56 protein-coding genes and 1 riboswitch (2 of these 57 cut by a window edge) are annotated in these 56,814 nt (G+C 76.0%); of the genes, 43 read left to right on the forward strand and 13 right to left on the reverse strand.

Annotated elements, in window-relative coordinates; genetic code table 11:
* Nucleotides 1-838: the 5' portion of a DUF5667 domain-containing protein gene (locus ACI79V_RS09575; RefSeq protein ID WP_456888675.1), read on the reverse strand. 383 nt of this gene lie to the left of the window's left edge; the window shows 838 of its 1,221 coding nt (coding positions 1-838); the start codon lies at nt 836-838; its stop codon lies beyond the left edge, outside the window.
* 97 nt (nt 839-935) lie between these two features.
* On the reverse strand, nt 936-1,550 hold the full coding sequence (locus ACI79V_RS09580) for a sigma-70 family RNA polymerase sigma factor (RefSeq protein ID WP_456888677.1): 615 nt from the start codon (nt 1,548-1,550) through the stop codon (nt 936-938).
* A 228-nt stretch (nt 1,551-1,778) separates the two neighbouring features.
* On the opposite strand from ACI79V_RS09580, the gene ACI79V_RS09585 reads away from it, so the two are divergent.
* The 15 genes from ACI79V_RS09585 (at nt 1,779) to ACI79V_RS09655 (ending at nt 16,516) form a co-directional block, all read left to right on the forward strand.
* Nucleotides 1,779-3,320 carry a class I adenylate-forming enzyme family protein gene (locus tag ACI79V_RS09585; RefSeq protein ID WP_456888679.1) on the forward strand — a complete coding sequence of 514 codons (1,542 nt, stop codon included), beginning with the start codon at nt 1,779-1,781 and terminating at the stop codon, nt 3,318-3,320.
* Nucleotides 3,317-3,568 (forward strand): glutaredoxin family protein, encoded by a 252-nt coding sequence (locus ACI79V_RS09590; protein WP_456888682.1) that lies wholly within the window; start codon nt 3,317-3,319, stop codon nt 3,566-3,568. Before ACI79V_RS09585 ends, ACI79V_RS09590 begins: the two co-directional genes overlap by 4 nt.
* A 224-nt stretch (nt 3,569-3,792) precedes the next feature.
* Nucleotides 3,793-4,479 carry a redox-sensing transcriptional repressor Rex gene (locus tag ACI79V_RS09595; protein WP_456888790.1) on the forward strand — a complete coding sequence of 229 codons (687 nt, stop codon included), beginning with the start codon at nt 3,793-3,795 and terminating at the stop codon, nt 4,477-4,479.
* Nucleotides 4,476-5,831, forward strand: coding sequence for a glutamyl-tRNA reductase (locus ACI79V_RS09600; RefSeq protein ID WP_456888684.1), 1,356 nt, complete (start codon nt 4,476-4,478; stop codon nt 5,829-5,831). Before ACI79V_RS09595 ends, ACI79V_RS09600 begins: the two co-directional genes overlap by 4 nt.
* Entirely contained in the window at nt 5,828-6,766 is a 939-nt protein-coding gene (gene hemC, locus ACI79V_RS09605; RefSeq protein ID WP_456874373.1) for a hydroxymethylbilane synthase, read from the forward strand. Before ACI79V_RS09600 ends, hemC begins: the two co-directional genes overlap by 4 nt.
* Before the next feature lie 100 nt (nt 6,767-6,866).
* Nucleotides 6,867-8,396, forward strand: a complete 1,530-nt coding sequence (locus ACI79V_RS09610; RefSeq protein WP_456888686.1) for a uroporphyrinogen-III synthase — start codon at nt 6,867-6,869, stop codon at nt 8,394-8,396.
* The gene (gene hemB, locus ACI79V_RS09615; protein WP_456888689.1) at nt 8,393-9,394 is read left to right on the forward strand and encodes a porphobilinogen synthase; all 1,002 of its coding nucleotides are present in this window, start codon (nt 8,393-8,395) and stop codon (nt 9,392-9,394) included. The genes ACI79V_RS09610 and hemB overlap by 4 nt, the downstream gene beginning before the upstream one ends.
* The gene (locus ACI79V_RS09620; RefSeq protein ID WP_456888692.1) at nt 9,391-9,921 is read left to right on the forward strand and encodes a hypothetical protein; all 531 of its coding nucleotides are present in this window, start codon (nt 9,391-9,393) and stop codon (nt 9,919-9,921) included. Before hemB ends, ACI79V_RS09620 begins: the two co-directional genes overlap by 4 nt.
* On the forward strand, nt 9,918-11,300 hold the full coding sequence (gene hemL, locus ACI79V_RS09625; protein WP_456888694.1) for a glutamate-1-semialdehyde 2,1-aminomutase: 1,383 nt from the start codon (nt 9,918-9,920) through the stop codon (nt 11,298-11,300). The genes ACI79V_RS09620 and hemL overlap by 4 nt, the downstream gene beginning before the upstream one ends.
* Nucleotides 11,300-11,932, forward strand: a complete 633-nt coding sequence (locus ACI79V_RS09630; protein ID WP_456888696.1) for a histidine phosphatase family protein — start codon at nt 11,300-11,302, stop codon at nt 11,930-11,932. Before hemL ends, ACI79V_RS09630 begins: the two co-directional genes overlap by 1 nt.
* The gene (locus ACI79V_RS09635; protein ID WP_456888697.1) at nt 11,929-12,558 is read left to right on the forward strand and encodes a TlpA family protein disulfide reductase; all 630 of its coding nucleotides are present in this window, start codon (nt 11,929-11,931) and stop codon (nt 12,556-12,558) included. Before ACI79V_RS09630 ends, ACI79V_RS09635 begins: the two co-directional genes overlap by 4 nt.
* Nucleotide 12,559: 1 nt before the next feature.
* A complete protein-coding gene (locus ACI79V_RS09640) occupies nt 12,560-13,399 on the forward strand; it encodes a cytochrome c biogenesis CcdA family protein (RefSeq protein WP_456888698.1) in 840 nt (279 codons plus the stop codon).
* Nucleotides 13,396-15,045 carry a cytochrome c biogenesis protein ResB gene (resB, locus tag ACI79V_RS09645; protein ID WP_456888700.1) on the forward strand — a complete coding sequence of 550 codons (1,650 nt, stop codon included), beginning with the start codon at nt 13,396-13,398 and terminating at the stop codon, nt 15,043-15,045. Before ACI79V_RS09640 ends, resB begins: the two co-directional genes overlap by 4 nt.
* Complete coding sequence (gene ccsB, locus ACI79V_RS09650; protein ID WP_456888701.1) at nt 15,042-16,019, forward strand: c-type cytochrome biogenesis protein CcsB; 978 nt, start codon at nt 15,042-15,044, stop codon at nt 16,017-16,019. The genes resB and ccsB overlap by 4 nt, the downstream gene beginning before the upstream one ends.
* Nucleotides 16,020-16,150: 131 nt before the next feature.
* Nucleotides 16,151-16,516 carry a hypothetical protein gene (locus ACI79V_RS09655; protein ID WP_456888702.1) on the forward strand — a complete coding sequence of 122 codons (366 nt, stop codon included), beginning with the start codon at nt 16,151-16,153 and terminating at the stop codon, nt 16,514-16,516.
* A 46-nt stretch (nt 16,517-16,562) separates the two neighbouring features.
* On the opposite strand, the gene ACI79V_RS09660 is transcribed toward ACI79V_RS09655, so the two are convergent.
* Complete coding sequence (locus ACI79V_RS09660; protein WP_456874362.1) at nt 16,563-16,775, reverse strand: hypothetical protein; 213 nt, start codon at nt 16,773-16,775, stop codon at nt 16,563-16,565.
* Nucleotides 16,776-16,879: 104 nt separating this feature from the next.
* On the opposite strand from ACI79V_RS09660, the gene ACI79V_RS09665 reads away from it, so the two are divergent.
* Entirely contained in the window at nt 16,880-17,329 is a 450-nt protein-coding gene (locus tag ACI79V_RS09665; RefSeq protein ID WP_456874361.1) for an Lrp/AsnC family transcriptional regulator, read from the forward strand.
* A complete protein-coding gene (locus tag ACI79V_RS09670) occupies nt 17,322-17,642 on the forward strand; it encodes a DUF4229 domain-containing protein (RefSeq protein WP_456888703.1) in 321 nt (106 codons plus the stop codon). Before ACI79V_RS09665 ends, ACI79V_RS09670 begins: the two co-directional genes overlap by 8 nt.
* A 13-nt stretch (nt 17,643-17,655) precedes the next feature.
* On the opposite strand, the gene ACI79V_RS09675 is transcribed toward ACI79V_RS09670, so the two are convergent.
* Both ACI79V_RS09675 and menE read right to left on the reverse strand, forming a co-directional pair.
* Nucleotides 17,656-18,528: a 1,4-dihydroxy-2-naphthoate polyprenyltransferase gene (locus ACI79V_RS09675; RefSeq protein WP_456888704.1), complete on the reverse strand. Its 873-nt coding sequence runs from the start codon at nt 18,526-18,528 to the stop codon at nt 17,656-17,658.
* A complete protein-coding gene (gene menE / locus ACI79V_RS09680; protein ID WP_456888705.1) occupies nt 18,528-19,664 on the reverse strand; it encodes an o-succinylbenzoate--CoA ligase in 1,137 nt (378 codons plus the stop codon). The genes ACI79V_RS09675 and menE overlap by 1 nt, the downstream gene beginning before the upstream one ends.
* 41 nt (nt 19,665-19,705) lie before the next feature.
* Here menE and ACI79V_RS09685 point away from each other — a divergent pair, with 41 nt between their 5' ends.
* From ACI79V_RS09685 to ACI79V_RS09695, 3 genes are all read left to right on the forward strand, one after another.
* Nucleotides 19,706-20,662, forward strand: coding sequence for an o-succinylbenzoate synthase (locus ACI79V_RS09685; RefSeq protein WP_456888706.1), 957 nt, complete (start codon nt 19,706-19,708; stop codon nt 20,660-20,662).
* On the forward strand, nt 20,659-22,362 hold the full coding sequence (gene menD, locus ACI79V_RS09690) for a 2-succinyl-5-enolpyruvyl-6-hydroxy-3-cyclohexene-1-carboxylic-acid synthase (RefSeq protein WP_456888707.1): 1,704 nt from the start codon (nt 20,659-20,661) through the stop codon (nt 22,360-22,362). The genes ACI79V_RS09685 and menD overlap by 4 nt, the downstream gene beginning before the upstream one ends.
* Before the next feature lie 330 nt (nt 22,363-22,692).
* Nucleotides 22,693-22,861, forward strand: a riboswitch (cyclic di-AMP (ydaO/yuaA leader).
* Nucleotides 22,862-22,865: 4 nt separating this feature from the next.
* Nucleotides 22,866-23,978 carry a transglycosylase family protein gene (locus tag ACI79V_RS09695; RefSeq protein WP_456888708.1) on the forward strand — a complete coding sequence of 371 codons (1,113 nt, stop codon included), beginning with the start codon at nt 22,866-22,868 and terminating at the stop codon, nt 23,976-23,978.
* A gap of 64 nt (nt 23,979-24,042) precedes the next feature.
* Here the strand turns inward: ACI79V_RS09695 and ACI79V_RS09700 are convergent, their stop codons facing one another.
* Both ACI79V_RS09700 and ACI79V_RS09705 read right to left on the reverse strand, forming a co-directional pair.
* Nucleotides 24,043-24,924 (reverse strand): nucleotidyltransferase domain-containing protein, encoded by an 882-nt coding sequence (locus ACI79V_RS09700; RefSeq protein WP_456888710.1) that lies wholly within the window; start codon nt 24,922-24,924, stop codon nt 24,043-24,045.
* A 47-nt stretch (nt 24,925-24,971) separates the two neighbouring features.
* Complete coding sequence (locus ACI79V_RS09705) at nt 24,972-26,246, reverse strand: isochorismate synthase (protein ID WP_456888711.1); 1,275 nt, start codon at nt 26,244-26,246, stop codon at nt 24,972-24,974.
* 36 nt (nt 26,247-26,282) lie between these two features.
* On the opposite strand from ACI79V_RS09705, the gene ACI79V_RS09710 reads away from it, so the two are divergent.
* The 21 genes from ACI79V_RS09710 (at nt 26,283) to ACI79V_RS09810 (ending at nt 48,598) form a co-directional block, all read left to right on the forward strand.
* On the forward strand, nt 26,283-27,002 hold the full coding sequence (locus ACI79V_RS09710; RefSeq protein ID WP_456888712.1) for a demethylmenaquinone methyltransferase: 720 nt from the start codon (nt 26,283-26,285) through the stop codon (nt 27,000-27,002).
* A 43-nt stretch (nt 27,003-27,045) separates the two neighbouring features.
* Nucleotides 27,046-27,192 carry a hypothetical protein gene (locus ACI79V_RS09715; protein ID WP_170149164.1) on the forward strand — a complete coding sequence of 49 codons (147 nt, stop codon included), beginning with the start codon at nt 27,046-27,048 and terminating at the stop codon, nt 27,190-27,192.
* Between the two features lie 11 nt (nt 27,193-27,203).
* Nucleotides 27,204-27,866 (forward strand): phosphoribosyltransferase, encoded by a 663-nt coding sequence (locus ACI79V_RS09720; protein WP_456888713.1) that lies wholly within the window; start codon nt 27,204-27,206, stop codon nt 27,864-27,866.
* Nucleotides 27,867-27,963: 97 nt separating this feature from the next.
* Nucleotides 27,964-29,238: a geranylgeranyl reductase family protein gene (locus ACI79V_RS09725; RefSeq protein WP_456888716.1), complete on the forward strand. Its 1,275-nt coding sequence runs from the start codon at nt 27,964-27,966 to the stop codon at nt 29,236-29,238.
* A gap of 154 nt (nt 29,239-29,392) precedes the next feature.
* On the forward strand, nt 29,393-29,755 hold the full coding sequence (locus ACI79V_RS09730) for an NADH-quinone oxidoreductase subunit A (RefSeq protein WP_456888718.1): 363 nt from the start codon (nt 29,393-29,395) through the stop codon (nt 29,753-29,755).
* A 42-nt stretch (nt 29,756-29,797) separates the two neighbouring features.
* Complete coding sequence (locus ACI79V_RS09735; RefSeq protein WP_456888721.1) at nt 29,798-30,475, forward strand: NuoB/complex I 20 kDa subunit family protein; 678 nt, start codon at nt 29,798-29,800, stop codon at nt 30,473-30,475.
* The gene (locus ACI79V_RS09740; protein ID WP_456888723.1) at nt 30,472-31,209 is read left to right on the forward strand and encodes an NADH-quinone oxidoreductase subunit C; all 738 of its coding nucleotides are present in this window, start codon (nt 30,472-30,474) and stop codon (nt 31,207-31,209) included. The genes ACI79V_RS09735 and ACI79V_RS09740 overlap by 4 nt, the downstream gene beginning before the upstream one ends.
* A complete protein-coding gene (locus ACI79V_RS09745; protein ID WP_456874346.1) occupies nt 31,206-32,528 on the forward strand; it encodes an NADH-quinone oxidoreductase subunit D in 1,323 nt (440 codons plus the stop codon). Before ACI79V_RS09740 ends, ACI79V_RS09745 begins: the two co-directional genes overlap by 4 nt.
* Nucleotides 32,525-33,544 carry an NADH-quinone oxidoreductase subunit NuoE gene (nuoE, locus tag ACI79V_RS09750; protein ID WP_456888724.1) on the forward strand — a complete coding sequence of 340 codons (1,020 nt, stop codon included), beginning with the start codon at nt 32,525-32,527 and terminating at the stop codon, nt 33,542-33,544. The genes ACI79V_RS09745 and nuoE overlap by 4 nt, the downstream gene beginning before the upstream one ends.
* Before the next feature lie 3 nt (nt 33,545-33,547).
* Nucleotides 33,548-34,876 (forward strand): NADH-quinone oxidoreductase subunit NuoF, encoded by a 1,329-nt coding sequence (nuoF, locus tag ACI79V_RS09755; protein WP_456888727.1) that lies wholly within the window; start codon nt 33,548-33,550, stop codon nt 34,874-34,876.
* On the forward strand, nt 34,873-37,347 hold the full coding sequence (locus tag ACI79V_RS09760) for an NADH-quinone oxidoreductase subunit G (protein WP_456888728.1): 2,475 nt from the start codon (nt 34,873-34,875) through the stop codon (nt 37,345-37,347). Before nuoF ends, ACI79V_RS09760 begins: the two co-directional genes overlap by 4 nt.
* Nucleotides 37,344-38,855: an NADH-quinone oxidoreductase subunit NuoH gene (nuoH, locus tag ACI79V_RS09765; RefSeq protein WP_456888731.1), complete on the forward strand. Its 1,512-nt coding sequence runs from the start codon at nt 37,344-37,346 to the stop codon at nt 38,853-38,855. The genes ACI79V_RS09760 and nuoH overlap by 4 nt, the downstream gene beginning before the upstream one ends.
* Nucleotides 38,848-39,486, forward strand: coding sequence for an NADH-quinone oxidoreductase subunit NuoI (gene nuoI / locus ACI79V_RS09770; RefSeq protein WP_456874341.1), 639 nt, complete (start codon nt 38,848-38,850; stop codon nt 39,484-39,486). Before nuoH ends, nuoI begins: the two co-directional genes overlap by 8 nt.
* Nucleotides 39,483-40,271 (forward strand): NADH-quinone oxidoreductase subunit J, encoded by a 789-nt coding sequence (locus ACI79V_RS09775; protein WP_456888733.1) that lies wholly within the window; start codon nt 39,483-39,485, stop codon nt 40,269-40,271. The genes nuoI and ACI79V_RS09775 overlap by 4 nt, the downstream gene beginning before the upstream one ends.
* Complete coding sequence (gene nuoK, locus ACI79V_RS09780; RefSeq protein ID WP_456874339.1) at nt 40,268-40,567, forward strand: NADH-quinone oxidoreductase subunit NuoK; 300 nt, start codon at nt 40,268-40,270, stop codon at nt 40,565-40,567. Before ACI79V_RS09775 ends, nuoK begins: the two co-directional genes overlap by 4 nt.
* A gap of 17 nt (nt 40,568-40,584) precedes the next feature.
* A complete protein-coding gene (gene nuoL, locus ACI79V_RS09785; protein WP_456888734.1) occupies nt 40,585-42,489 on the forward strand; it encodes an NADH-quinone oxidoreductase subunit L in 1,905 nt (634 codons plus the stop codon).
* Between the two features lie 49 nt (nt 42,490-42,538).
* Entirely contained in the window at nt 42,539-44,206 is a 1,668-nt protein-coding gene (locus tag ACI79V_RS09790; protein WP_456888737.1) for an NADH-quinone oxidoreductase subunit M, read from the forward strand.
* Nucleotides 44,206-45,753: an NADH-quinone oxidoreductase subunit NuoN gene (gene nuoN / locus ACI79V_RS09795; protein WP_456888738.1), complete on the forward strand. Its 1,548-nt coding sequence runs from the start codon at nt 44,206-44,208 to the stop codon at nt 45,751-45,753. The genes ACI79V_RS09790 and nuoN overlap by 1 nt, the downstream gene beginning before the upstream one ends.
* On the forward strand, nt 45,753-46,808 hold the full coding sequence (locus ACI79V_RS09800) for a polyprenyl synthetase family protein (protein WP_456888741.1): 1,056 nt from the start codon (nt 45,753-45,755) through the stop codon (nt 46,806-46,808). The genes nuoN and ACI79V_RS09800 overlap by 1 nt, the downstream gene beginning before the upstream one ends.
* A gap of 51 nt (nt 46,809-46,859) precedes the next feature.
* Nucleotides 46,860-48,062, forward strand: a complete 1,203-nt coding sequence (locus ACI79V_RS09805) for a PQQ-dependent sugar dehydrogenase (protein ID WP_456888745.1) — start codon at nt 46,860-46,862, stop codon at nt 48,060-48,062.
* Complete coding sequence (locus ACI79V_RS09810) at nt 48,059-48,598, forward strand: phosphotransferase-like protein (protein WP_456888747.1); 540 nt, start codon at nt 48,059-48,061, stop codon at nt 48,596-48,598. Before ACI79V_RS09805 ends, ACI79V_RS09810 begins: the two co-directional genes overlap by 4 nt.
* 1 nt (nt 48,599) lies before the next feature.
* Here the strand turns inward: ACI79V_RS09810 and ACI79V_RS09815 are convergent, their stop codons facing one another.
* A complete protein-coding gene (locus ACI79V_RS09815) occupies nt 48,600-49,262 on the reverse strand; it encodes a pyridoxamine 5'-phosphate oxidase family protein (RefSeq protein ID WP_456888751.1) in 663 nt (220 codons plus the stop codon).
* An 87-nt stretch (nt 49,263-49,349) separates the two neighbouring features.
* Between ACI79V_RS09815 and pdxR the strand changes: the two genes are divergently transcribed.
* Nucleotides 49,350-50,738, forward strand: a complete 1,389-nt coding sequence (pdxR, locus tag ACI79V_RS09820) for a MocR-like pyridoxine biosynthesis transcription factor PdxR (protein WP_456888754.1) — start codon at nt 49,350-49,352, stop codon at nt 50,736-50,738.
* Nucleotides 50,739-50,763: 25 nt separating this feature from the next.
* Here the strand turns inward: pdxR and ACI79V_RS09825 are convergent, their stop codons facing one another.
* A complete protein-coding gene (locus ACI79V_RS09825) occupies nt 50,764-51,876 on the reverse strand; it encodes a 2-oxoacid:ferredoxin oxidoreductase subunit beta (RefSeq protein ID WP_456888757.1) in 1,113 nt (370 codons plus the stop codon).
* Nucleotides 51,873-53,816 carry a 2-oxoacid:acceptor oxidoreductase subunit alpha gene (locus tag ACI79V_RS09830; RefSeq protein WP_456888760.1) on the reverse strand — a complete coding sequence of 648 codons (1,944 nt, stop codon included), beginning with the start codon at nt 53,814-53,816 and terminating at the stop codon, nt 51,873-51,875. Before ACI79V_RS09830 ends, ACI79V_RS09825 begins: the two co-directional genes overlap by 4 nt.
* A 210-nt stretch (nt 53,817-54,026) precedes the next feature.
* Between ACI79V_RS09830 and htpX the strand changes: the two genes are divergently transcribed.
* On the forward strand, nt 54,027-54,896 hold the full coding sequence (htpX, locus tag ACI79V_RS09835; protein WP_456888792.1) for a zinc metalloprotease HtpX: 870 nt from the start codon (nt 54,027-54,029) through the stop codon (nt 54,894-54,896).
* An 11-nt stretch (nt 54,897-54,907) separates the two neighbouring features.
* On the opposite strand, the gene ACI79V_RS09840 is transcribed toward htpX, so the two are convergent.
* The 3 genes from ACI79V_RS09840 to ACI79V_RS09850 all read right to left on the reverse strand — a co-directional run.
* On the reverse strand, nt 54,908-55,846 hold the full coding sequence (locus ACI79V_RS09840; RefSeq protein WP_456888762.1) for an alpha/beta hydrolase: 939 nt from the start codon (nt 55,844-55,846) through the stop codon (nt 54,908-54,910).
* Nucleotides 55,847-55,933: 87 nt separating this feature from the next.
* A complete protein-coding gene (locus ACI79V_RS09845) occupies nt 55,934-56,212 on the reverse strand; it encodes an ATP-binding protein (RefSeq protein ID WP_456874326.1) in 279 nt (92 codons plus the stop codon).
* Nucleotides 56,213-56,587: 375 nt separating this feature from the next.
* On the reverse strand, nt 56,588-56,814 hold the end of the coding sequence (locus tag ACI79V_RS09850) for a mycothiol transferase (RefSeq protein WP_456888764.1). Its footprint extends 340 nt past the window's final position; the window shows 227 of its 567 coding nt (coding positions 341-567); the start codon falls outside the window, past its right edge; its stop codon occupies nt 56,588-56,590.

A 56,814-nucleotide genomic window follows, 5' to 3' on the forward strand; every position in this document is an offset into this window, starting at 1 on the left:
CCGGGTCCCGGCCCCCGGCGGGTGCGGGTGCGGGTGTGCTGGCGCCGGACGGGGCCGGGACGTCGTCGCACGGCACGGGCAGCGGGCCGAGCTCGTCGGCGCCGGCGGTGACCGGCCCGACCGGGCAGGCGAGGCCCTCCCGCAGCCCCGCGGCCCGCGCGCCGACCTCGCTGACCAGGTCGAGCGACCCCGCGGCACCGGCGTCCGCGGGCAGCGCCCGCTGAAGCTCCGCGAGACCACTGCGCTGCTCGTCGGTCCAGTCGTCGAGCACGGTCAGCGGCGCGGCGTCGCGGGTTTCGGCAGCCCGGGTGAGCACCAGCGCGGCGCCCTCGGTGGTCTGCGCGTCCATCGCCGCCAGCGTGTCGCGCACCAGGTCGGCCGGTGGCGCGCCGGGCGTCGAGCCGACCAGGGCGTCGAGCTCCGCCAGCCGGGTGGTGGCGAACCCGAGCAGCGTCAGGCCGCGCTCGTCGCCGGCCAGGGCCAGCCGGGTCTGCTCGGTGCCGCGCTTGACGCCGTAGAGGACGTCGCCGGGCTGCGCGCTCCCCGACAGCGCGACCACCGCGCCCAGGCCCGTCACCGCGACGGCGACGCCGGCGACCGCGGCGACCGCCCGGGGCCGCCGGACGCGCGCCAGGCCGCGGGAGCGGGCGGGGACCGGCTCCGGGGCGCGGACGGCGGCCATCGTGACCAGCCGGGCACGGGTGGCGGCGCGGAAGCCGGGTGCCGGGTCGCCGTCGAGGTCGGCGGCGAGGGCCCGCAGGCGCTCCTCGACGGCCGCCTCGCGCTCCCGCACGGACACCCGGCGGGACGCCCCCGCGGCAGCGTGGCGGTCGCTCACCTGGCTCCTCCGGTCGGTCGGTCGGCTCTCGGCCGACCGGGGCAACGACGCCGGGCCGGACGCGTTCCGGCGTGTCCCCCGTCCGGGGTCCCGGGCGTCACCGCAGCCCCTCCGGCAGCAGGGCGGCCAGCCGCCGCACGGCGCGGTGCTGCAGCGCCTTGACCGCGCCGTCCCTCTTGCCCATGACCGCGGCGGTCTCCGCCACCGACAGCCCCTGCAGGAAGCGCAGCGAGATGCACTCCTGCTGCTCGCTGCCCAGCCGGCGGACACAGGCCAGCAGCTGCTCGTTGGTCAGCCGCGCGACGACGACGTCCTCGGGGCCGTCGGTGGCGCGGTCGGCGTCGCGCATGTCCGCGGTGGTGACCTCCAGCCGGAACCGGCTGCTCTTCACGTGGTCGAGGACGAGGTTGCGCGCGATGGTCACCAGCCACGCGCCGACGTCGCGGCCCTGGAACGACAGCGAGTCGATGCGGCGCAGCGCCCGGACGAAGGTCTCGCTGGTGAGGTCCTCGGCCAGCGACCGGTCGCCGACCCGGTGGAGCAGGTAGCGGTGGACCGTCGTCACGTAGTGGTCGTACAGCCGGCCGAACGCCTCGGCGTCCCCGTCCTGGCTGCGGCGCACCAGGCCCCACACGTCGACCCGGTCGGCGGGCAGGACCTGCCCCAGGGCGGCGAGCTCCGCGGCGAGGCCGTCGTCCGCCGGCGCGTCCACGGCCGGGAGGGGGGACGGCCGCTCGTCCACCGGGCGCGACTGCGGCATGCGGGACGTCGACCTCCTCGTCGGCCCACCCGACGGAGGTCCGGCCCCTCGGCGGGTCCCGCGCTGCTGCGGGTCGCCACCCATGGTGACAACACCACTGCGATCCGTCCACGCCAGCGGGCGGAGTGGTACCTGCCGGTACCCTTCTGCGGGACCCGCGTCCGCCCGCAGGAGGTGTCCGTGACAGGGCCGGTGACCGAGCCCCGACCCGGGCCCACGCCCCCGACGGGGCTGGCCGCCCTCGTGCGCGCCGCGGCCGCCCGACGTCCCGACGCGCCGGCGGTGGTCGACGGTGCGACCCGGCTGACCTGGGCCGAGCTCGACGCCCTCGTCGACCGGGCCGCGGCCGGTCTCGCCGCCCGTGGGCTCGCCCGCGGGGACCGGGTGGCCGTGCAGCTGCCCAACGGCGTCGACTGGCTGCGCGCGGTGCTCGGAGCCCTGCGCGCCGGCCTGGTCGTGGTCCCGGTCAATACCGCCTACACCGATCCCGAGCTCGAGCACCTCCTCACCGACTCGGGCGCGTCGCTGCTGGTCGCGGCCGCCGCGCGCGAGCCCCTGGCCGGGGTGGCGGTGGTCGCCGGGCCGCCCGAGGCCGACGGCCCACCGCCTCCGGACGACGACGACCCCGCCGCGCTCGCCCTGCTGGCCTACACCAGCGGCACCACCGGCCGGCCCCGCGGCGCGATGCTGACCGCCGCCGCGCTGCGGGCCAACCAGGAGCAGTGCCTCGCGATGGACCCGCCGCCGGTGCGCCCCGACGACCGGGTGCTGCTGGTCCTCCCGCTGTTCCACCTCTACGGCCTCAACACCGGGTTCGGCCTGGTCGCCGCCACCGGCGCGTGCGCGGTGCTCGTGCCGGCCTTCGACCCGCGCGCCACCCTCGACGTCGTGGAGCGCGAGAGGGTCACCGCCGTCCCCGGGGCGCCGCCGGTGTACCAGGCCTGGCTCGCCGTGGCCGCCGACGAGGGCGGCGACGCGCGGCTGCGCCGGGCCCTGTCGTCGGTGCGCACGGCCTCCTCCGGTGCCGCGCTCCTGCCCGCGGCGACCTGGCGGGCGGTGCGCGACCGCGCCGGCGTGCAGGTGTGGGAGGGGTACGGCCTCACCGAGGCCGGCCCCGTGGTGGCCAGCACGCTGGCCACCGGGCGGGCCAAGCCGGAGTGCATCGGCGGTCCGCTGCCCGGCGTCGAGGTGGCCCTGCGGGAGCCCGGCGGCACCGATGCCGAGGACGGGCCGGGCGAGCTGTGGGTGCGCGGTCCCAACCTCTTCTCCGGGTTCTGGCCCGACGGCGCCGACGGCCCCGGTGACGACGGCTGGCTGGCCACCGGCGACCTCGCCCACCGCGACGCCGACAGCGACCTGCACCTGCTCGACCGCCGCACCGACCTGGTGCTGGTCAGCGGGTTCAACGTCTACCCGGCCGAGGTGGAGCGGGTGCTCGACACCCACCCCGCGGTCGCCGAGAGCGCGGTCATCGGCGTGCCCGATCCGCGCACCGGCGCCGCCGTCGTCGCCGTCGTCGTCCCCGCGCCGGGCGCGGAGGTGGACGCCGCGGAGCTGCGCGCGCACGCCGCCGCGTCGCTGGCCCGGTACAAGGTGCCCTCCTCGGTCGTCGTCCGCCCGGCGCTGCCGCACTCGCTCACCGGCAAGGTGAGCCACGCGCGGCTGCGCGAGCTGGGCCTCCTCGAGGTGACCGCGCCCGACGCGGCGGAGGTGGCGGGGTGACCGGGCCGCCGCTCCGCCTGGAGCTGCTCACCCGGGAGAACTGCCACCTGTGCGTGACGGCGGCCGAGACGCTGGTGCGCATCGCCGCGGAGGCCGGCGTCGGCAGCCGCGAGGTCGACGTCGACGCCGATCCCGAGCTGCAGGCCGAGTACGGCGACCGCGTGCCGGTGGTGCTGCTCGACGGCCGCGAGCACTCCTACTTCACCGTCGACGTGCCCCGGCTGCGCCGCGACCTCGGCCTGACCTGACCTCCGGGCCCGGGCGCAGCTGCCCGGCCGGGTATGGTCTCGGACACAGCGCCACGCATCCGCGCAGGCCGGGCGCCCGTGGGCTCGCCTGCGACTTTGTTCGCGCGTTCACAAGCGGTTACCGTGGCAGTCGCCGGGTGGTCGACCGCCCGGATCCCCGATGTCGCCCGCCCCCCTCGGCTCCCGCCGTCGCCCGGGCGCGACCGCTGTGGAGTAGGCCCGTGATGCAGTCGCGGCCCCGGATCCCGGAGGCCACCGTCGCCCGGCTGGCCGTGTACCTGCGGGTGCTCGGCGGCCTCGCCGACAGCGGTCGCACCACCGTCTCCTCCGGCGAGCTGGCCTCGGCGGCCGGGGTGAACCCGGCCGGGCTGCGCAAGGACCTCTCCCACCTCGGCCCCTGCGGCACCCGCGGCGTCGGCTACGAGGTCGCCACGCTGCGCGACCGCATCGCCGCCGTGCTCGGCATGGAGACCGCGCACGCGTGCGTCCTCGTCGGCATCGGCAACCTCGGCGCGGCGCTGGCCGGGTACGGGGGCTTCGGCAGCCGCGGCTTCGAGTTCGTCGGCCTCTTCGACGCCTCCCCGGCCCGGGTGGGCCAGCGGATCGGGGGCCTGCCGGTGCGGCCGGTGACCGAGCTCGAGGACGTCGTGGCCGCCACCGGAGCGACCATCGGGGTCATCGCGACGCCCGCCGAGGTCGCCCAGCGGGTCGCCGACCGGCTCACCGCGGCCGGGGTGAGGAGCATCTTGAACTTCGCGCCGGTCACGCTCACCGCGCCCGCGGGGGTCGACGTCCGCCAGGTCGACCTCTCCGTCGAGCTGCAGGTCCTGGCCTTCCTGGACAAGCAGCGCGGCGCCGTCCCCGGCACGCCGCTGGACGCCGGCCTCGCGCCCGCCGGGGGGATGGCATGAGCCTGCTCGCCGTCGGCATCAGCCACCGGACCGCGCCGGTCGCGCTGCTCGAGCAGTTCGCGATGACCCGCGACGACCAGGTCAAGGCGCTGCACGAGCTGGTCGGCAGCGACCACGTCAGCGAGGCGCTGGTCCTGGCCACCTGCAACCGGGTCGAGGTCTTCGCCGAGGTCGACCGCTTCCACGGCGGCGTCGCCGAGGTCAGCCGCGTGCTGGCCCGCCAGGCCGGCGCCGGGGTCGAGGAGCTCACCCCGTACGTCACCGTCCACTACGAGGACCAGGCCGTCGCCCACCTGTTCACCGTGGCCGCGGGGCTGGACTCGATGGTCGTCGGCGAGACCCAGGTGCTCGGCCAGCTCCGCGCGGCGTACGCCCTCGCGCAGGAGGAGGGCACGGTCGGCCGCTGCCTGCACCCGGTGGCCCAGCACGCGCTGCGCGTGGGCAAGCGGATCCACTCCGAGACCGGCATCGACCGCGCCGGTGCCTCGCTGGTGACGGTGTCCCTCGACCACGCCGAGGACCGCATCGGCCCGCTCGCCGGCCGTCCGGCGCTGGTCGTCGGCGCCGGCTCCATGGGCGCGCTCGCGGCCAGCACGCTCTCGCGCCGCGGCGCGCTGGTCACCGTCGCCAGCCGCTCGCCGGAGTCCGCTGCCCGCCTGGCGGCCGCCGTCGACGGCGGCACCGCCGAGATGGCCGACCTGCGGACGGCGGTCGCCGACGCCGACGTGCTGGTCACGTGCACCGGCGCCACCGGGCTGGTCGTCGGCACCGACGTCGTCGCGGCCGCGATGGCCGGCCGGGCCGACCGGCCGCTGGCCGTCGTCGACCTGGCCCTGCCGCGCGACGTCGACCCCGGCGTGGCCGCGCTGCCCGGCGTGCACGTCGTCGACCTCGCGCTGCTGCAGGGCGAGCGCTCGGCCACCGGGGGGACCGGGGCGGTCGCCGCCGACGACGTCGCCGCCGCGCACGCGCTCATCGAGGCGGAGACCGCGCTGCTGCGCGCCGAGCGGCAGGCGGCCGCCGTCGCGCCCACCGTCTCGGCGCTGCGCAGCCAGGCCGCCGAGGTGGTCGACGCGGAGCTGCTGCGCCTGGCGGCCCGGCTGCCCGACCTCGACGCCCGCGCGCGCAGCGAGATCGCCCGCACCGTGCGCCGCGTCGTCGACAAGCTGCTGCACGAGCCGACCGTCCGGGTCAAGGAGCTGGCCAGCACCCCCGGCGGCGTCGACTACGCCGACGCCCTGCGCGCGCTGTTCGGCCTGGGTCTCGACGCCGAGGTGCCCGCCGACGGCCCGCGGCTGGCCGAGGCGGTCGCCGTCGACCCCGACGAGCTGCGTCCCGGAGGCGGATCGTGACCTCCCAGACCACCGCGACGCTGCGGCTGGGCACCCGCGCCAGCCAGCTGGCCCGCACCCAGTCGCAGACCGTCGCCGACGCGCTGACCGCCGCCAGCGGCGTGCCGGTCGAGCTGGTGCACATCAGCACCGAGGGCGACCGCTCGGCCGCGGCCATCGCCCAGCTCGGCGGCACCGGCGTCTTCGTCACCGCCATCCGGCAGGCGCTGCTCGAGGGCACCGTCGACGTCGCCGTGCACAGCTACAAGGACCTGCCCACCGCGCCCGAGCCCGGGCTGGTGCTCGCCGCCGTCCCGCCGCGGGAGGACCCCCGCGACGCGCTGGTCGCCCGCGACCGGCTGACCCTCGGCGAGCTGCCGCCCGGCGCCCGCGTGGGCACCGGGGCGCCGCGCCGCATGGCGCAGCTGCGCGCGCTGGGCCTGGGCCTGGAGGTCGTGCCGATCCGCGGCAACGTCGACACCCGGATGGCCCGCGTCGTCCCGGGCGACCTCGACGCCGTCGTCCTCGCCCGCGCCGGGCTGGCCCGGCTGGGCCGGCTCGACGCGGTCACCGAGGTGCTCGACCCGCTGCAGGTGCTGCCCGCGCCCGCGCAGGGCGCGCTGGCCGTCGAGTGCCGCGCCGACGACGAGCGCACCCTGCAGCTGCTCGCCGCCCTCGACGACCCCGGCACCCGCGCCGCCGTGCTCGCCGAGCGGACCACGCTCGCCGCGCTCGAGGCCGGGTGCAGCGCCCCGGTCGCCGCGCACGCCGAGCTGGCCGAGGGCGACGACGGTCCCGAGCTGTACCTGCGCGCGTCGGTCACCGCGATCGACGGCAGCGACGGCGTCCGCGGCTCGGTGACCGGCCCGGTCGGCGACGCCGAGCGGCTGGGCCGCGAGCTCGCCGCCGACCTGCTCGACCGCGGCGCCGCCGCGCTCGTGGCGGCCTCCCGGTGACCCGCCGGGCCCACCCGGCCGGGCGGTACGCCCCGGCCCCCTCGACCCCCGCACACGCCCACCCCAGGGCCACGACACCAACAAGGACCAGGAGCTCGTGATGACGCGCTTCCGCAAGACCCCAGGCCGCGTCGTCTTCGTCGGCGCCGGCCCCGGCGACCCCGGCATGCTCACCGCCCGGGCCACGGCCGCACTGGCCGAGGCCACGGTCGTGCTGGTCGACCCGGACGTCCCCGCCACCCTCACCGACGCCGTCCGCGACGGCCGCCCGGGCCTCGAGCCGGCCCCGGTCAGCGGCGAGCCGGCCGACGTCGCCAAGGGCGCCGTCGCCGCGGCGAAGAACGGCGACGTCGTCGTCCGGCTGGTCGCCGGCGACCCCTACACCTCCGAGCACGCGGTCAAGGAGGTGCTGGCCGTCGCCCGCACGTCGGTGCCCTTCGACGTGGTGCCCGGCGTCGCCCCGGCCACCGCGGTGCCGGCCTTCGCCGGCGTCGCCCTCGGCGGCACCTCGCTGACCGCCGACCTGCGCGACGGCGACGTCGACCTGCCCGCGTTGGCCGCCGCGGCCGCCGCCCTCGCCGCGCCCGTGGTGCTGCAGGCCGGCGCCGAGCAGCTCCCCGACGCCGCGGCGCGGCTGGTCGAGGGCGGCCTGTCCGGCAGCACCCCGGTCGTGGTGACCGCGGGCGGCTCGGGCACCGGCCAGAAGAGCGTCGTCGCCAAGCTGGCCGCCGTCGCCGAGAAGACCGCCGACCTCGGCGGCCTCACCGGCCCGGTCGTGGCCACCGTGGGCTCGGCCGTCGACAAGCGCGGCAAGCTCTCCTGGTGGGAGAGCCGGCCGCTGTTCGGCTGGCGGGTGCTGGTGCCGCGCACCAAGGACCAGGCCGGCGACATGAGCGAGCGGCTGCGGGCCTACGGCGCGGTGCCGGTCGAGGTGCCCACCATCGCCGTCGAGCCGCCGCGCAGCGCCGCCCAGATGGACCGGGCGATCAAGGGCCTGGTCACCGGCCGCTACGGCTGGATCGTGTTCACCTCGGCCAACGCCGTGCGCGCGGTCCGGGAGAAGTTCGCCGAGCTCGGCCTCGACGCGCGGGCCTTCGCCGGTGTGAAGGTCGCCTGCGTCGGCGAGCAGACCGCCGACGCGGTGCGGGCCTTCGGCATCGTGCCCGAGCTCGTGCCGAGCGGCGCGCAGTCCAGCGAGGGCCTGCTGGCCGACTTCCCCGAGTACGACGACGTCCTCGACCCGATCAACCGGGTGCTGCTGCCGCGCGCCGACATCGCCACCGAGACCCTCGCCGCGGGCCTGCAGGAGCGCGGCTGGGAGGTCGACGACGTCACCGCCTACCGGACCGTGCGGGCCGCGCCGCCGCCGGCGCCGGTGCGCGAGGCGATCAAGGGCGGCGGCTTCGACGCGGTGTGCTTCACCTCGTCGAGCACGGTCCGCAACCTGGTCGGCATCGCCGGCAAGCCGCACGCCAAGACCGTCGTCGCGGTGATCGGCCCGGCCACCGCGGCCACCGCGCAGGAGTTCGGCCTGCGCGTGGACGTCCAGCCCGAGACCGCCGCGGTCGGCCCGCTGGTCGACGCGCTGGCCGAGTTCGCCGAGGCCCGGCGCGCGGAGGCCGGGCAGTGAGCCCGGCGCAGGGCGGGTCGAGCCCGGGCTTCGCCCGCGGGCGCCGGCTGCGGTCGACGCCCGCCCTGCGCCGGCTCACCGCCCAGACCCGGGTGGCCCCGGCCGACCTGGTGCTGCCGGTGTTCGTCAAGGAGGGCATCGACGAGCCGGTGCCGGTCGGCTCGATGCCCGGCGTCGTCCAGCACACGCTGGACTCGCTGCGGAAGACCGCGCACGAGGCGGCCGAGGCCGGCGTCGGCGGGCTGGTCCTGTTCGGCGTCCCCGCGGAGAAGGACGAGGCCGGCTCGCAGGCCGACGCCGCCGACGGGATCGTCAACGTGGCGCTGCGCCGGCTGCGCGAGGACCTCGGCGACGAGCTGGTGCTCATCGCCGACCTGTGCCTGTGCGAGTACACCTCGCACGGGCACTGCGGGCTGGTCACCCCGGCGGGCGTCGTCGACAACGACCCCACCCTGGACCGCTACGCGTCGGTGGCCATCGCCCAGGCGCAGGCCGGCGCCCACGTCGTCGCCCCCAGCGGGATGATGGACGGGCAGGTGGCCGCGATCCGCCGGGCGCTCGACGGCGCGGCGTACACCGAGACGCCGATCCTGGCCTACGCCGCCAAGTACGCCTCGGGCTTCTACGGCCCGTTCCGCGAGGCGGCCGAGGGCGCGCCGCAGTTCGGCGACCGCTCGACCTACCAGATGGACCCGCCCAACGCCGACGAGGCGCTGCGCGAGGTGGCCCAGGACCTGGCGGAGGGCGCCGACGCCGTCATGGTGAAGCCCGCGCTGCCCTACCTGGACGTCGTGGCGCGGGTCGCCGACGCCGTCGACGTCCCGGTCAGCGCCTACCAGGTCAGCGGCGAGTACGCGATGGTCGAGGCGGCCGCCCGCAACGGCTGGATCGACCGCGAGCGCGCCATCCTCGAGACGCTCACCGCCATCCGGCGGGCCGGCGCCGGCCAGGTGCTGACCTACTGGGCGGTCGAGGCCGCGCACCTGCTGCGCCGGTGACGCACGTCGAGCCCGGCGGCTCCTGGCGGCCGTTCTGGCTGACCGCCGCCGCGCTCGCCGTCCTCGGCGCCCTCGACGTGGTGCTGCCCGGGCCCGGCCTGCCGCCGCCGGCCTGGGCGCTCGTCGCGCTGGCCGCGCTCGGCGTCGCCGCGGCCCTGTGCTCGGCCGCCCGCCGGGTGTGGACGGTCCGGGTGCAGGGCGGCGGTCCCGACGGCGCGCTGTCGGTGGGCCGCGAGCGGGTGCCGCTGGCCGACGTCGACGCCGCCCACCTGCGCGCCGTACGCGAGGGGACGGCGGGCGTCGATGCCGGCGCACCCGTCCTCGGCGGCGGCTGGTCGGTGCCCCGCGGGCGCACCGGCCTGCCGCTGCGGCTCGCCGACGGCCGCACCGTGCTGGTGCCCACCCGCGACCCCGCCGCCCTCACCGGTGCCCTGCTCGCCGCCCTGCCGGGGAGTGGCACGTCACAGGCCGCCGACCCCGACGCCGCCGACGGGCTCCCGGGCGGCAGGGGGACACTGGGGCCGTGACCTCGCTGGACACCACCCGGTACGACTACGCGGCACCCGTCTCCGCGGACCTGTTCGCCCGCGGGAAGCGCGTCACCCCCGGCGGCGTCAACTCGCCGGTGCGCGCCTTCCGCGCCGTCGGTGGCACCCCGCGGTTCATGGCGCAGGGCTCGGGCCCGTGGCTCACCGACGCCGACGGCCGCCGCTACGTGGACCTGGTGGCCTCCTGGGGCCCGATGATCCTCGGCCACGCCCACCCGGCCGTGGTCGAGGCGGTCACCGCCGCAGCCCGCCGCGGCTTCTCCTTCGGCACCCCCACCGAGGGTGAGCTGGAGCTGGCCGAGGAGATCATCGACCGGATGCCCCCGGTGGAGCGGGTGCGGCTGGTCAACTCCGGCACCGAGGCGGTGCTCTCGGCGGTCCGGCTGGCCCGCGGCGCCACCGGCCGCCCGCTGGTGGTCAAGTTCGCCGGCTGCTACCACGGCCACGTCGACGCGCTGCTGGCCTCGGCAGGTTCCGGCGTGGCCACCCTCGGCCTGCCCGACACCCCCGGCGTCACCACCGGCGCGGCCGCCGACACGATCGTGCTGCCCTACAACGACGTCGCCGCCGTCGAGGCGGTCTTCGCCGAGCGGGGCGCCGAGATCGCGGTCGTGGTCAGCGAGGCCGCCCCGGGCAACATGGGCGTCGTCCCGCCGCGGGAGGGCTTCAACGCGGAGCTGCGCCGGATCACCGCCGAGCACGGCGCGCTGCTGCTGCTCGACGAGGTGATGACCGGCTTCCGGGTCTCGCGCTCGGGCTGGTACGGCCTCGACCCCGTCGACGCCGACCTGTTCACCTTCGGCAAGGTCATGGGCGGGGGGCTGCCGGCGGCGGCGTTCGGCGGGCGTGCCGACCTCATGGAGCAGCTGGCGCCGACCGGGCCGGTCTACCAGGCCGGCACGCTGGCCGGGAACCCCGTCGCCGTCGCCGCCGGGCTGACCACGCTGCGGCACTGCACCGACGACGTCTACGCCCGCTGCGACCGGGTCGCGGTCACCCTGCGCGGCGCGACCAGCGCGGCACTGTTCGCCGCCGGCGTCCCGCACCGGGTGCAGCAGGCCGGCTCGATGTTCTCCGTCTTCTTCGTGCCCGACGAGCGGCAGGTGCGCGACTACGACGACGCCCGCACCCAGGACACCGCGGCGCACCGCGCGTTCTTCCACGAGATGCTCGCCCGCGGCGTGTACCTGCCGCCGTCGGCGTTCGAGTCCTGGTTCGTCAGCGCCGCGCTCGACGACGAGGCCGTGCAGCGGGTGCTCGACGCGCTGCCCGCCGCCGCCCGCGCGGCCGCGGCCGCCGACCCCGCCGACGCGCCGTCCGACGCCGAGTCGAAGGACGCCCAGGAGCTGCAGCCCTGATGGAGACCACCGTCGTCCACCTGCTCCGCCACGGGGAGGTGCACAACCCCGACGGCGTCCTCTACGGCCGCCTGCCGGGCTACCGGCTGTCCCCCGCCGGGGAGGTGATGGCCGAGCGCGCCGCCGAGTGGCTGACCGGCCGCGGCGTCACCCACCTGTACTCCAGCCCGCTCGAGCGGGCCCGGCAGACCGCCGCCCCCGTCGCCGAGGCGCTGGACCTGCCGGTCGCCGTCGACGACCGGCTGATCGAGGCCGGCAACGCCTTCCAGGGCCTGCGGGTCGCCGGCGGCCGCGGCGTGTTCCGGACGCCGGCGCACTGGTGGAAGCTGCGCAACCCGGTGCGGCCGTCCTGGGGCGAGCCCTACGTGGAGATCGCCGCGCGGATGCTGCTCGCCGTGGAGGCCGCCCGCGACGCCGCACGGGGGGCCGCCGCCGTCTGCGTCAGCCACCAGCTGCCGATCTGGACGCTCCGGCTGCACCTGGAGGGCCGCCGGTACACCCACGACCCGCGCCGCCGGCAGTGCGGGCTGGCCAGCGTCACGTCGGTGACCTACGACGGCGACGAGGTCACGCGGATCGACTACGCGGAGCCGGCCGGCGCCACCGACCCCGACGCGGTGCCCGGCGCATGACCACCCCACGGGAACGCTCCGCTGGCGCTCCACGTCCCCGCGGGGGCCCCGGGAGGCGGCTGCTGCCCGCCGCGGCCGCGGCGCTCGCCCTCCTCGCCGGCTGCTCGACCGGCGAGGGCCGGGCCGACGTCACCAACGGCGGCGAGTACCGGTTCGTGGCGGCCACCCCGGCCGGCGAGGTGATCCCCGAGACCGAGCGCGCCCCGGCCCCCGACTTCGGCGGCACGCTGCTCGGCGGTGGCGACTGGACCTCCGACGAGCTGGCCGGGCAGGTCGCCGTCCTCAACTTCTGGGGGTCGTGGTGCCCGCCCTGCCGGGTGGAGACGCCGGAGTTCCAGGAGGTCTACGCCGAGGTCCGCGACGAGGGTGTGGCCTTCCTCGGCCTGAACGTCAAGGAGGTCGACGAGCAGTTCGCGCAGGCGTTCGTCGACAGCCAGGGCATCGAGTTCCCCTCGCTCTACGACCCCGCCGGCGAGGTCGCGCTCGCCTTCCGGGACTACCCCGCCACCGCGATCCCGTCCACGATCGTCCTCGACCGCGACGGCCGGGTGGCGGCCGTCTACACCGGCGCGGTCGCGCAGGACGACCTGCGCGCCGTGGTCGACCGGCTGCTCGGGGAGGGCTGAGGTGGGGCAGGAGTTCGCCGCGCTGGTCACCGACGGCCCGCTGCTCGTGGCCGCGGCCGTCGCGGCGCTGGTCGGGCTGGTCAGCTTCGCCTCGCCCTGCGTGCTGCCGCTGGTGCCCGGCTACCTGTCCTACGTCACCGGTCTGGTCGGCAGCGGGGTGCGGTCCACCGCGCCGGCACCGACCGGTGACGGCGCCACCGCGGGTGCCACCGCGGGTGCCACCGCCACCGCCGTCCGCACCGACGAGCGCTCCCCGCGCGGGCGGATGGTGCTCGGCGCGCTGCTGTTCGTCCTCGGCTTCACCGCGGTCTTCGTCGCCGTGGGCACCGCCTTCGGCGGCCTGGGCCGGCTGCTGGTCCAGTACGACGACGTCATCACCCGCGTCATGGGCGTCGTCGTCATCGTCGTCGGCCTGGCCTTCCTCGGGCGGCTGCCGTTCCTGCAGCGCACCGCGCGGCTCTCGGTGCGCCCGGCCGCCGGGCTCGCGGGCGCGCCGCTGCTCGGCGTCGTCTTCGGCCTGGGCTGGACGCCGTGCCTGGGCCCGACGCTGTCGGCGGTCTACTCGCTGGCCTACACCGAGGCCACCGCCGGCCGCGGCGCGCTGCTGTCGGTGGCGTACTGCCTGGGGCTCGGGATCCCGTTCGTGCTCGTCGCCCTCGGCGCCCGCTGGGCGGTCGGGGCGACGGCGTTCCTGCGCCGGCACGCCCGTGCGGTCACCCGCTTCGGCGGCGCGGTGCTGGTCGTGGTCGGGTTGCTGCTGCTGACCGGGGCCTGGACCGAGATGATGGCGTGGCTGCGCTCCTGGCTGGCCGTCACCGGGCTGGGGGAGTCGCCGCTGTGACCACCACCGCCCCGCCCCGGCAGGCCCCGGCCCCGCCGCCGCCCGCGCGCCCGTCCGCCGCCCGCCGGCTCGGCGGGTTCGCGCTGCGCCAGTGGCGCCGGCTCACCGCCATGCGCACGGCGATCGTGCTGCTGTTCCTGCTCGCGCTCGCGGCCATCCCCGGCTCGCTGCTGCCGCAGCGCTCGCTGTCGCAGAGCGCCGTCGGCCAGTACTTCGCCGACCACCCGACGCTCGCGCCGCTGCTGGACCGGCTGTACCTGTTCGACGTCTTCAGCTCGCCGTGGTTCGCCGCGGTGTACCTGCTGCTGTTCGTCTCGCTCATCGGCTGCGTGCTGCCGCGCGCCCTGGAGCACGCCCGCGCGCTGCGCACCCCGCCGCCCCCGGCGCCGCGCCGGCTGACCCGGCTGCCCGACTCCACGCAGCTGCCCACGCCGCTGCCGGCCGCCGACGCCCTCGACGCCGTCGAGGAGGAGCTGCGGGTGCGCCGCTACCGCGTCGTCCGCCGCGAGCGCGGGGGCGTCGCCGAGCTCTCGGCCGAGAAGGGGTTGCTCAAGGAGACCGGCAACCTGGTGTTCCACCTGGCCCTCGTCGGTCTGCTGCTCGGCCTGGCCGGGGGCAAGCTGTGGGGCTACGAGGGCAGCATCCTGGTCACCGAGGGCCAGCGGTTCTGCAACGCGTTCCAGCAGTACGACACCTACTCCGCCGGGGCGCTGGTCGACAGCGGTGACCTCACCCCGCTGTGCGTCGGCCTCGAGGACTTCCGCGCGGAGTACGAGGAGGACCTCACCGCCGCGTCGTTCACCGCCGACATCACCTACGGCGCGCCGGGCGAGGAGGGCCGGCCGACGACGATCGGCGTCAACGACCCGCTGCGCGTCGACGGCGACCGCGTCTACGTGACCGGCCACGGCTTCAGCCCCCGGTTCACCGTGACGCTGCCCGACGGCACCGCCTTCGACGACGTCTCCGCGCCGTTCCTCCCCACCGAGCAGTCGACGATGGCCAGCGAGGGCGCCCTCAAGCTCCCCGACCTCGGCGCCGGGGCGGAGGACCAGCTCGCGCTGCAGGGCTTCTTCGCCCCCACCGGCCTGGTGCAGGGCGGCATCCTCACCTCCATCGACCCCCGGCCCCTCGCACCGCAGGTCGCGATCGTGGCCTTCCAGGGCTACCTCGGCCTCGACTCCGGGCTGCCGCAGTCGGTGTACTCCCTGGACGCCTCGCAGATCGAGCGCGGCCGGCTGGCGGAGGTCGGCCGGGCGAACCTGTCGGTGGGGGAGTCGCTGACGCTGCCCGACGGGACGACGGTGACCTTCACCGGCTACTCGCAGTTCGCGGCGATGCAGTTCTCGCACGACCCCGGCCAGCTGTGGGTGCTCGGCGCCGCCGTCGCGGTGCTGGCCGGCCTGCTGGGCATGCTGCTGCTGCGCCGCGAGCGCCTCTTCGCCCGCGCCACCGCCGCGCCCAGCGGCGGTAGCGTGCTCGACGTCGGGGCGCTGACCCGTGGCAGCGGCGACGGCGCGCCGCGGTTCGCGGCCCTCACCGACGACCTGCGGGCGGTCCTCGCCGCCCGTGCCCCGACCCACGACGTGACCCGCACCCCGCCCGACGGCGGGGCCGCACCGGAGACCGGAGGCGCACCCGCGTGACCGCCGACCAGCTGTCCGCCCTGTCGGACACCCTGTTCTCGACCAGCGTCGGTCTCTACTCGCTGGCCGTCGTCGCCTTCTGTGCCCAGCTGGCCTTCGGCCGCCGCCCGGCCCGGGAGCGGGCACTGGTCGGCGCCGGCGCCGCCGGGGACGCCGGCGGCCCGGCCGAGGGCGGGGCGTCCCGGGCCGGCGCGCTGCCCGACGACCCCGCGCCGGTGCGCCGCTGGGGCCGGGTGGCGATGCTGCTCACCGCCGCCGGCGCGCTCACCCACACCGGCGTCCTCGTCGCCCGCGGGCTGGCCACCGACCGGCTGCCCTGGGGCAACATGTACGAGTTCGCGACCGCGGTCGTGCTCGTCGCCGTCGTGGCCTTCCTGGTGCTCGCGCTGCGCTCGCCCGGCCTGCGGCACCTGGGCCTGTTCGTGCTGGCGCCGGTGGTGCTCAGCATGGTCGCGATCGGGCTGTTCCTCTACGTCGAGAGCGGCCCGCTGGTGGCCGCGCTGCGGTCGAGCTGGCTGGCCGTGCACGTGACGACGGCGATCCTCGGCTTCGGCATCTTCTTCGTCAGCGGCATCGCCAGCGTCCTGTACCTGGTGCGCTCGCGGTACGAGGCCCGCGGCGGCGACGTCTCCGACGCCCGGATCGTGGGCCGGATGCCGTCGGCCGCCTCGCTGGACCGGGTCGCCCACCGCACCGCGGTCTTCGGCTTCCCGATCTGGACCTTCGCCGTCATCGCCGGTGCCATCTGGGCCGAGAGCGCCTGGGGCCGCTTCTGGGGCTGGGACCCCAAGGAGACCTGGGCCTTCATCGCCTGGGTGGTCTACGCCGCCTACCTGCACGCCCGCACGACCGCCGGCTGGCGGGGCAGCCCCGCGGCCTGGGTCAACGTCGTCGGCCTGGCGGTCATGGTGTTCAACCTGCTGTACGTGAACATGGTGTCCACCGGGCTGCACAGCTATGGCGGGGTCGACTGAATCGCGTCCCATCCACCTCCCAGACCCCTCCCACCCCTCCTGCAGGGGGTGTGGACGGCCACGGCGGGGGTCGCGTGCTCCACTTGACGCCATGACCGCACGCACGGGGGGCTCACGCACAGGAGGCTGCTGTGGGTAGGCACACCGCCGCCGACGGCGCAGGGACCGACCCGATCGTCGCCGCGGCACTCGCCCGCCAGGAGCCCGCCGCCGCGGGCACCCGTCACGCCTCCGCTGCCGACGAGGGCACCGAGGAGGGCACCGAGAGCGGCCTGGGCTGGCCCGGGGACACCACCACCGGCGGCGGCCTGGGCTGGCCCGGGTCCCTGGACGAGGTCCTCCGCGAGACCGCCCGGATGGACGCCGTCCCCGACGTCCCCCGGGCCGGAGCGGCCGGGGACGTCGCACCGGACGAGGCAGGTCCAGAGGCGGGGGCGGAGCTCGGGGCGCCGACCCGGCGCGGCTGGCGGCGGGTGTTCGGCGGCTCCGCCGCCTAGGAGCCGTGCACTTCCGCGGAAGCGCGCGAGAGGGGCGTCGCGAGGGTCAGGCGGGGGAGCCGTCGTCGCGGCGGACGCGGCGGCCGAGCTCGCGCAGGAACTCCGGGTCGTCGTCGGGAGCCACCGGACGGGTGGCACGCGACGGGCGCGGGCGGCGGGCCGGCCGCGGCGGGCGCACGGCACCGCCGGCGGCGGCGGTCGCCCGCAGGACCAGCACGACCACGGCCACGGCGACCACCAGCAGCACCACGAACGCCACCTGGCGCACCCCCTCGGATCGGGCCTCACCGCCACTGTACGACCGCTGGGATACTGGCGGTGCCGCGCGGGACGCGCGCCCGCGCAGACCCCCGCCCCGTCCGGATGGAGCCCGACATCGACGCCGTCGACCGGCAGCTGATCGACCTGCTGCGCGCAAACGGCCGGGCCAGCTACGCCGAGCTCGCCCGCCAGGTCGGCCTGTCCGCCCCGGCGGTGCACGAGCGGGTCGGCAAGCTCGAGGCGGCCGGGACCATCACCGGCTACCGCGCGGTCGTCGACCCCGTCGCGCTCGGGCTCGACGTCACCGCGCTGGTCGGCGTCATCGAGAGCGACTCGGTCGACGACAACGGCGTCGAGGCGGCGCTGCGCGCGATGCCCGAGGTGGAGGACTGCTGGCGGGTGGCCGGCAGCGAGGCCTTCGTGCTCAAGGTGCGGGTGACCGACATCCCGGCACTGGAGGCGGCGATCAACGCGTTGAACAGGATCGAGGGCGTCGCCCGGACCCGCACCACCGTGGTGCTGTCGACGAAGTGGGAGGGCCGTCATGGCTGAGCAGGAGCGCACGCCGGTCACGCCGGTGGGCCCGGACGGGCGGCCCGCGGTGCGGCCGAGGGTGCTGCCCTGGCTGCTCGTGCACACCATCGGGCGGCTGGCCGTCTTCGCGCTGCTGACCGTGGTGCTGTGGATGGTGGGCCTCGACCTCTGGTCGGGCCTGCTGTTCGGCCTGCTGCTGTCGATGCCGGTGTCGTACTTCCTGCTGCGCCGCTCCCGCGAGCAGCTCAGCGTCGCGCTGGTCATGCGCTCGGAGGAGAAGCGCCGCGCCAAGGAGGAGTTCCGCGCCCGGCTCTCCGGCGACGCCGCCTGACCCGCGGAGAGGGTCAGCCCGACAGGGCGAGGCCGGTGGCGAGCAGCACCCCGGTGGCCAGCGTGAGCAGCCCGGTGGCCTGCAGCGCCGCGATGAGCGCCGGCCCGCGGCCACCCGAGAGCACGACCCGCGACGGCGGCACCGCCAGCGGGGCCGCCAGCAGCGCCAGCAGGGCCCACGGCCGGACGACGCCGATCGCGACGACGACGGCGAACGCCCCGGCCAGCAGCCCGACGTAGAGCAGGCGGGTGGCACGGTCGCCCAGCAGCACCGCCAGCGTCCGCTTGCCCACGACCGCGTCCCCGGCGATGTCGCGCAGGTTGTTGACCACCAGCAGCGCCACCGACAGCAGCCCGACGGGCACCGCGGCCGCCAGCGCCAGCCCCTCGACCCGGCCGGTCTGCGCGAACGTCGTCCCCGCGACGGCGACCAGGCCGAAGAACACGAAGACGAACACCTCGCCCAGCGCCCGGTAGCCGTAGGGCAGCGGGCCGCCGGTGTAGGTCCACGCGGCCGCGATGCAGACCGCCCCGACGGCGACCAGCCACCAGCTCGACAGCGCGGCGAGGACCAGCCCGGCGACGCCCGCGACGGCGAAGGCGAGCAGCGCGGCGGCGAGCACCTGGCGAGCCGGTGCGGCGCCCGAGCCCACCAACCGCATCGGGCCGACCCGGTCGGCGTCGGTGCCGCGCTTCCCGTCGGAGTGGTCGTTGGCGTAGTTCACCGCCACCTGCAGGGCGAGGGCGACCAGCAGCGCCAGCAGCGCCGGCACGGGCCGGAACCCGTCGAGCGCGGCGGCGGCGCCGGTGCCGACGAGCACGGGCGCCAGCGCCGCGGGCAGGGTGCGCGGCCGGGCGCCGGCCACCCACTGCGCGGGCGTGGCCATCAGCGGCCGCCGGCCAGCGCGGCCGCCAGGCCGCGGCGGTCGGGCTTGCCGGTGTGCAGGGTGGGCACCGCGTCGACCAGGTGCAGCTCCCGCGGGGCGCTGGGCCTGCCGAGCCGTTGCGCCACCCACGGCCGCAGCGTCGCGAGGTCCGGGCTGGTCCCCGCGGCCGGGACGACGGCGGCCACCACCCGCTGCCCCCACTCCTCGTCGGGCCGGCCGAAGACGACGGCGTCGGCGACGTCGGGGTGCTCGCGCAGCACGCCCTCGACCGCCTGCGGCGCGACGTTCACCCCGCCGCTGACCACCACGTCGTCGAGCCGGCCGGTGACGGTCAGCCGCCCGTCCGGCCCGGTCGACCCCGCGTCGCGGGTGCGGAACCAGCCGCCGGCGAAGGCCTCCGCCGTCGCGCCCGGGTCGCGGCGGTAGCCCAGGGCCAGCACGGGACCGGCGATGGCGACGCCGTCGTCCTCGACCCGGACCCGGACACCGTCGAGCGGGACGCCGTCGTAGACGCAGCCGCCGCACGTCTCGGTCATCCCGTAGGTGGTCACCACGGCCACGCCCTCCCGGCGGGCCCGGGCCAGCAGGGCGGGGTCAGTGGCCGCGCCGCCCACCAGGACGGCGTCGAGGGCGCGCAGCGCGCCGGGCTCCGAGTCGAGGTACCGGCGCAGCTGGGTGGGCACCAGCGAGGCGTACCGGCGGCCGGCGGGCATCCGCGCGACCGCGGCGGCGAGGGGCTCGCCCGGCGCGAGGACCGTGGGCGCGGTGCCGGCCAGGGCCGACCGGACCAGCACCTGCAGCCCGGCGACCGCCGACACCGGCAGCGCGAGCAGCCAGGCGCCGGGTCCGCCGAGCCGGTCGGCGGTGGCGCCGGCCGAGGCCCGCAACGCCGCCGCGGACAGCAGCACCCCGCGGCCGCCGCCGGTGGAGCCGGAGGTGACGACGACGACGTCGGCGCCGTCCTCCAGCGGCTCGTCCGGCGCGAGGACCGCGCGGGCGGCCGCGGCGGCGGGACCCGACGGGAGGACGGCCACCGGCGGACCGCCGTCGAGGGCCGCGCGGACGGCGGGCAGCACGGTGCGCAGCACGCCGTCGGGATCGTCCGGCGCGGGGAGGACGGTCAGCTGCCGGGGCACGTCGAACCAGGGTACGAGGCGCGCGATCTACGCTGGCGGGCGTGATCACCGCCGCCCTCCCGCCGGGGATCGAGGAGGCGGCGGTGTGGTCGGTGCCGATGCGCACCCGCTTCCGCGGCATCGACGTGCGCGACGGCGTCCTGGTGCGCGGCCCGGCCGGCTGGGGCGAGTTCTCGCCCTTCTGGGACTACGGCACCGTCGAGAGCCGCCGCTGGTGGCCGGCCGCCGCCGAGGCCGCGCTGCACGGCTGGCCGGCGCCGCTGCGCGACGCGGTGCCGGTGAACGTGACCGTGCCCGCGGTGGGCCCCGAGCGGGCGCGCGCGATCGTGGTGGCGTCGGGCTGCCGGACGGCGAAGGTCAAGGTGGCCGAGCCCGGGCAGACGCCGGCCGACGACCTCGCCCGCGTGGAGGCCGTCCGCGACGCGCTCGGCCCGTCCGGCGCGCTCCGGGTCGACGCCAACGCCGCCTGGGACGTCGACACCGCGGCCGCCCGCATCCGGGAGCTCGACCGGGTCGGCCTCGAGTACGTCGAGCAGCCGTGCGCGACGCTCGACGAGCTGTGCGCGCTGCGCCGGCGGATCGACGTCCGGATCGCCGCCGACGAGGCCGTCCGGCGCGCCGGCGACCCGCTCGCGGTCGACCTGCGCGGGGCCTGCGACGTCGTCGTCCTCAAGGTGCAGCCGCTGGGCGGTGTGCGCGCGGCGCTGCGGGTCGCCGAGGCGCACGGGCTGCCGTGCGTCGTGTCCTCGGCCCTGGAGTCCTCGGTGGGCCTCGCGGCGGGCGTCGCGCTGGCCGCCGCGCTGCCCGAGCTGCCCTTCGCCTGCGGCCTGGCCACCGCAGCGCTGCTCGACGGCGACGTGAGCGGCGATCCGCTGGTGCCCGTCGACGGCGCGCTGCCGGTGCGGGCGGTGGTGCCCGACCGGCGGGCCGCCGTGGCCGCGCCGGACGACGTGACCGCCCGGTGGTCGGCGCGGCTCACCGCGGTGCTCGCCGCGTGAACCCCTCCACCGCGCTGGCCCGCGTGCTGGTCGACGAGCTGGTCCGCGGCGGGGTCCGCGACGCCGTCCTCGCCCCCGGCTCGCGCTCGGCCCCGGTCGCGCTCGCGCTCGCCGCCGCCGAGCGGGCCGGTGCCGTGCGGCTGCACGTGCGCATCGACGAGCGGACCGCCTCCTTCCTCGCCCTCGGCCTGGCGCGCGCCTCCGGCCGCCCGGTGCCGGTGCTCACCACCTCCGGGACGGCGACCGCGCATCTGCACGCCGCGGTGCTCGAGGCCGACGTCAGCGGCGTCCCGCTGCTCGCGCTCACCGCCGACCGGCCGCCGGAGCTGCGGTCCACCGGTGCCAACCAGACGATCGAGCAGCCCGGCCTCTACGGCGGCGCGGTGCGCTGGGCGGCCGACGTCGGGGTGCCCGAGGCCGGGCGGGAGGCCGCGCAGAACCGCTACTGGCGCTCGGTGGTGTCGCGGGCGCTGCTGTCGGCCACCGGCGCCTTGTCCGGCGACCCCGGCCCCGTGCAGCTGAACCTGTCCTTCCGGGACCCGCTGCTGCCCGACGGGGAGCCCGGCCCGCTCGATGGCCCGTGGGCCGGTCGCGCCGGCGGTGCCCCGTGGACGGCCGGGGCGCCCGCGCCCGTCCCGGCCGGTCCGGTCGGGGACGGGCCGCGCACCCTCGTGGTGGCCGGCGACGGACCACCCGCGGCCGGCCGGGCCTGGGCCGCCGGGGCCGCTGCTTCGGGCTGGCCGGTGGTCGCCGAGCCCAGCGGCGGCGCGTGGACCGGCGACGCCGTCCGCGGCGGGGCGCTGCTGCTCGGCGTCCCCGCCTGGCTGGACACGCACCGGCCCGAGCGGGTCGTGGTGGTCGGCCGGCCCACGCTGTCGCGGCCGGTGTCGGCGCTGCTCGCCGACCCGCGGGTGCGGGTCGAGACGGTCGCGGCGACCCCGCGCTGGCCCGACGCGGGCCGGTCGAGCGCGCTGGTCTCGCGGGCCGCCCCGCCCGCCGGGCCGCCGTCGGACCCCGGACGGGCCGGGGCGTGGACCGGGGCGTGGGCCGGGGCCTGGTCCGACGCCGCCGCCCGCGTCGGGACCGCCGTCGACGCGCTGCTCGACGCCGCGCCGGGCCTCACCGCCGCCCGCCTGGCCCGCGACGTCGTCGCCGCGCTGCCGGCCGGGGCGCTGCTGGTGCTCGGCTCCTCGACGCCGGTGCGCGACGTCGACCGCCTCGCCGTGCCGCGCGGCGACGTCGCCGTGCTGGCCAACCGCGGGGTGGCCGGCATCGACGGGACCGTCTCGACCGCGGTCGGGGCGGCGCTGGCGCACGGCGGCCCGACGGTGGCGCTCCTGGGCGACCTGACGTTCCTGCACGACCTGCAGGGCCTGCTCACCGGCGAGGGCGAGCCGCGTCCGGACCTCACGCTCGTCGTCCCGGACAACGACGGCGGCGGGATCTTCGCCCAGCTCGAGCCCGGCCGGGCGGCGTACGCGCGCGACTACCGGCGGGTGTTCGGGACGCCGCACGGGCGCGACCTGGCAGCGGTCGCGCAGGCGCTGGGCTGGACGGCGACGGCGGTCTCCTCGGCCGGCGAGCTGCCGGCCGCGCTGGCGGCGGGCGGGCCGCGGGTCGTCGTCGTCCGCACCGACCAGCGCGCCGAGGCCGACCTCGCCGTCGCGCTCCGGGACGCCGCCGCCCACGCCCTCGGCTGACCGGGCGGGACGGGCGGTGGAGGACCGGTCCGTCCCGTGGCGTCCATCACGAGCGACGTGCCCGCAGGGTCCCGGGGGGCCGGTCGCCGGGGCCGCGCCGGACCACGCGGACCGGGGGGCGAGTCGCCGGTGACCAGCGCGTTCCCCACTGCCGGCCCGCCGGCGCCGCAGGCGGTCGGTTGGTCACGGCAGCGTCACGCGCTACCCCACGTGTCCCCTCCTAATCGCAGTGTGACCGGCGACACAGCGACAGTTGCCATGACCGTAGGTAGCTTTTTGGCTGCGCTCAGCAGAACGGAGCGCGGCGCCGGTCCGCCAAACCCTGCCCACCGGTCGTCCACACCAACACCCAGGGCAGGGGTGGGGGACCCACTTCCGGCGCGCGACGGCCCACGGGGGCCGGACCCGAACGCGCCTCGGGGTGAAGCCGCGGACCGCGGCCGGGCACCGATCGCCCGAACCCGACAGCTCACCTCGCCGGCGGTGATCGGGAGATCATCACCATGCCCAAGCACCGCGCACCCCGCTACGTCCGCACCAAGAAGGTCATCGCCCGGGCCCCTGTCGCCGCCGGCGCCACCGTCGTCGGTCTCGGCGTCCTCAGCTCCCCGGCCTCCGCCTCCACCAGCCACGACTGGACCGACGTCGCCCAGTGCGAGTCCAGCGGCAACTGGAGCATCAACACCGGCAACGGCTACTACGGCGGCCTGCAGTTCAGCCAGTCCACCTGGGCCGGCTTCGGCGGCACCGAGCTCGCCGCCCGCGCCGACCTGGCCACCCCGGCCCAGCAGATCGAGATCGCCGAGCGCGTCCTCGAGGGCCAGGGCATCGGCGCCTGGCCGAGCTGCGGCAAGTACCTGACCGAGGGCACCACCGCGGCCGCCGCCGAGGCGCCCGCCGCCCCCGCTCCCGCCGCCGAGGCACCCGCCCCGGCCGCGGAGGCCGGTCACTCCCACGACCACGCCGACGACGCCGCCACCGAGGACTACACCGTCCGCTGGGGCGACACCGTGAAGGAGATCGCCGCCGCCCACCAGCAGGGCTGGCGCGAGCTCTACGAGCGCAACGTCGACGTCATCGGCAGCAACCCGAACCGGATCTACCCCGGTCAGGTGCTCGCCGTCAGCGGCGCGGCCCCGGCCCAGGCCGCTCCGGCCCCGGAGGCCCCCGCCGCGACCGCCTCCGCCGGCGAGTCCGCCCCCGCGCCCGCGGTGGCCCCGCTGGCCGAGGTCGCCCCGCAGGTCGCCTCCGCGATCGCGTCGATCACCAACAGCGCCGGCCCGGTCAAGGCGGTCGTGCAGGCCGCCGCGAACGCCGTCGTGAGCAACGTGCCGGGCGCCGCCGACATCACCCTCGGCGGTACGCGCGGGAGCGCGGTCGACCCGAACGGGCACCCGTCGGGCCTGGCGCTGGACTACATGGTCATGACCGACAACGCCCTCGGTGACGCCATCGCCCAGTACCACGTCGACCACTGGGACGAGCTCGGCGTCGAGTACGTCATCTGGGAGCAGCGGATCCTGACCTCGCCCGACGGCGCGTGGAAGGCGATGGCCGACCGCGGCAGCGTGACCGCGAACCACCACGACCACGTGCACGTGAACTACGTGGGCTGATCCTCACCCCCCGACGAGGGCCCCGGCCGCTGCCCAGCGGCCGGGGCCCTCGTCGTCGGACCGGTCAGCGGCCGCGAGCCGTCCAGTGGGCGAGGTACGAGCGGTGCAGCCACGCGTCCACCCAGGCGCGGTCGGGCGCGGCCGGCACCGCCGGGCTGTCGCGCAGCGCCAGCAGCCGGGCCTCGGCGTCGTCGACCGCGGCGACCACCTCGGCCAGCGGTACCTCGCCCCGGCGGATGCTCCGCAGGTACGTGCGGTGGGGCTCGGGCACCGGCAGGGTGATCCGGCCGGTCGTCAGCAACTCCACCCCCTGGATGCCCAGCCGCAGCGCGTGCATCGCGTACTTGACGTCGAACCCGTGCGCGGCGACGAGTCCAGGGCGGTTCGTGTGCGCGCCGGCTGCGCCGGTCATCGCCGCCCGCTGGCCCCTCAGGTAGCCGAGGAAGCGGTCGGCGGCCACGCGGGAGACGAACCGGTCGGCGTGCGCCACCAGGTCCGCGCCCGCGGCGTCGCGGACGACGACCTCCTCGTCGGGCACGAACAGCAGCAGCAGGACGGTGGGGTTGCCGCCCAGCGCCAGCCGCGCCCACTTCCGCGCCGCGTACACCACGACGTCGAGGTCGCCGGCGCCCGACCGGTTGGCGAGCCCGCCGGGGCGGTCCCACGCGGTGTGCCGGTGGTACTGCTCGAACGGCACGGTCACCGGCGTCGAGAGCCCGGCGGGCACGCGCGCGGTGCCGGTGACGTACTCGGGCGGCTCGAGGCAGATGCCCATCTCGTCGCGGTCGTCCTGCCCCGTCACCGACGTGCCGTGCACGCCGGACCCCACCTGCGCGCGGAGGATCGTCCCCTGCTCGGCGATCTCCCGCGCCCGCGCCGAGGCGTGCGGGTGGTCGAAGGGCGACGGGAGGGAGCGGTCGCCGGCGATGGTCGGGACGGCGGTCACCGGGCCACCCAACCAGCCCGGACGCCGGCCGCCGACCCGTTTCCGGCTCAGCTCTCCAGGGCGGCCTGGAACGCGGCGAACTTCGACTGGGTCTCGGCGAGCTCGGCCGCGGGGTCGGAGCCCGCGACGATGCCGCACCCGGCGAACAGCCGCGCGGTGCACGGGTCGTCCTCGCCGAGCCGGGCACAGCGCAGGGCCAGGCCGAACTCACCGTCGCCGCGGGCGTCGAGCCAGCCGACCGGTCCGGCGTAGCGGCCGCGGTCCATGCCCTCGAGCTCGGCGATCAGCGCGGTGGCCACGTCGGGCGGCGTGCCGCCCACCGCGGCGGTCGGGTGCACCGCCTCGACCAGCTCCAGCAGCCCGGCGCGGCCGCGCGCGCCCGAGCGCCGCTGCGTGCCGGTGACGTCGGTGGCCAGGTGCCGCACGTTCGCCAGCGTCAGCAGCGACGGGGCCTCCGGCACCGAGAGGGCGGTGCAGAACGGGTCGAGCGCCCGCACCAGCGAGTCGACGGCGAGGGCGTGCTCGGCGCGGTCCTTGGCGCTGCTCATCAGCCCGGCGGCCAGCCGCTCGTCGTCGGCGCCCGCGCCCCGCGGGGCGGTGCCGGCCAGCACCCGCGCCGACAGCTGCCGCCCGGTGCGGCGCAGCAGCAGCTCGGGGGTGGCGCCGAGCAGCCCGTCGACGGCGAAGGTCCAGCAGTCGGGGAAGCGCGCGGCGAGCCGGTCGAGCAGCCGGCGGGCGTCCAGCGGCACGTCGGCGGTGACCAGCAGGTCGCGGGCGAGCACCACCTTGGCGAGGTCGCCGTCGTCGATCCGGCGCACGGCGGCGGCCACCGCGCCGCACCAGGACGCGGGGTCGAGGGCCCCGTCGGCGTAGCGCAGCCGGGTGGGCGCGGCGGACGGCGGAGCGGGGTCGCCGGCTGGCACCTCGCGGGGGTCGGCGTCGCCGGTGGTGGTCAGCCAGGTGACCCCGTCGCGCCGGCCGACGACGACCTCCGGGACCACGAACACCGACGTCCCGGCCGCGGGGTCGAAGGCGACGCTGGCGAAGACCACCGGCCCCGAGCCGGGGACGCCCACCGCGTCGTCGACCGCGAGCGCGGCGCTGCGCGCGGCCCACCAGGCCGCCGCCTCGGCCAGCGCGCCGGGACCGGAGACCTCGAGCCGGTCGGCCTCGCCCCAGCCCACCAGCCCCTCGCCGCGGCGGACCCAGGACAGCGCGCCGTCGCGGGGCAGCAGGCCCAGCAGGTCGGGGGAGTCGGGCAGCGCCACCGTGGTGACCGCGGGCGCGGCGGCGTCCGGGGAGGTCACCGCCGCGGCTGTCACGCTCCCCAGCGTAGGCAGCCCGGTAGCGTCGGCGCCGTGGCGGACCGGCGAGACAGCGCGCACACCGCCGGACGGCGGGCCGGGCTGGACAAGCAGCCGCACGAGGTCGCGGCCATGTTCGACGGCGTCGCGCGCCGCTACGACCTCACCAACACCGTGCTCTCCGGGGGCCGCGACGCCGCCTGGCGGCGCGCCACCCGCGAGGCGCTGGGCGCCCGGCCGGGCGACGTCGTCCTCGACGTCGCCGCCGGCACCGCGGTGTCCACCGTCGAGCTGGCCGCCGGCGGGGTGCACGCCATCGCCTGCGACTTCTCCCAGGGCATGCTGCGCGCCGGCGCCGCCCGGCCGGTCCCGAAGATCGCCGGCGACGCGATGGCGCTGCCGCTGGCCGACGCGAGCGTCGACGGGCTGGTGATCTCCTTCGGGCTGCGCAACGTCGCCGATCCCGACGCTGCCCTGCGCGAGTTCGCCCGGGTGGTCCGCCCGGGCGGCCGGCTCGTCGTCTGTGAGTTCTCCAGCCCGACCTGGCGCCCGTTCCGCACCCTCTACACCGAGTACCTGATGCGGGCGCTGCCGCGGATCGCGCGCGCGGTGAGCAGCAACCCCGACGCCTACGTGTACCTGGCCGAGTCGATCCGGGCCTGGCCCGACCAGCCGGCGCTGGCCGCGCGCATCCGGGCCGCCGGGTGGGCCGACGTCGAGTGGCGCGACCTCACCGGCGGCATCGTCGCGCTGCACCGCGCCCGCCGCCCGTAGCGGACCAGGACCGGAGGGTGGCCCAGCGGACTACCGTCCGGTCATGACGACACCGACGCCGATGCCCGAGCCGCCCGGCCCCTCACCGTCGCCGGTCGACCCGATCTCCCCGCCGTCGCCGGCCCCGCTGCCGCAGCCGAGCCCCACCGACCCGACCGCCCCGCCGCCGACCGGTCCGCAGCCGGTCTGACCGGACCCGCGGTGGACGGGCCGCCGTTCGCCGACCGGCGCGACGCCGGCCGGCGGCTCGGCGCGCGCCTGGCCGACCCCGCCCGCGACGCGGCCGTGCCGCTCGGCCCGGACGCGCTGGTCCTGGGCCTGCCCCGCGGGGGCGTGCTGGTCGCCGCCGAGGTCGCCGCGGCGCTCGGCGCGGAGCTCGACGTGGTCGCCGTCCGCAAGCTCGGCGTGCCCCGGCGCCCCGAGCTGGCCATGGGCGCGATCGCCGCCGTGGGCGACGCGGTGGAGAGCGTCGGCGTCGAGGCCGTCCTGGCCCGGGTCGACGTCGACGGCGAGGCCGCCGCCGAGGTCCACCGCGCCGAGCTCGCCGAGCTGCACCGCCGCCGGTCGGCCTACCGCGGCGACCGCCCGCCGCCGGTCCTGACCGGGCGCACCGTGGTCCTCGTCGACGACGGCCTGGCCACCGGCGCCACGATGCGGGCGGCGCTGGCCGCCGTCCGCGGGGCCGGCGCGGCCGCCGTCGTCGTCGCCGTGCCGGTCGGCCCGCCGGCGCTGTGCGCCGAGTTGGAGGCCGACGAGGTCGTCTGCCTGGTCACGCCGCAGCCCTTCGGCGCGGTGGGGCGCTGGTACGACGACTTCGGCCAGACCACGGACGACGAGGTCCGGGCGGCCCTGGGTCAGGCATAGGAAGCCATCCGCACGTCCCCCGGCTCCGGACGTGCGGATAGCTTCCACTGCCTGGAGGTCGCCGCCGACCGCAGCCGAGCACCGAGGGGGACACCTCGTGACGAGTCCGACCGCCGGGGGCAGCGCCGACGTCGTCGTGGTGGGCGCGGGCCCGGCGGGGTCGGCGGCGGCCTGGGCGCTGGCCACCGCCGGACTCGACGCGGTGCTGCTGGAGAAGGCCCGCTTCCCGCGCGAGAAGGTCTGCGGCGACGGGCTCACCCCCCGCGCGGTCAAGGCGCTCGACGACATGGGCGTCGACACCTCGCCGGCGGGCGGCTGGGTCCGGCACCGCGGCCTGCGGGTCTTCGGCGGCGGAGAGGTGGTCGAGGTCGACTGGCCGCGGCTGTCCTCCTGGCCCGACTTCGGCCTCATCCGGGCGCGCCGGGACCTCGACCCGGTGCTGGCCGCGCACGCCGTGGCCGCCGGTGCCCGGCTCGAGCAGGAGGTCACGGTCACCGACCCGCTGCTCGACGACGCCGGGCGGGTCGTGGGCGTGCGCGCCCAGGCCGGCCCGGAGCGGGAGCCGGTCACCTGGCGGGCGCCGCTGGTGGTCTCCGCCGAGGGGCTCTCGGGCCGGCTGGCCAAGGCCATCGGCCTGGTCCGCCGCGAGGACCGCCCGCTGGGCGTCGCCGTCCGCCGCTACGTCGAGACGCCGCGCGGCGAGGACCCCTACCTCGACATCTCCTTCGACCTCTCCGCCGAGGGCCCCACCGCCGACTCGATGCCCGGCTACGGCTGGTCGTTCGGCATGGGCGACGGCACGGCCAACGTCGGTTTCGGCCTGCTCGACACCCGCCGCGGCGGGGACGCCGACGCCCGCTCCGTGCTCCGCCGCTGGGTGGCCACGCTCCCCGCGGAGTGGCAGCTGGGCGAGGAGCACGCGGTCACCCCGCTGCGCGGCGCCGGCCTGCCCATGGCGCTGGCCCGCGGCCCCGCCTACACCCGCGGGCTGCTGCTGGCCGGCGACACCGCCGGGGTGGTCAACCCGTTCAACGGCGAGGGGATCAGCTACGCGCTGGAGACCGGCCGGATGGCGGGCGAGACCGCCGTCGAGGCGCTCGCCGCACCCGAGGGTCCGGCCCGCGAGGCGGTGCTGCGCCGCTACCCGCGGCGGCTGCAGGAGGAGTACGGCCGCCACCACCGCCTCGGCACGGCGTTCCTCGCGCTGCTCGACCGGCCGGGCCTGGTCCGGTTCGCCACCGCGCACGGGCTCCGGCGGCCGGCGATGGTGAACGCGGCGCTGCGGCTCATGGGCAACCTCTCCGACGGCCGCGACGGCGACCGCTTCGACCGGGTGGTCGCGGTGCTCACCCGCCTGACGCCGTCCGTGTGAGCCGTGCGGCGGCGCGGACCGTGACCGGACCGTGACCCCGGAAGTGAACTCACTCACCCCCCGCGCTTCCGATCGCGAGTCGCGCGGCATAGGCTCGTGGCGACGACCTTGTGAAGTTTTTCACAAGCGCACGAGCACGTGAGGGGAGGCGCCGGTGCTCTCGACCTACGTCCCGATCGTGGGCCTGTTCGCGCTGGCCGCGGCCTTCGCGCTGTTCTCGGTGGCGGTCGCGCCGTTCGTCGGCCCGCGCCGCTACAACCGGGCCAAGCTCGAGGCCTACGAGTGCGGCATCGAGCCGGTCGACCAGCCGCTGCACGGCGGCCGGTTCCCGGTGAAGTACTACCTGACGGCGATGATCTTCATCGTCTTCGACATCGAGATCGTCTTCCTCTACCCCTGGGCCGTCGCCAACGACGCGCTCGGCGTCTTCGGCCTGGTCGAGATGGCCGTGTTCATCGCCACCGTCTTCATCGCCTACGTCTACGTGTGGCGCCGCGGCGGCCTGGACTGGGACTGAGAGTGGGACGGACGGTCACGACCCCGACGGCGAGGAGCTGAGATGGGTCTCGAGGAGAAGCTGCCCAGCGGCTTCCTGCTGACCTCGGTCGAGAAGCTGGTCAACTGGACGCGGAAGTCCTCGTTGTGGCCGGCCACCTTCGGCCTGGCCTGCTGCGCCATCGAGATGATGGCCACCGGCGCCGGCCGGTACGACCTCGCGCGCTTCGGCATGGAGGTCTTCCGCGCCTCCCCGCGCCAGGCCGACCTGATGATCGTCGCCGGCCGGGTGAGCCAGAAGATGGCACCGGTCCTGCGGCAGATCTACGACCAGATGCCCGAGCCGCGCTGGGTGCTCGCCATGGGCGTGTGCGCCAGCTCCGGCGGGATGTTCAACAACTACGCGGTGGTGCAGGGCGTCGACCACGTCGTCCCCGTCGACATGTACCTGCCCGGCTGCCCGCCGCGCCCGGAGATGCTGATGGACGCCATCCTCAAGCTCCACCACAAGATCCAGAACGAGCCGCTCGGCGAGCGGCGCGCCCGGCAGCTCGAGCGCGACCGCGCCGAGGGCCGCGCCCGCGACCTGCTGGTCGAGATGCCCTCCACCGTGCGCGTGGACAAGGAGGCGCGGCGCGCCTACGAGGAGGCCGCGGCGGCCGGCCGGGCCGGGCAGTTCCTCATCGAGCGGCGCGGCGGCAACGCCGTCCTGCTGCCCGAGCAGCGCGGCGGCGCACGGTGACCGGCCCGGGCGACCGCAGCGGGGCCGACGCCAGCCGGGGCGTCGCCGCCCCGAGCGGCGGGTTCCGCAAGGGGGCGTTCGGCGTCTCCGGCAGCGGGGACACCTCCGGCTTCGGCGGCCTGGTCCGGGTCGAGCCCGGCGGCGCGGTGGCGCTGCACTCCACCGAGCGCCCCTACGGCGGCTGGTTCGACGAGGTGACCGACGCGCTCACCGAGGCCGTCGGCGAGGCCACGTACGCGGCCGCCGTGCGGCGGGTGCTGGTCGACCGCGGCGAGATCACCTACTTCGTCGCCCGCGAGCACCTGCTCACCCTGGTGCGGGCGCTGCGCGACGACGACGCGCTGCGCTTCGAGCTGTGCAGCAGCGTCTCCGGCGTCGACTACCTCGACAGCGGCGGCCCCGCCACCGGCCCCGGCCGGCCCCGGTTGCACGTCGTCCACCACCTGACCTCGATGACCTACCGGCGGCGGATCCGGCTGGAGGTGGCCGTGCCGGCGGAGGACCCCCACGTGCCGTCGGTGACGTCGGTGTACCCGACGGCGGACTGGCACGAGCGGGAGACCTACGACATGTTCGGCGTCGTCTTCGACGGGCATCCGGCGCTGACCCGGATCCTCATGCCCGACGACTGGGACGGCCACCCCCAGCGCAAGGACTACCCCCTCGGCGGCGTGCCCGTGGAGTACCACGGCGCCACGATCCCGCCCCCTGACACCCGGCGGGCCTACCGATGAGCACCACCTACGACCCCTACGCCGGCTCCCGGGAGACCACCGAGGGCCGGGTCTACACCGTCACCGGCGGCGACTGGGACCAGACCCTCGGCGTCGACCTCTCCGGCGAGGAGCGCCTCGTCGTCAACATGGGGCCCCAGCACCCCTCGACGCACGGCGTGCTGCGGCTGGTCCTCGACCTCGAGGGCGAGACGGTGACCAAGGCGCGGGTGGTCATCGGCTACCTGCACACCGGCATCGAGAAGAACGTCGAGTACCGCAACTGGGTGCAGGGCACCACCTTCGTGACGCGGATGGACTACCTGTCCCCGCTGTTCAACGAGGCCGGCTACTGCATGGCCGTCGAGAAGCTGCTCGGCATCGAGGTGCCGCAGCGCGCGCAGACCATCCGCGTGCTGGTCATGGAGATCAACCGGATCGCCTCGCACCTGGTGGGCCTGGCCACCGGCGGGATGGAGCTCGGCGCGCTCACCGGCATGACCAACGGCTTCCGCGAGCGGGAGCTGTGCCTCGACCTGCTCGAGGAGATCACCGGGCTGCGGATGAACCACGCCTACATCCGCCCCGGCGGGGTGGCGCAGGACCTGCCGCCCGGGGTCGAGGACTCGATCCGCGAGTGGCTCGCGGTCATGCCCGAGCGGCTGGCCGGCTACCACCGGCTGCTCACCGGCCAGCCGATCTGGCAGCGCCGGCTCAAGGACGTCGGCTACCTCGACGTCACCGGCTGCGTGGCCCTCGGCGTCACCGGCCCGGTGCTGCGCGCCGCCGGGCTGCCGTGGGACCTGCGCAAGGTGGAGCCCTACCTCGGCTACGAGACCTACGACTTCGAGGTGCCGACGGCCGACACCTCCGACGCGTGGGGCCGCTACCTGGTCCGCATGGCCGAGATGTTCGAGTCGCTGAAGATCGTCGAGCAGGCCCTCGACCGCCTCGAGCCCGGCCCGGTCATGGTCGAGGACAAGAAGATCGCCTGGCCGGCGCAGCTGTCGCTCGGCGCCGACGGGCTGGGCAACTCCCTCGACCACGTCCGGCACATCATGGGCACCTCGATGGAGGCCCTGATCCACCACTTCAAGCTGGTCACCGAGGGGTTCCGGGTGCCGGCCGGGCAGGTCTACGTCCCGGTCGAGTCCCCCCGCGGGGAGCTCGGCTACCACGTGGTCAGCGACGGCAGCACCCGGCCGTGGCGCGTCCACGTGCGCGACCCCAGCTTCGTGAACCTGCAGGCCACCGCGGCGATGAGCGAGGGCGGCATGATCGCCGACGTCATCGCCGCGATCGCCTCGATCGACCCGGTGATGGGAGGTGTCGACCGGTGAGTTCCCTTCCCGGGTCGGCGGAGGGGGCGGCGACGACGGGGCTGGTCGACAGCCCGGTCGAGCCGGCGCCGGCCGACCTGCCGCCGCTGACCGAGCAGACCCGGCTCGAGGCGCGGGCGATCACGTCCCGCTACCCGCAGCCGCGCTCGGCGCTGCTGCCGATGCTGCACCTGGTGCAGAGCTACCAGGGCTACGTCAGCCCCGAGGGCATCGCGCTGTGCGCCGAGGAGCTCGGCCTGACCCGCGCCGAGGTGGGCGCGGTCGCGACCTTCTACACGATGTACAAGCGCCGGCCGACCGGCCGGCACCTGGTCAGCGTCTGCACCAACACGCTGTGCGCCGTCCTGGGCGGGCAGCGGATCATGGACGCGTTGTCGGCGGACCTCGGCGTCCACCACGACGAGACGGCGGCCGACGGCTCGGTCACCCTCGAGCACGCCGAGTGCCTGGCCGCCTGCGACTACGCGCCCGTGGTCACCGTCGACTACGAGTTCTACGACCAGCAGGACGTCGAGAGCGCCCGCGCCCTGGTCGCCGCCCTGCGCCGGGGCGAGAAGCCGCACCCCACCCGCGGCGCGCCGCTCACCGACTTCCGCGGCGTCTCCCGCCAGCTGGCCGGCTTCTCCCAGCACGCCGACGCCGGGGCCGCGCGCGCCGCCGTCGACGCCGAGGGCCAGTGGGAGCCGACGCTGGCCGGCGTCCGGCTGGCCGCCGAGCGCGGCGAGACCGCCCCGCCGATGACCGGCCCCGAGCCGCAGCCGGACGACGCCGGGGAGCCGGCGCAGACGGTCGCGCCCTCGGGCCGGACCGGCCAGACGCCGGAGGAGGAGGCCGCCGACGCCCGCGTCGCCGCCGCCGACACCCCCGCCGAGCGGGCCGGCGCCGCCGAGACCCACCCCGACCGCGGGACCGAGTACGGCCGGAGGACACCCGGCGGCTCCCGTCCCGCACCCGACACCCCCGCGGGCACCGAGCCGGGCACCTCCGGCCAGGGCCCTGCCACCCGGGAGGCCTGACCCGTGCCCCTCACCCCCGTCCTCACCTCGCGCTGGGGCGCCGACCAGCCGTGGCGGCTGTCCACCTACGAGTCCCTCGACGGCTACGCCGCGCTGCGCACCGCGCTGACCATGGAGCCCGACGAGCTGGTCTCGCTGGTCAAGGAGTCCGGCCTGCGCGGCCGCGGCGGCGCCGGGTTCCCCACCGGCATGAAGTGGAGCTTCATCCCCCAGCCCAAGCCGGGGGAGACACCCACCGGCCCGGCCGCGCTGCCCAAGTACCTCGTGGTCAACGCCGACGAGGGCGAGCCGGGCACCTGCAAGGACCTGCCGCTGATGATGACCGACCCGCACTCGCTCATCGAGGGCGTGATCATCTCGGCGTACGCCATCCGCTGCCGGTTCGCCGTCATCTACGTGCGGGGTGAGGCGGTGCACGCCCACCGCCGGCTGGTGTCGGCCGTCGAGGAGGCCTACGCGGCCCGCTACCTGGGCAGCGACGTCCTCGGCTCGGGCTGGGGCCTGGAGCTGGTCGTGCACGCCGGCGCCGGGGCCTACATCTGCGGCGAGGAGACGGCGCTGCTGGACTCCCTGGAGGGCTACCGCGGTCAGCCGCGGCTCAAGCCGCCGTTCCCCGCCGTCGCCGGGCTCTACGGGGCCCCGACGGTCATCAACAACGTCGAGACCCTGGCCACCGTGCCCTTCGTCGTGCGCGGCGGCGCGGAGTGGTTCAAGCAGTTCGGGCCGGAGAAGTCGCCCGGCCCGAAGATCTTCTCGCTGTCGGGCCGGGTGAACCGTCCCGGCCAGTACGAGGCGCCGATGGGCACCACCATGCGTGAACTGCTGGAGATGGCCGGCGGGGTGCGCGCCGGGCACGAGCTGAAGTTCTGGACGCCGGGCGGCTCGTCGACGCCGTACTTCACCGCCGAGCACCTCGACGTCCCGCTCGACTTCGACTCGGTGGCCGCCGCGGGCTCCATGCTCGGCACCACCGCGCTGATGGTGTTCGACGAGACCGACTCGATCGTCGAGGCCACGCTGCGCTTCACCGAGTTCTACGCGCACGAGAGCTGCGGCAAGTGCACCCCGTGCCGCGAGGGGACCTACTGGCTGGTGCAGGTGCTGCAGCGGCTGGTCGACGGCCGGGGCACCGCGGCCGACCTCGACCTGCTCACCGACACCTGCGACAACATCCTCGGCCGGTCGTTCTGCGCCCTCGGTGACGGCGCGACCAGCTGCATCACCAGCTCGCTCCAGTACTTCCGCGACGACTACGTCGCCCTGCTGCCGCCCGAGGAGCAGGCCCGCCTGGGCCGCTCCCTGCGCCTCGAGCCCGTCGGAGTCGCCTCGTGACCGTCACACCGGTCTCCCCCGAGCCCGCGGCGGCCGTGCCGCCCGGTGTCCCCGGGCCGCACACCCCGCCCGACGCCGTCCACTGCACCATCGACGGCTTCGACGTCGCGGTGCCCAAGGGGACGCTGATCATCCGGGCCGCCGAGATGGTCGGCATCCAGATCCCCCGGTTCTGCGACCACCCGCTGCTCGACCCGGTGGGCGCCTGCCGGCAGTGCCTGGTCGAGGTGGAGGGCCAGCGCAAGCCGGTGGCCTCCTGCACCATGCCGGTCACCGACGGGATGGCGGTCAAGACCCAGCTGACCAGCGCGGTCGCTGACAAGGCGCAGCAGGGCACCATGGAGCTGCTGCTCATCAACCACCCACTGGACTGCCCGGTCTGCGACAAGGGCGGCGAGTGCCCGCTGCAGAACCAGGCGATGAGCAACGGCCGGGCGGAGTCCCGCTTCGTCGACGTCAAGCGGACCTATCCCAAGCCGCTGCCGATCAGCACGGAGATCCTGCTCGACCGCGAGCGGTGCGTGCTCTGCGCCCGCTGCACCCGGTTCTCCCAGCAGGTGGCCGGCGACCCGTTCATCGAGCTGTTCGAGCGGGGTGCGCTCGAGCAGGTCGCCGTCGCCGAGGACGAGCCGTTCTCCTCCTACTTCTCGGGCAATACGACGCAGATCTGCCCGGTCGGGGCGCTCACCAGCGCCCAGTACCGGTTCCGCTCGCGGCCCTTCGACCTGCGCAGCGAGCCCTCGGTGTGCGAGCACTGCGCCTCGGGCTGCGCGATGCGCACCGACTACCGGCGCGGCAAGGTCATGCGCCGGCTGGCGGGGGAGGACCCCGCGGTCAACGAGGAGTGGACCTGCGACAAGGGCCGCTTCGCGTTCCGCTACGCCGCCACCAACGACCGGCTGGACACGCCGATGGTGCGCCGGGACGGGGTGCTCGAGCCGGCCTCCTGGCCGGAGGCCTGGGCCGCGGCGGCCGAGGGGCTGCGCGCCGCCCGGGCCGCGGGCGGCGTCGGTGTGCTGCCCGGCGGCCGGCTGACGGTCGAGGACGCCTACGCCTACGCCAAGTTCGCCCGCGTGGCGCTGGGCAGCAACGACGTCGACGCCCGTGCCCGGGCGCACTCCCCGGAGGAGCAGGCCTTCCTCGCCGCGCACGTCGCGGGCACCGGCCCCGGCCGGGGCGCGGTCACCTACGACGACCTCGCCGCCGCGCCCGCCGTGCTGCTGGCCGGGTTCGAGCCGGAGGAGGAGTCGCCGATCGTCTTCCTCCGCCTGCGCAAGGCGGTCCGCAAGGGCTCGCTCACCGTGTACGACCTGGCGCCGTTCGCCACCCGCGCGGCGCAGAAGCTCCAGGCCACCGTGCTGGTCACCCGGCCCGGCGACGAGGCCCGCGCGCTGGTCGCGCTGGCCGAGGGCAGCTGGGGCGGCCCGGCGGTCGAGGCGCTGCGGCAGCCCGGCGCGGTGGTCCTGGTCGGCGAGCGGCTGGCGGAGGTGCCCGGCGCGTTCAGCGCGGTCGCCGCGCTGGCCCGCGCCACCGGCGCCCGGCCGGCCTGGGTGCCGCGGCGGGCCGGGGAGCGCGGTGCGGTCGAGGCCGGCGCGCTGCCCGGGCTGCTGCCCGGCGGCCGGCCGGTCGACGACCCCGTCGCCCGGGCCGAGGTGGCCACGCTGTGGGGCGTCGACCCCGTCGACCTGCCCGCCGTCCCCGGGCGGGACACCACCGGCATCCTGACCGCGGTCCGCGACGGCCGGCTGGCCGGACTCGTGGTCGGCGGCGTCGACCCGGCCGACCTGCCCGACCCCGCGCTGGCCGAGGCGGCGCTGGCCGCGGCGGCGTTCGTGGTCAGCCTCGAGCAGCGACCCACCGCCGTCACCGAGCACGCCGACGTCGTCCTGCCGGTCGCCGCGGCCGCGGAGAAGGCCGGCAGCTACCTCGACTGGGAGGGCCGGGTCCGCCCGTTCGACGCCACGCTGCACGGCACCGGTCAGCTGCCCGACGGCCGGGTGCTGCACGGCCTGGCCGAGTACCTCGACGTCGACCTGCGACTGCCCGAGCCCACGGCCGCCCGCGCCGAGCTCGCGGCCCTGGGGGCCACCGGCGCCCGCGCCGACGAGACCGGCCTCGACGTCCCCCCTGTCGTCGTGCCCGAGCCGGCCGACGGCGAGGCGCTGCTGGCCTCCTGGCGCATGCTGCTCGACGTCGGCACGCTGCAGCGCGACGAGCCCGAGCTCGCCGGCACCGCCCGCCCGCCGGTGGCCCGGCTCGCTCCGGACGCCGCCGCGCGCCTCGGCCTGGCCGACGGCGACCTGCTGACCGTCACCGGCGCCACCGGGTCGGTGACCCTGCCGGTGCTGCTGACCGAGATGCCCGACGGCGTGGTGTGGCTGCCGATGCGCTCGCCCGGCAGCGAGGTGCGCGCCGGCCTCGGCACCGCGCCGGGCGGCGTCGTCCGGCTCAGCGCGGGAGGTGTCGCGTGACCCTGCTCGCCGCCGCCGACCACCCGACGCTCGAGGACTTCGGGCAGGACGTCTGGTGGATCGTCCTGATCAAGATCGTCGGCGTCTTCGCCGTGCTCGTGCTGATGACGCTGTTCGCCATCGTCTTCGAGCGCAAGGTCGTCGCCCGCATGCAGCAGCGGCTGGGCCCCAACCGGGTCGGCCCCCGCGGCTCGCTGCAGAGCCTCGCCGACGGGCTGAAGCTGGCGTTCAAGGAAGACATCATGCCGGCGCTCGCGGACAAGCCGGTGTACTTCCTGGCGCCGGTCATCTCCGCCGTCCCGGCGTTCCTGGCCTTCTCGGTCATCCCGCTCGGCCCGACGGTCAGCATCTTCGGCGAGCGCACCCCGCTGCAGCTCACCGACGCCCCCATCGGCGTGCTCGTCGTGCTGGCCTGCTCGGCGATGGGCGTCTACGGCATCGTGCTGGCCGGCTGGGCGTCGGGCTCGACCTATCCGCTGCTCGGCGGGCTGCGCAGCGCCGCGCAGATGGTCAGCTACGAGATCGCCATGGGCCTGTCGATCGTCGCGGTGTTCCTCTACGCCGGCTCGATGTCGACCTCGGAGATCGTCGCGGCCCAGGCCGACGGCCCCCCGCTGTCGTTCTTCGGCCTGGAGTTCACCGGCCCCGGCTGGTTCGGGATCCTGCTCCCGGTCAGCTTCGTCATCTACGTGATCGCCGTCGTCGGGGAGACCAACCGGGCGCCCTTCGACCTCCCCGAGGCCGAGAGCGAGCTGGTCGGCGGCTTCCACACCGAGTACACGTCGCTGAAGTTCGCGCTGTTCTTCCTCGCCGAGTACATCAACATGGTCACCGTCTCCGCGCTGGCCGCGACGCTGTTCCTCGGCGGCTGGCGGGCGCCGTGGCCGCTGTCGATCTGGGACGGCGCCAACTCCGGCTGGTGGCCGCTGCTGTGGTTCTTCCTCAAGGTCGCCGCGGCGCTGTTCGTCTTCATCTGGCTGCGCGGGACCCTGCCCCGGCTGCGCTACGACCAGTTCATGCGGTTCGGCTGGAAGGTCCTGGTGCCGACGGCGCTGGTCTGGATCCTCGCCGTCGCCACCATGCGCACCGTCTCCCGCGAGACCGACCTGTCCACCGGCCAGGTGGCCGTCTTCGTCGGCGTGCCGATCGCCCTGCTCGTGCTTATCGGCCTCTCGCTGGTCAGCCGCGCCAGCAACCGCGACACCCGGCTCATGGCCGCCGACGCCGCCGCCGGCGGGGTCCACGCCACCGATCCCGACCCCGACCCCGAGGTGCTGCCCCCCGCCGGGCCGCGCCACCGCCCGGCCCGGCGCACCGGACCCGCCCGCGCCGAGGGCGGGTTCCCGGTGCCACCGATGGACCTCACTGTGCCGCCCTCGCCGCGGCTGCGCCGCACCGAGCCGGTGGGCGCCCGCCCCGAGGGCGGCGTGGTCAGCAGCGGCCGCCGTGCCACCGGGGGCAGCAGGGGCAGCACCGCGACCAGCGCACAGGAGGACTCCGATGTCTGAGCGGACCCCCGCGGGGGCCACCCCGGCCCGGCGCGGCGGTGGCGAGGTCGAGCGGGCCGGCCGGGACACCGGCGCGCCCGCGGCCCGCCGCAGCCTGCTGCCGGCGCCCGGCCAGGGCTTCGGCGTCACCTTCGCCCAGATGTTCAAGAAGGTGACCACCGAGCAGTACCCCGAGACCCCGAAGGTCACCAAGCCGCGCTACCACGGCCGGCACGTGCTCAACCGGCACCCCGACGGGCTGGAGAAGTGCGTCGGCTGCGAGCTGTGCGCCTGGGCCTGCCCGGCCGACGCGATCTACGTCGAGGGCGGCGACAACACCGAGGACGCCCGCTACTCGCCCGGGGAGCGGTACGGCGCGGTCTACCAGATCAACTACCTGCGCTGCATCTTCTGCGGGTTGTGCATCGAGGCCTGCCCGACCCGCTCGCTGACCATGAGCAACGACTTCGAGCTCGCCGACGACGACCGCCGCGACCTGATCTACACCAAGGAGCAGCTCATGGCCCCGCTCCTGCCCGGGATGGAGGCCCCGCCGCACCCGATGCGCCTCGGGGACGACGAGAAGGCGTACTACGTGCGCGAGCCCCAGCAGGGGTCGGCCGCCGAGCCGGTCACGGCGGAGCGGGCATGACCGACGTCGCCATCGGGACCGGTGAGGCCGTCGTCTTCTGGGTCCTCGGGCCGGTCGCGCTCGCCGGGGCGCTCGGGATGGTGTTCAGCCGCAACGCCGTGCACTCCGCGCTGTGGCTGGTCAACACGATGCTCGCGCTGGGCGTCTTCTACGTCGTCCAGTCCGCGCCGTTCCTCGGGGCGGTGCAGATCATCGTCTACACCGGCGCGATCATGATCCTGTTCCTGTTCGTCCTCATGATGGTCGGCCGGGACTCGTCGGACTCCGTCGTCGAGACGCTGCGCGGGCAGCGGGTCGCGGCCACGGTGCTCGGGGTCGGCTTCGCCGGGCTGGTGGGCGCCGGCATCGCCCGCGCCACCCAGGACACCCGCGTCGAGGGCCTCGGTGACGCCGGCGGCGCGGGCAACATCCAGACGATCGCCGAGGTGCTGTTCACCCGCTACCTGCTGGCCTTCGAGGTCACCAGCGCGCTGCTGATCACCGCCGCCGTCGGTGCGATGGTGCTCGCCCACATCGAGCGCGAGCCCGGCAGCCGGCAGACGCAGAAGGAGCTCTCCCGGGCCCGGTTCCTCACCGACCGGCCGCAGACCCTGCCCGGCCCGGGTGTCTTCGCGCGGGCCAACTCCGTGGCCACCGGCGCGCTGCTGCCCGACGGCCGCACCGCCGAGGACAGCCTGGCCACCGGCATCGAGCCCCGGGAGGTCGAGCAGATGCCCCGCCCCACCGGCCGTGCCCAGCTGGGCAGCCCCGACGCCGCGCTCGGCACGACGGACGACCCGCGATGAGCCTCACGCACTACCTGGTGCTGGCCGCGATCCTGTTCACCATCGGCGCGGTCGGCGTGCTGGTGCGGCGCAACGCGATCGTCGTCTTCATGTGCATCGAGCTGATGCTCAACTCGGTGAACCTGACGCTGGTCACCTTCGCCCGGGCCACCGGCACCATCGACGGCCAGATCATGGCGTTCTTCGTCATGGTCGTCGCCGCCGCCGAGGTCGTCGTCGGCCTGGCCATCATCATGTCGATCTACCGGACCCGCCGGTCGGCGTCGGTCGACGACGCCAACCTGCTCAAGTACTGACGGGAGCCGGCATCCCCATGGACACCGTCGCGGCCGAGGGCCTGCTGTCCGCCTCCTGGCTGGTGATCGCCCTGCCGCTGCTCGGCGCCGCGGTGCTGCTGCTCGGCGGCCGGCGCACCGACGCCTGGGGCCACCTGCTGGGGACGGCGACCGTCGTGGTCTCGTTCGTCCTCGCGCTGCTGTGCACCGTGCAGCTGGCCGGCCTCGAGGAGCGCTCGATCGACGCCGAGCTGTTCACCTTCGTCTCCGCCGGGTCGCTCGACGTCAGTGCCGGGCTGCTGGTCGACCCGCTGTCGGCGGCCTTCATGCTGCTGATCACCGGCGTGGGTGCGCTCATCCACGTCTACTCGATCGGCTACATGGCGCACGACCCGCGCCGCCGCCGGTTCTTCGCCTACCTCAACCTGTTCGTCGCCGCGATGCTGCTGCTCGTCCTCGGCGACAACTACGTGGCCCTCTACGTCGGGTGGGAGGGCGTGGGCCTGGCCTCCTACCTGCTCATCGCCTTCTGGCACGAGCGCCCGTCGGCGGCCACCGCCGCCAAGAAGGCGTTCATCATGAACCGGGTCGGCGACGTCGGCCTGGCCCTGGCGATCTTCGTCATGTTCGCCCAACTCGGCACGGTGTCCTACGAGGGCGTCTTCGGCGGGGTGGGGGCGCTGGCGGGCGGCACGCTGACGGCGCTGGGCCTGCTCCTGCTGCTCGGCGCGTGCGGCAAGTCCGGCCAGTTCCCGCTGCAGGCGTGGCTCCCCGACGCCATGGAGGGCCCGACGCCGGTCTCGGCGCTCATCCACGCCGCGACGATGGTCACCGCCGGCGTCTACCTCATCGCCCGCTCCGCGCCGATCTACGACCTGACGCCCACCGCCCGCGCCGTCGTGCTGGCCGTCGGGGCGATCACCCTGCTCTACGGCGCGATCGTGGGCTGCGCGTACGACGACATCAAGAAGGTCCTCGCGTACTCCACGGTCAGCCAGATCGGCTACATGTTCCTGGCCGTCGGCCTCGGCCCGGTCGGCTACGCCGCGGCGATCGCCCACCTGCTCACCCACGGCTTCTTCAAGGCCGGGCTGTTCCTCGGCGCCGGATCGGTCATGCACGCCATGGACGACCAGGTCGACATGCGCCGCTTCGGCGGGCTCGCGCGGCGGCTGCCGATCACCTTCGTCACGTTCGGCCTGGGCTACCTGGCGCTGATCGGCTTCCCGTTCCTGTCGGGGTACTGGACCAAGGACGCGATCATCGAGGCGGCCCTCGACCGCGGCGACTGGTCGGGCTGGCTGCTCGGCGGCGTCGCCGTCCTCGGTGCCGGGATGACCGCCTTCTACATGACCCGGCTGATGATCATGACCTTCTTCGGCCGCCCCCGGTGGACCGACGGCGTCCACCCGCACGAGTCGCCGACCGTCATGACCGCGCCCATGGTGGTGCTGGCCGTCGGCTCGGTGGCCGCCGGGTTCCTGCTGGTCCAGGTCTTCCCGCTGGAGGGCTGGTTCGAGCCGGTGTTCGGCGAGCCGGCGGAGGCCGAGCACGTGGTCGCGCCGGCCGTCGTCGGGATCGTGGTCACCGCCGTGATGGCCCTCGGGGTGCTCGCCGCGTGGCTGTTCGTGGGCCGCCGGGAGGTGCCCGAGGTCGCCCCGGCCCGGGTCTCGCCGGTGGTGCGAGCCGCACGCCACGCGCTCTACGCCGACGCGGTCAACGAGTCGCTGTTCATGCGGCCGGGCCAGTGGCTGACCCGCGCGCTGGTGTGGGTGGACAACCGCGGGGTCGACGGCGCGGTGAACGGCCTGGCCGCCACGCTCGGCGGCTCGTCGTCGCGGCTGGGCCGGGCACAGACCGGCTTCGTCCGCTCCTACGCGCTCGGGATGCTCGGCGGCGCGGTCGTCGTGGCCGGGGCGCTGCTGGCGGTGACGGCCGGGTGAGCGGGCTGCGGTCCCAGGAGAGGACGACGGAGAACGTGAGGGCGACGGCGTGAGCGACTCCCTGCTGCTCGTGGCGATGATCGCGGTACCCGCGGTGGGTGCGGCGGTCGTCGCCGCACTGCCCCGTGACCGCACCCCGGTCGCCCGCCAGGTCGCCCTCGGGGTGAGCCTGGTCGTGCTGCTGCTCGCGGTGCTGGCCACCCTCGCGTTCGACCCCGACGGTGAGCGGTTCCAGCTGACCAGCTCCGTGCCGTGGATCCCCGGGTTCGGCGTCGACTTCGCCCTCGGCGTCGACGGCATCGCGCTGGTCATGCTGCTGCTGGTCGGCGTCCTGGTGCCGGTGGTGGTGCTCGCCTCGTGGGAGGACACCGCGCCGGCGCGGCGGTCGATGCGCACGTTCTTCGCCTGGCTGCTGCTGCTCGAGGCGTGCATGGTCGGCGTCTTCGCCGCCACCGACGTCTTCCTCTTCTACGTCTTCTTCGAGGCGATGCTCGTCCCGATGTACTTCATCGTGGGCAGCTTCGGCGGCCCGCGCCGGCAGTACGCCGCGGTGAAGTTCTTCCTCTACAGCCTGCTCGGCGGGCTGGTCATGCTCGCCGCGGTGATCGGGCTGTACGTGGTCAGCGCGTCGGCGGGGGAGGGGACCTTCGCCTTCGAGGCGCTGCGCGACCTCGAGATCGACCCCGACGTGCAGCGCCTGCTGTTCCTCGGCTTCTTCGTCGCCTTCGCCATCAAGGCGCCGCTGGTGCCGCTGCACACCTGGCTGCCCGACGCCGGTGCCGAGGCGCCGATCGGCGGGGCGGTGCTGCTCGTCGGCGTCCTCGACAAGGTCGGCACCTTCGGGTTCCTGCGCTACTGCCTGCCGCTGTTCCCCGAGGCCTCCCGCGAGTTCGCCCCGCTCGTGCTCGTGCTCGCCGTGGCCGGGGTGCTCTACGCGGCGCTGCTGGCGATGGGCCAGACCGACATGAAGCGGCTGGTCAGCTACACCTCGATCGCGCACTTCGGCTTCATCGCCCTGGGCGTGTTCGCATTCACCACCGAGGCGGCCACCGGCGCGGTGCTGTACATGGTCAACCACGGCATCGCCACCGGCCTGCTGTTCATCGTCGTCGGCATGCTCATCGCCCGCGGCGGCTCCCGGCTGGTCGGCGACTACGGCGGCGTGGCCAGCCGCGCCCCCAAGCTCGCCGGGGTGTTCCTCGTCGCGGGGCTGGCGTCGCTGGCCCTGCCGGGCACCAACAGCTTCGTCAGCGAGTTCCTCGTGCTGATCGGGTCGTTCCCCACCCGGCCGGTGTTCACGGTCCTGGCCACCGCGGGGATCATCCTCGCCGCGCTCTACGTCCTGCTGCTCTACCAACGGACGATGCACGGCCCGCCGCGCGGTGTGCTGTTCCCGGCCGATCCCGCCGTGGCCGACGCCGTCACCGACGGCCCCGCCGGTCACGGCGCGGCCGGCGGGCACGGGGCGACGGCTGCACCGGCGACCGCGACGGGGACGGCGACGCTCACCGCGCCCGCCCGCACCACCACGCTGCTGCGTGACCTCTCCCGCCGCGAGACGCTCGTCGTCGCCCCCCTGGTGGCGCTGATCCTGGTCCTCGGCTTCTACCCGCAGCCGCTGGTCCGGCTGATCGAGCCCGCCGTCGCGGCCACGATGAGCGACGTCGGCGCCGACCCGGCCGGGACCACCCCCGCCACGACCGAGGGGACCGACTGATGACGATCGAGGCGCCCGACCTGTCGCTGGCCGCGCTGGCGCCGCTGCTGTTCGTCTTCGGCGCCGCCTGCATCGGCGTCCTCGTGGAGGCCTTCGGCCCGCGCGACACCCGGCACCCGGTGCAGGTCGCCGTCGCGCTGGTCGGCACTCTCGGCGGGCTGGTCAGCACGCTGCTGCTCGCCGGCACCCGCGAGGTCACCGCCGGCGGCGCGCTCGCCGTCGACGGCCCCGGGCTGTTCCTGCAGGCCACGATCGTCGGGCTCGGCGCGCTGTCGCTGCTGCTGTTCGCCGAGCGCAACCTCGACCCCGCGCGCTCGGCGTTCGTCGTCTCCGCCGCGGTGCCCGCCGGCAGCACCCGCGACCGCGAGCTGCTCACCGTCCAGCGGGTGCAGACCGAGGTCTACCCGCTGGCCACGTTCGCCATCGGCGGGATGATGCTGTTCGTCACCGCCAACGACCTGCTGGTCATGTTCGTGGCGCTCGAGGTGCTCAGCCTGCCGCTCTACCTGATCAGCGGGCTCGCCCGCCGCCGGCGGCTGCTGTCGCAGGAGGCGGCGGTCAAGTACTTCCTGCTCGGCTCCTTCGCCTCGGCGTTCTTCCTCTACGGTCTGGCGCTGGTCTACGGCGCCACCGGCAGCGTCCGGCTGTCCGCGGTGCGCGAGTCCGTCGGCGCGGGGGAGGCCGGCACGCTGCTCGTCCTCGGCCTGGCGCTGCTCGTCGTCGGCCTGCTGTTCAAGGCCAGCGTCGCGCCCTTCCACACCTGGACGCCCGACGTCTACCAGGGCGCGCCCACCCCGGTCACCGCGTTCATGGCGGCCTGCACCAAGGTCGCGGCGTTCGGCGCCATCCTGCGGCTGCTCTACGTCGCGTTCGGCACCGAGGAGTGGACCTGGCGGCCGCTCGTCTACGGCGTCGCCATCGTCTCCATGGTCGTCGGTGCGGTGCTGGGCCTCACCCAGACCGACCTCAAGCGGATGCTGGCCTACTCCTCGGTGGCGCACGCCGGGTTCCTGCTCACCGGTGTCCTCGGGCTGCCGGCCACCGGTGACGCCGCCGGGTCGGGCCTGCCGGCCGTCATGTTCTACCTGCTCGCCTACGGGCTGACCACGCTCGGCGCGTTCGCCGTGCTCACCCTCGTGCGCAGCGGCGAGGGCGAGGCCACCCACCTGTCCCAGTGGGCGGGCCTCGCGCAGCGCTCCCCGCTGACCGCCGCGGTGATGAGCCTGTTCCTGCTCGCGCTCGCCGGGATCCCGCTCACCAGCGGCTTCACCGGCAAGTTCGCCGTCTTCCGCGCCGCCATCGAGGACGGCGCCTGGCCGCTGGCCCTGGTGGCGCTGCTGGCCAGCGCGGTGGCGGCGTTCTTCTACCTGCGGGTCATCGTGCTCATGTACTTCTCCGAGCCCGCGGTCGACGGCCCGACCGTCGGCGTGCCCGGACTGCCGACGACGATCGTGCTCGCGGTGACCGCCGCGGCCACCCTGGTCCTGGGCGTCGTGCCCGGGGCGGTGCTCGGTCTGGCCGATCGGGCGGCTATCTTCGTCGGTTGATGACCGGACCCCGTGCCGCCGTCGACGGGAGCGCCCCGGCCGAGGTCTGGCACCGCATCGCGACCCCCGCCTCCACGATGGGGCCCTGGCTGCCGTCGGGGCCCCTCGGGGACTCCCTGGCGGACGGCCTCGGCCGCGTGGAGGCCACCCTCGCCGCCGCGGTCACCAGCGAGCACCCCTTCGTCTCCGAGGCCGCCGGTCACCTCATGGCCGCCGGCGGCAAGCGGTTCCGGCCGATGCTGGCCCTGCTCGCCGCCCACCTCGGTGACGCCCAGGCACCCGAGGTGGTCCGGGCCGCCGTCGTCTGCGAGCTGACCCACCTGGCCACGCTGTACCACGACGACGTGATGGACGAGGCCGACGTCCGGCGTGGGGCGCAGAGCGCCAACAGCCGCTGGACCAACAGCGTGGCGATCCTGACCGGGGACTTCCTCTTCGCCCGCGCCTCGGACCTGCTGGCCGACCTGGGCCCGGAGGCGGTCCGGATCCAGGCACGCACCTTCGAGCGGCTGGTCACCGGGCAGATCCGGGAGACCGTCGGCGCGCGGCACGGCGAGGACCGGGTGGCGCACTACCTCGAGGTGCTGTCCGACAAGACCGGCTCGCTGGTGGCCACCTCGGCGCGCTTCGGCGCCTCCTTCGCCGGCGTCGACGCGGACCTGGTCGAGGCGCTGACCCGGTTCGGCGAGGAGGTCGGCGTGGCCTTCCAGCTCTCCGACGACCTGCTCGACATCGTCACCGACGGCGCCTCGGGGAAGTCGCCGGGCACCGACCTGCGCGAGGGCATCGCGACCCTGCCGGCGCTGATCGCCCTGGCCGGGGACGACCCCGCCGACGCGCGGCTGCGCGAGCTGGTGTCCCGCCCGCTGTCCGACGACGACGAGCACGCCGAGGCGCTGACCCTGCTCCGCGGCTCCGCGGCGCTCGAGCGCGCCGGTGAGGTGCTGCGCGAGTACGCCGACCGGGCGCGCACGTCGCTGTCCGGGGTGCCCGCCGGGGAGGTCCGCGAGGCGCTGTCGGCGCTGTGCGACTACGTGGTCACCCGCACCAGTTGACGAAGGACCCCCATGCCCCCCACCGCTCGCACGCTCGCAGCGGGACCCTGCATGGGGGCCGCGGCCCTGGCCTGCCTGCTGCTGGCCGGCTGCGGCTCCGCGCCCGGACGCCAGGGCGAGGAGGCCGCCGCCGAGGTGCCCGACGCCGCGGGGACGCCCGACGCCGCGGCGCCGTCCCCTGCCGTCCCGGCGCTCGAGGTCGAGACCGTCCTCGACGGCCTCGACCACCCGTGGGACGTCGCCCGCGCTCCCGACGGGACCCTGCTGGTCGACGAGCGCGGCGGTGGGCTGACTGCGGTCCTGCCCGACGGCACCGCCCGGCAGCTCGACGCCGATCTCTCCGACCTCTTCGCCGACGGCGAGACCGGCCTGATGGGCCTGGTGCTCAGCCCCACCTTCGCCGACGACCGCCGGCTCTACACCTGCCAGGGGGTCGAGGAGGACGGCGGCGCGGAGATCCAGGTGATCGCCTGGACGGTGGACGAGGCCTGGACCACCGCCACCCGCGTCGCCGACCCGCTGCTCGGCGGCATCCCGGTCAACGAGGCCACCGGCCGGCACGGCGGCTGCCGGGTGCGGTTCGACCCCTCCGGCGCGCTGCTGGTGGGCACCGGCGACACCGCCGATGGCCGCACCCCGCAGGAGCTCGGCACCCTGGCGGGCAAGGTGCTGCGCATCGACCCCGACACCGGCGGGCCGGCCGACGGCAACCCGTTCGCCGCCGACCCCGACCCCGCGACCCGGCTGGTGCTCAGCTACGGGCACCGCAACGTGCAGGGCATCGCGGTCCGGCCCGGGACCGGGCAGGTGTTCACCGTCGAGCAGGGCCCCGACCGCGACGACGAGGTGAACCTGTCGGTGCCGGGCGCCAACTACGGCTGGGACCCCGACGGCGCGGGCGGCCGCTACGACGAGAGCGTCCCGATGACCGACCCCGCCCTGCCCGGCGCCCGCGCCGCCGTCTGGTCCTCCGGCGACCCCACCATCGCCACCAGCGGCGCGGACTTCGTCAGCGGTCCCGCGTGGGGCGGCTACGACGGTGTGCTGTTCGTCGGCGTGCAGAAGGACACCGGCGTGCTGGGCCTGCGGCTCGACGACGCCGGCCGGCTGGTCGAGCAGTTCCGGCTCCCCGAGCTCGAGGACACCGTCGGGCGGGTGCGCTCCCCGGTGTCCGGCGCCGACGGCGCGCTGTACCTCACCACCGACAACGGCGAGGGCGACGACCGCCTGCTCCGGGTCACGCCGGTCCGGTGACGGTCCTGCTGGTCACCGGAGCCCAGGCCTCGGGGAAGTCGACGGTCGGGCGCGCGGTGGCCACGCGGGCGTCCCGGGGCGTCTTCCTCGACGGCGACACCTTCTGGCAGGCCGTCGTCTCCGGCCGCGCCGACATGGCCGACACCCCGTCCCCCGAGGCGGTCGCACAGCTCCACCTGCGGTACCGGGCGCTGGGCCGGGCGGCCCAGGTCTACGGCGAGGCCGGCTTCGCCACGGTCGTCGCCGACAACGTCTACGGCGACGACCTGCGGATCATCCGCGCGGCGGTCGCGCCGCTGCGCCTGCTCGCCGTCGCCCTCGTCCCGTCGCCCGAGACGATCGCGGCACGGGAGCGGGACCGGGGGTCGGGCGCGTACGCCGCCCGGTCGGGTCCCGGACGGTCGCTGCTCGACGCGGTGCGGGTCTTCGACGCGTGGGTGCGGGCGACGCCGGCCGACCTGCACCACGACTCGACCGACGAGACCCCCGACCAGACCGCGGCCGCGATCCACGCCTGGGCGCTGCGGGCCCGGTAGCTCAGCCGAGCCGTCGGCCGGTCACCCGGGCGGGGACCGGGACGTCCTCCGGGAGCAGGGGGTCGGGCTCGGGGTCACCGAGGACCGTGCGCACCGGCAGCACCCCGGCCCAGACCGGTGCCGCGAGGTCGCGCTCGTCGTCGGCGGGCGGGCCCGTGCGCACCTTGACGCTGGCCTCGGACAGGTCGAGGGCCAGCACCGCCGTTGCCGCCAGCTCCTTGCGGTCGGGCCGGCGGGTGGCCGCCCAGGAGCCCGGCGCCAGGTGCTCGGTGAGCGCCTCGAGCCCGAGCAGCCGCTCCTCGGGGTCGCTCACCACGCGGGCGGTCCCGTGCACGACGGCGCAGCGGTAGTTCATCGAGTGGTGGAACGCCGACCGGGCGTAGACCACCCCGTCGACGTGCGTGACCGTGAAGCAGACCGGCGTGCCCGTCGCCGCGGCGCGCAGGCTCGCTGCGCCGGTCGAGCCGTGCAGGTAGAGGGTGTCCCCCCGCCGTCCGTAGCCGGTGGGCAGCACGACGGGCGCGCCACCGACGACGATCCCCAGGTGGCCGACCAGGCCGGCGTCGAGGACGGCGTACAGCTCGGCGCGGTCGGTGCGGGCGCGCGCGGCACCCCGGCGGACGGTGCTGCGGGCCGTGGGCGACAGCGGCGGGGCAGGGGTCACCGCAGCAGACTGCGGGCACCACTGGCCTGCCGGAAGGGCCAGTACGCTGCCGTTCCGGCAGGCCAATCGGACGAGGGAGGGCGCCGCGTGCAGGTCCCGCCCGTGGTGCTCCACCGGGGGTCGGGGCGCCCGCTGGCCACGCAGCTGGCCGACGCGCTGCGCGCCGCGGCCGCCGACGGCGCCCTGCGCCCCGGCGACCGGCTGCCCTCCACCCGGGAGCTCGCCGCGGCCCTGCGGGTGAGCCGCACCGTCACCGCCGCGGCCTACGACCAGCTGGTCGCCGAGGGCTGGGCCGCCGGGCGCCGCGGCGCGGGCACGTTCGTGGTCGGCGCGGCGCCGTCCGGGCCGGCACTGCGCGAGACGCGGGCCGCGGCGCCGGCCGAGCGTCGACCGGCGGTCGACCTGCGCGCCGGGTCGCCCTGCCTGGAGGTGCTCGACCGGGCCGCGTGGCGACGGGCCTGGCGCGCGGCCGGCGACGTCCCGCCCGACGCCGCCCCCGACCCGGCCGGGGACCGGACCTTCCAGGCGGCGGTCACCGAGCACCTGCTGCGGCACCGGGGACTGCCGGTCGACCCGGCCGCGGTGCTCGCCACCGCGGGCACCTCCGCGGCGGTGGCGGAGGTGGCCCGGCTCCTCCCGCCCGGCAGCCGGGTCGGCGTCGAGGACCCCGGCTACCAGCGGGCGGTGGAGGCGCTGCGGTCGGCCGGGGCCGAGGTGGTGCCCTGCCCGGTCGACGACGACGGCCTGGTCGTCGACGTCGTGCCCGCGGGGCTGGCCGCCGTCTACTGCACCCCGGCCCACCAGTGGCCCCTCGGGCGTCGGATGTCGGCGGCGCGGCGGGTCGCGCTGGTCGCCCGGGCGCGGGCGGAGGGCTGGTGGGTCCTCGAGGACGACTACGACGGCGAGCTGCGCTACGACGTCGCGCCGCTGCCGCTGCTGGCCGCGCTCGGCCCCGACGTCGTGGTGCACCTCGGCACGAGCAGCAAGGTCGTGAGCCCGACGCTGGGTGTCGGGTGGGTGGTGGCGCCGCCGGCCCCGCGGGCGGACCTGCTGGCGCAGCGGACCGCGACCGGCACCCGGCCGGCCCGCGCGGGACAGCGCGTGCTCGCGGCCATGGCCGCCTCCGGTGACCTGTCCCGGCACCTGCGGCGGCTGCGCCGGGAGCTGTCCGAGCGGCGGGCCCTCGTGGTGCAGGCGCTGGCCGCGGCGGGCGTGGCCGTCACCGGGGACCCGGCGGGCGCGCACGTGCTGGTCCCGCTGCTGGACCGCGCGGCCGAGGAGGCGGTGGTCGCCGCCGCGGCCGCCCGCGGGCTCGCCGTCGACGGGCTGGCCCGGCACCGGACCGGCTCGGGGCCGCACGAGCCGGCCGCCGGTCTGGTCCTGGGCTTCGCCGCCCCGTCCCGCGCCGAGCTGACCGGGGTGCTCCCCGTCCTCGCCGGGGTGCTCGCGGATACGCGCCGGGCCCGCCTCCCCTGAGGGAGACGGGCCCGGCGGAGGCGCCTCAGGCGGAGACGGTCCAGGTGTCGTTGCCGGCCAGCAGCGCGTCGAGGTCGCCGGGGCCCTGCGTGCGGGCCTCCTCGAGCTGGTCGAGCATCATCCGGTCGTAGGTCGGCTTGCTGACCGAGCGGAAGACGCCCATCGGCGTGTAGCGCAGGTCCTGGCTCGACAGCCGCGACAGCGCGAACGCGTAGGACGGGTCCTCCCGCGTCGCGTCGTGGACGACGATCTCGCTGGCGTCGACCTGGTTGGTCTCGGCGATCCGCAGGCCCCCGAAGTCGTCGCGCACCACGCACGAGGCGCCGTCGGGACCGAACACCAGCGGCTCGCCGTGGCGCAGCGGGATCGTCCACATCGGGCCGGTCGACGGGTCCTTGAGCAGGTCGAAGGCGCCGTCGTTGAAGATGTTGCAGTTCTGGTAGATCTCCACCAGCGCGGTGCCCCGGTGCTCGGCGGCCTGCCGCAGCACCTCGGTGAGGCCCTTGCGGTCGGAGTCCATGGCCCGGCCCACGAAGGTGGCGTCGGCACCGAGGGCCAGCGAGACCGGGTTGAACGGGTGGTCCAGCGAGCCCATCGGGGTGGACTTGGTGACCTTGCCGACCTCGGACGTGGGGGAGTACTGGCCCTTGGTCAGCCCGTAGATCCGGTTGTTGAACAGCAGGATCGTCATGTCCACGTTGCGGCGCAGTGCGTGGATCAGGTGGTTGCCGCCGATCGACAGCGCGTCGCCGTCGCCGGTGACGACCCACACCGACAGGTCCGGCCGGGAGGCGGCCAGGCCGGTGGCGATCGCCGGGGCGCGGCCGTGGATCGAGTGCATCCCGTAGGTGTTCATGTAGTACGGGAAGCGCGAGGAGCAGCCGATGCCCGAGACGATGACCATGTCCTCGCGGGCGATGCCGAGGCTGGGCAGGAAGCTCTGGACCGCGTTGAGGATGACGTAGTCACCGCACCCCGGGCACCAGCGCACCTCCTGGTCGGTCTTCATGTCCTTGGCCTTGAGGGCGGTCTGCTTCTCGCCCTGGCCGGCCACGGAGTCGGCGATCGCCTGCTGGATGCGGTCGTCGATCGGCGTCCCCGGCATGCCGAGGTCGTGCACGTGCGGGGAGGTGGTCACTGCTGGCCTCCGGTGCTGGCAGTCGGAGCGGTGGAGTCGATGACGTCCTGGACCACCGCGGCGAGCTCGGCGGCCCGGAAGGGCAGCCCGCGCACCTGCGTGTGGCTCTGGACGTCGACGAGGTACCTGGCGCGGAGCAGCAGCGCGAGCTGCCCCATGTTCATCTCGGGGCAGACCACCCGGTCGTACCGGCCCAGGACCTCGCCGAGGTCGGCCGGCATCGGGTTGACGTGCCGCAGGTGGATCTGGGCGACCTTGCGGCCCGAGCGGCGGACCCGCCGGCAGGCGGCCCCGATCGGCCCGTAGGTGGAGCCCCAGCCGATGACCGCGACCCGCGCGTCGCCGTCGGGGTCGTCGACGTCGGTGGCCGGGATGTCGGCCGCGATGCCGTCGACCTTGGCCTGCCGCAGCCGGGTCATCAGGTCGTGGTTGGCCGGGTCGTAGGAGATGTTGCCGGTCCGGTCGGCCTTCTCCAGCCCGCCGACGCGGTGCTGCATGCCCGCGGTGCCCGGGACGGCCCACGGGCGGGCCAGCGTCTCGGGATCGCGCAGGTAGGGCAGGAACTCCGGCGTCCCGTCGGCGGCCGCGCCGTTGGGCTCGGTGGCGAACTCGACCCGCAGGTCGGGCAGCTCGTCGACGGCGGGGATGGCCCACGGCTCGGCGCCGTTGGCCAGGTAGCCGTCGGACAGCAGCATGACCGGCGTCCGGTACTTGAGCGCGATCCGCGCCGCCTCGAGCGCGGCGTCGAAGCAGTCGCCGGGGGAGCGGGGCGCGATCACCGGCAGCGGGGCCTCGCCGTTGCGGCCGAACATCGCCTGCAGCAGGTCCGACTGCTCGGTCTTGGTCGGCAGGCCGGTCGAGGGACCACCGCGCTGCACGTCGACGACGACCAGCGGCAGCTCGATCATCACCGCCAGGCCCAGCGCCTCGGACTTCAGCGAGACACCGGGGCCCGACGTCGTCGTGACGCCGAGCGCGCCGCCGAACGAGGCGCCCAGCGCGGCACCGATGCCGGCGATCTCGTCCTCGGCCTGGAACGTGCGCACGCCGAAGGACTTGTGCCGGGACAGCTCGTGGAGGATGTCCGACGCCGGGGTGATCGGGTACGCACCGAGGAACACCGGCAGGCCCGAGCGCTGCCCGGCGGTGACCAGCCCGAGGGCCAGCGCCTGGTTGCCGGAGATGTTGCGGTAACGGCCCGGGGCCATCGGCGCGGGCTTGATCTCGTAGGAGACCGCGAAGGCCTCCGTCGTCTCGCCGTAGTTGTAGCCGGCGCGGAAGGCCGCGATGTTGGCCGCGGCGATCTCGGGCTTGCGGCGGAACTGCCGCTCCAGGAAGCGGACCGTGCCCTCGGTGGGCCGGTGGTACATCCAGCTCAGCAGGCCGAGGGTGAACATGTTCTTGCTCCGCTCGGCCTCCTTCTTGCCGAGCCCGGAGTCGGCGAGCGCCTCGAGCGTCATGGACGTCAGCGGGACGGCGACGACCTGCCAGCCGTCGAGCGACCCGTCCTCGAGCGGGTTGGTCGCGTAGCCGACCTTCGCGAGGTTGCGCGGGGTGAACTCGTCGCTGTCGGCGATCACCAGGCCGCCGCCCGGGAGGTCGGCGAGGTTGGCCTTGAGGGCCGCGGGGTTCATCGCCACCAGGACGTCCGGGGCGTCGCCCGGCGTCATGATGTCGTGGTCGGCGAAGTGCAGCTGGAAGGAGCTGACGCCGGGCAGCGTCCCCGTCGGCGCGCGGATCTCGGCGGGGAAGTTGGGCAGCGTCGACAGGTCGTTGCCGAAGGACGCGGTCTCGCTGGTGAAGCGGTTGCCGGTCAGCTGCATGCCGTCACCGGAGTCGCCGGCCAGCCGGATGACGACCCGGTCGAGCTCGACGACGCTCTTGACGAGCCCACCGGGGGCCGAGCTGCCGGGCGTCGTGGACGGTTCGAGAGCAGTCATCAGGCGTGTTACCTCCAGCGGCCGAGGTTACGTGGCGGTGTGCCGGCTGGTTCCGTGACGCGGATCACGGACGGTAGCCGACGCGCCCGAGTACGGGGTCTCCTCAACGCAACCCCGGCCGGGCGGCAGGCATTCCGGACGGCGTCGTCCGTGAGGGGGGTCGCAGTCGGTGGCGGGGAACGGGGGTCGCCGTCGTTCCGTTCACGTGAGGTGCGGCGGTGGGGCAACGGGGTGCGGACCGCGCTCCTGCTGGGGGCGATGGCCGGCGTCGTCCTCGCCGTGGGCGGTCTCGTCGCGGGCCGGGCGGGACTGCTCGTCGCGCTGGTCGTGGCCCTCGGGGTCAACGGGTGGGCCTGGTACCGCTCCGACCGGCTGGCCCTGCGCGCCATGCGCGCCTTCCCGGTCACCGAGACCCAGGCACCGGGCCTCTACGCGATGGTCCGCGAGCTGGCCACGCAGGCGCGCCAGCCCATGCCGCGCCTCTACGTCAGCCCCACCGACCAGCCCAACGCCTTCGCCACCGGGCGCACGCCGCGCCGGGCCGCGGTCTGCTGCACCCAGGGTGTCCTCGAGCTGCTCGACCGCCGGCAGCTGCGCGCGGTGCTCGCCCACGAGCTCTCGCACGTCTACAACCGCGACGTCCTGATCGGGTCGGTCGCCGGCGCGCTGGCCGCCGTCGTCACCTACCTGGCGCACCTGGCCACGTTCAGCGCGCTGTTCGGCAACCGCGACGACGAGCGCGACGACGGCGCGGGCCTCCTCGGCACGCTGCTGCTGGTGCTGCTCGGCCCGCTGGCCGCCGTCCTGGTGCGGCTCGCGGTCAGCCGCAGCCGCGAGTACGAGGCCGATGCCGAGGGTGCCCGCCTCTCCGGTGACCCGCTGGCCCTCGCGAGCGCGCTGCGCCGGATCGGCGCGGGGGCGCAGGCCCGGCCGCTGCCGCCCGACGACCGGCTGGTGGCGCAGAGCCACCTCATGATCGCCCCGCCGTTCCGGCCGGTCGGGCTGGCGGCGCTGTTCGCCACGCACCCGCCGATGGCCGAGCGGATCGCCCGCCTGGAGCGGATGGCGCGGGAGGGCTGACGGCCGGCCGCTCAGGTGGCCACCGGGCGAGTCCCGAAGGTCTCGGCCAGGCGCCGGCCGATCAGCCGGCGGGCCTCGTGCGCGTCGTCGACCAGGCCGCCCAGCAGCACGAAGGGGTGCACGTGCCCGGTGAAGCACGTGTACTCCGTCGGGACGCCCGCCTCGGCCAGGGCCCGGGCGTAGGCGGCGCCCTCGTCGACCAGGGGGTCGCACCCGGCGGTGACCACGGTGGCCGGCGCCAGCCCGGTCAGGTCCTCGGCCATCGCCGGCGACAGCCGTGGATCGGACCGGTCGGCGTCGCCGCCGTAGACCGCCAGGAACCAGTCGATGTCGCGGTGGGTGAGGAAGTGGCCCGCCCCGTAGCTGCGGTAGCTGTCGGTCCGTCCGGTGCGGGCGTCGACGAGCGGGTACACGAGCACCTGGTGTGCCAGCGGCGGCCGGGCGTCGCGCAGCGCCTGCGCGATCCCGGCGGCGAGGTTGCCCCCGGCGCTGTCGCCGGCGACGGCGACCCGCGCGGGGTCGGTCCCGAGGCCGCTGCTGCCGTCGAGCAGGGCGCGGGTGACGGCGAGGCAGTCGTCGAACGCGGCGGGGAACGGGGCCTCCGGAGCCCTGCGGTAGTCGACCGACACGACGACGGCTCCGGAGTACCGGGCGATGTCGCGGCAGGTCGTGTCATGGGTGTCGAGGTCGCACAGCACCCACCCGCCGCCGTGGAAGTACGCCACCACCGGCAGCCCGTCGTCGTTGCTGGGGCGGTAGACCCGGACGGGCACGTCGCCGGCCGGACCGCGGAGCGTCGTGTCCCGCACGTCGGCCAGGTCGGCGCGCTCGCCGGTGAGGGGCACGACGGCGGTCAGCTGCGCCCGGTTCTCCTCCACCGTGCAGGCGTCCAGTGGCGGGGCGTCGGCGACCATGTCGAGGAAGGCCTGGGACTGGGGGTGGACCGGCATGGCCGGGACGCTAGGGATCCCGCGGACGCCGCTGGTACCCCCGGCCAGGGGTGGCGGACCGACCGCCCGGGCCCTCCGGGTCCGCGCTCAGGCCGCCCCGACGTGCGCCCAGACGTGCTTGCGGCCGTCGTCGAGGACCCAGCCGTGCGCGGGGCACAGCCGGGCGACGAGGTGCAGGCCCAGCCCCCCGCGGGCCGGGTCCCGGTCGTGAGCGGGCACGGGAGGGCGCTCGACGGCGGCGTCGGTCACGTCGACGGTCCAGCCGCCCCCCGTGGCCACGACGTGGACGAGGACCGGCGCCCGCCCGTGGCGCAGACCGTTGGAGGTCAGCTCCTCGTAGACGAGGAGCAGCTCGTCGACGTCCACGGGCGCACGGTGGCGGAGCCAGGCCGTGTCCACGGTCTCGTGGAGCTCGCCGCGACTCACCGTCAGGTCGATGGGTGTCCGCAGCGCGCGTCCCCAGACCAGGAGCGCCGGACCGGGGACGGGCGGGAGCGGCCGCTGGGTCCAGGACACGTGTTCCATGTGTGCACCCTCTGCTCGGGCTGTGTGGCGGCCCTGTGGGGCGGAGCCGCTCCACCGCGCGAGCGCTCTCCGACCGATGCCGTTCCGGATCCCGAGCGTAAGTCGGCGGCGCGGTCGGCCCTCGCTGGCGCCCGTCCGGCCCGGCCCGGCGTGACGGAACGGAACCGGCCTGATCCCGCGCGTGAGATGGCGGACGGGGGAGCGGGTGGGCCGGCGTCAGCCCTGGGTGGCGCCCGCCGGTCGCCACCCGGCGGGAGGGTCCTCGCCGACCAGCCCGTCCACGGCCTCGCGGAGCAGGTCGGCGTGGCCGGTGTGTCGCCCGTACTCCTCGACCAGGTCGCAGAGGAGCCGGCGCAGGCTGGCCCGGCGGTCCCCGTCGCCCATGGCGGTGAGCTGGTCCAGGCCGCCGTTCGCGAGGGTCGCCGCCAGCCGTGCCCGGGAGC

The organism is Geodermatophilus sp. SYSU D00700 (assembly GCF_054050255.1).

Bases quoted from the DNA above. Each gene is read 5' to 3' on its own strand.
- ACI79V_RS09595 (WP_456888790.1), top strand. From the start codon at position 3,793: ATGCAGTCGCGGCCCCGGATCCCGGAGGCCACCGTCGCCCGGCTGGCC.
- ACI79V_RS09600 (WP_456888684.1), top strand. From the start codon at position 4,476: ATGAGCCTGCTCGCCGTCGGCATCAGCCACCGGACCGCGCCGGTCGCG.
- ACI79V_RS09610 (WP_456888686.1), top strand. From the start codon at position 6,867: ATGACGCGCTTCCGCAAGACCCCAGGCCGCGTCGTCTTCGTCGGCGCC.
- ACI79V_RS09630 (WP_456888696.1), top strand. From the start codon at position 11,300: ATGGAGACCACCGTCGTCCACCTGCTCCGCCACGGGGAGGTGCACAAC.
- ACI79V_RS09635 (WP_456888697.1), top strand. From the start codon at position 11,929: ATGACCACCCCACGGGAACGCTCCGCTGGCGCTCCACGTCCCCGCGGG.
- ACI79V_RS09665 (WP_456874361.1), top strand. From the start codon at position 16,880: ATGGAGCCCGACATCGACGCCGTCGACCGGCAGCTGATCGACCTGCTG.
- ACI79V_RS09670 (WP_456888703.1), top strand. From the start codon at position 17,322: ATGGCTGAGCAGGAGCGCACGCCGGTCACGCCGGTGGGCCCGGACGGG.
- ACI79V_RS09675 (WP_456888704.1), bottom strand. From the start codon at position 18,528: ATGGCCACGCCCGCGCAGTGGGTGGCCGGCGCCCGGCCGCGCACCCTG.
- ACI79V_RS09695 (WP_456888708.1), top strand. From the start codon at position 22,866: ATGCCCAAGCACCGCGCACCCCGCTACGTCCGCACCAAGAAGGTCATC.
- ACI79V_RS09715 (WP_170149164.1), top strand. From the start codon at position 27,046: ATGACGACACCGACGCCGATGCCCGAGCCGCCCGGCCCCTCACCGTCG.
- ACI79V_RS09735 (WP_456888721.1), top strand. From the start codon at position 29,798: ATGGGTCTCGAGGAGAAGCTGCCCAGCGGCTTCCTGCTGACCTCGGTC.
- ACI79V_RS09745 (WP_456874346.1), top strand. From the start codon at position 31,206: ATGAGCACCACCTACGACCCCTACGCCGGCTCCCGGGAGACCACCGAG.
- nuoI (WP_456874341.1), top strand. From the start codon at position 38,848: ATGTCTGAGCGGACCCCCGCGGGGGCCACCCCGGCCCGGCGCGGCGGT.
- ACI79V_RS09775 (WP_456888733.1), top strand. From the start codon at position 39,483: ATGACCGACGTCGCCATCGGGACCGGTGAGGCCGTCGTCTTCTGGGTC.
- nuoK (WP_456874339.1), top strand. From the start codon at position 40,268: ATGAGCCTCACGCACTACCTGGTGCTGGCCGCGATCCTGTTCACCATC.
- nuoL (WP_456888734.1), top strand. From the start codon at position 40,585: ATGGACACCGTCGCGGCCGAGGGCCTGCTGTCCGCCTCCTGGCTGGTG.
- nuoN (WP_456888738.1), top strand. From the start codon at position 44,206: ATGACGATCGAGGCGCCCGACCTGTCGCTGGCCGCGCTGGCGCCGCTG.
- ACI79V_RS09800 (WP_456888741.1), top strand. From the start codon at position 45,753: ATGACCGGACCCCGTGCCGCCGTCGACGGGAGCGCCCCGGCCGAGGTC.
- ACI79V_RS09805 (WP_456888745.1), top strand. From the start codon at position 46,860: ATGGGGGCCGCGGCCCTGGCCTGCCTGCTGCTGGCCGGCTGCGGCTCC.
- ACI79V_RS09830 (WP_456888760.1), bottom strand. From the start codon at position 53,816: ATGACTGCTCTCGAACCGTCCACGACGCCCGGCAGCTCGGCCCCCGGT.
- ACI79V_RS09840 (WP_456888762.1), bottom strand. From the start codon at position 55,846: ATGCCGGTCCACCCCCAGTCCCAGGCCTTCCTCGACATGGTCGCCGAC.